Source organism: Marinobacter orientalis (assembly GCF_004792665.1).
Classification (GTDB): Bacteria; Pseudomonadota; Gammaproteobacteria; order Pseudomonadales; family Oleiphilaceae; genus Marinobacter; species Marinobacter orientalis.
The window spans coordinates 1-57,671 of sequence record NZ_SRZX01000011.1; the positions used below are offsets into that span (position 1 = coordinate 1).

The window sequence follows — 57,671 nt, forward strand, 5'->3', positions numbered from 1 at the left end:
CGTACCAGGCCAGTTCCTCTTCCAGCTTCATGAAATGCTGGTACTGGCGGCTCAGCAATTGTCGAGCCCGCTCGGTCAATGCATTGTCGGCGTCCGCCAGGGCCAGCGGCAGCTCCCGGCGCAAGGCTGCGATTCCCTTGGGGATGATCACGCCATACTCGGCCAACAGGCCCCGCAACTGGTTGCTTATCCGGGTTCGGTCTTTGCTCACTCCCTGGCGCAGCTTGTGCAGCATCTGCTCATCCTGCTGCTCCGCACTCTTGATGGGCACCGGGCGGATCCGTCCATGCTCGCAGGCCTCAGCAATGGCCTGGGCGTCGTTGTAGTCGTTCTTCTGACCTCGCAGATACCCCTTGACGTGTTGTGGCGGCAAAAGCTCAACCTCATGCCCCAATGCCTGTATCTGGCGGGCCCAGTAGTGGGAGCTGCCACATGCCTCCAGGGCGACCGTGCAGGGCTCCTGCCGCACCAATTGCTCAAGCAATTGACTGCGGCGCACTTTGCGCTTCCAGCCGCACTGGCCTTTCGGCCCCAGCCCGTAAAGGACAAAGGTGTTCTTTGCGAGATCAATGCCAATCGTTGTAAGCTTAGTCATGGTCTCCTCCCACTCATGTCTGATAGGAAATCTCCTTCCCTATCCTGGCGCATTGCGACGCCGATTAGGAGGGGAGGAGACCATCTCATCGACCTACTTGTATTTGTACAAGCGGGCCTGCAAATAAAGAAAGTAGGTTGGATTAAGCAAAGCGCAATCCAACAATGGCCGCGGGCTGCGAATGGCCCGATATCTGTCGGATTACGACTTCGTCTAATCCGACCTACTTATATTTGTAAAATCCGGCCAGCGCCCACTCGTACCAATCATGAAATGCATACTCCCCATGGGGAGAGCCAAACCAGAACCCGGAGAACGTTTGAAAACCAACGACTCAAGACAATTCGACCTGCATCCGGTAGACCAGCACCGGCTGACGACGCTGTGCGGCCAGTTCGATGAGCACCTGAAACACATCGAACGGCGCATGAACGTCAGGATTGGCCGCCGCGGCCATCATTTCCGGGTGGAGGGCGAAACCGAGCATGTGGCTGCGGCCACCGAGGTTATCCGTCATCTGTACCGGGAAACCGAGGCCAATGACGACATTTCGCCGGACATGGTTCACCTGTTCATCCGCGAGACCGGCTTCGAGCGGCTGCCGGATGAAGTGCCTTACAGCGGCGAAGTCACGGTTATCAAAACTCCCAAACTGCAGGCCAGGCCCCGGGGGGAGAACCAGCAGAAGTACGTGCACAACATCCGCACCCACGATGTGAATTTTGGTATCGGTCCGGCCGGCACCGGCAAGACCTGGCTGGCGGTGGCCTGCGCGGTTGAGGCACTGAAGGACGAACAGGTGAAGCGCATCCTGCTGGTCCGGCCCGCGGTGGAAGCCGGCGAAAAGCTCGGCTTTCTGCCTGGCGATCTGGCCCAGAAGGTGGATCCCTACCTTCGCCCCCTTTATGACGCGCTCTACGAAATGCTGGGCTTTGAGCATGTCACCAGGCTGATCGAAAAGAGCGTGATCGAGATTGCGCCACTGGCGTTCATGCGCGGCCGCACGCTCAACAATTCGTTTATCATTCTGGATGAAAGCCAGAACACCACCCGTGAACAGATGAAAATGTTCCTGACGCGGATCGGCTTTGGGTCCACGGCGGTGATTACCGGTGATACCACACAGGTAGATCTGCCACGTGGCCAGAACTCCGGCCTGATTCACGCTGCCGGAATTTTGAGCAAGGTATCCGGTATCGGTTTCACACGATTCGAGTCACGGGACGTGGTACGTCATCCGCTGGTTCAGCGCATTGTAGAGGCCTACGATTCCCTGGATGACGGGAGTGCCACAGGCACATGAGTGAACTGACAGTGGATTTGCAGCGAGCCTTTGACCTGCCGGGCGTGCCGGAAGATGCCGATTTTGAGCACTGGGCCCAGGCAGCGTGGCTGGGCGAGGATCCGTCAGAGGTAACGATCCGTATTGTTGCCAGCGACGAAAGTGCGGAACTGAATAGCCAGTATCGCGGGAAATCGGGACCAACCAATGTGCTGTCCTTCCCATTTGAGGCGCCAGCCGGTATAACGGTTCCATTGGCCGGTGATCTGGTTATCTGCGCCCCCGTTGTCGAGAAAGAGGCAGCGGAGCAGCAGAAAACACTGACGGAACACTGGGCCCATATGGTGGTGCACGGTATGTTGCACCTTCAGGGCTACGATCATATTGACGATGGCGATGCCGAGGTCATGGAAGCCCTCGAGATACGGTTGCTCGGGCAACTCGGGTTCAACAATCCTTACGAGACAGAGGAAACGGAAAAAGACTCATGAACGACGATCAGTCGAGTCGCAGTCAGGGCAGCAGCAAGTCCTGGCTGGAGCGTATATCACAGGCCTTCTCCAGCGGGCCTGAGTCCGTAGAGGACGTGCTGGAAATCCTGCGGGACGCCGAGTCCCAGGACATCATCGATACCGATGCCATGAGCATCATCGAAGGTGCCATGCAGGTGATCGATATGCGGGTGGATGAAATCATGATCCCCCGTTCCCAGATGGTCACCGTCAAGGCATCTCAGGAACCGAAAGAGTTCCTGGGCGAAATCATTTCATCCGCCCACAGCCGCTTTCCTGTCATTGGCGACAGCCAGGACGACGTGATCGGCGTACTGCTTGCCAAGGACCTGCTCCCGCTGGCCCTGAATAACGACCTCAACTGGAACCGCATTCGCGAAATCCTGCGCCCACCGACCTTCGTGCCGGAAAGCAAGCGTCTGAACCAGTTGCTGAAGGAATTCAAGGAAACCCGCAATCACATGGCCATAGTGGTCGATGAGTACGGCGGCACCGCCGGTCTGATCACCATCGAAGATGTGCTGGAACAGATTGTCGGGGAGATTGAAGACGAACACGACTTCGACGAAGAAACCCACATCAAGGCCCGTGGAGACGGCACATATGCCGTCAAGGCGGTCACGCCGGTGGAGGACTTCAACGAATGCTTCAAGACCGAGCTGGACGAGGAAGAGTTCGATACCATCGGTGGCGTTGTATTGAAGGAATTCGGTCACCTGCCCAGACGGGGCGAGTCGGTTGAGTTTGGCGGGCTGCAGTTCACCATTGCCAATGCCGATAACCGTGTCATCCGTCTGCTCCAGGTAAAGCGTGTTGATGACCAGTAGCGCAACGCCTCAAACCACCATGCTGACATCGCCCCTCTCTGAACACTCCTGGCTTCGAGCCGTCGCTCTGCTGATCGCCGGAGCCATGCAGACCCTGACATTTTCGCCGTTTAACTGGTGGTGGCTGGGGCCGGTATCGGTTGCGCTGATACTGCTCTGCTGTTTGCCACTGGCCCCGAAAAAACTGTTTCGGGCCGGCTGGCTCGTGGGCCTGGGATTGTTCGGTACCGGTGCGAGCTGGGTTTACGTCAGCATCAGTGAGCATGGCAACACATCGGTGCCACTGGCCATTATTCTCACGTCCGTTTTTGTGGCGGGACTCGCGCTTGTTCATGGCCTGGCGTTCTGGGCGTGGGGCAAGCTGGCCAAAGACAGCACCGTCAGACGGCTGATCCTGTTTCCGGCGGTGTGGATCCTCGCGGACTGGATCCGGGGCTGGCTGCTGACCGGCTTTCCCTGGCTCTATCTGGGCACTGCACACGTTGACGGCCCCCTGGGCGGGTTTGCGCCACTGGTCGGCGTTCACGGCGTCACCTTCTGGATCACGGTGTCCGGCGCAGCAATAATCGCCTTTTGGTGGCTGGCCAGATGCACCCGCTACGCCAGCGCCGCCGTCGTGGCCGTTGTGGCACTGCTTCCCTGGGTCACCGGACCGGCCGTCTCGAACACGGAGTGGACCGTGCTCGACGAAGAGCCAACCACCTTTGCATCGATGCAGGGCAATATCCCCCAACAGATCAAATGGGACCCCGATTTTCTTCGGGACCAGATCGTGGCCTACCTGGAGCTGACGGAAGATCACTGGAACACCGACCTGATCCTGTGGCCGGAAACCGCCATTCCCATTCCCCAGGATCAGGCCGGAAAAATCATCGACCACATCGCTGAGGAGCTGGGGCAAAACAGTACTCTGATTACCGGCATCCCCTGGTATGGCTTCAGCGAGCGTATAGAGGATTTCACCTTCCACAACAGCATCATGGCCATCGGCAATGGCAGTGGTATCTACCACAAACAGAAGCTGGTGCCTTTCGGTGAATACGTGCCCCTGCAGCAGTGGCTCCGCGGTCTGATCGGCTTTTTCGACCTGCCCATGTCCAGCTTCAGCCAGGGCCCGCCCGACCAGTCGCCACTCGATGCCAATGGCACCAATATCATGCCCTTCATCTGCTACGAAGTGGCCTACCCTGACTTTGTTGCCCGCAATGCCCGCAACAGCGGCCTGCTACTGACTATCAGTAACGATGGCTGGTTCGGCGACTCCATCGGACCGTTGCAGCACCTGCAGATTGCCCGCATGCGGGCCCTGGAAACCGGGCGTTACATGCTGCGCGGCACCAACAATGGCGTCACCGCCATCATCGACCACAAGGGCCAGATCACCGAAACCATCCCCCAGTTCGAACGTGCGGTGCTTACCGGCGAAGCCTATGCCGCCGAAGGCGACACCCCCTACATGCAGTCCGGCTCCTGGCCGGTGCTGACGCTCGCTGCGATTCTTATTGTGTTTGTACGGGTGCGGGTGATTCCCAAGAACTGATTCCGGTTGTCGTCGGGGGTAGCCTGCATGGTGAGTGCCCGGCCACGGGAGCAGGTAGGTCGGATTAGCCAAAGGCGTAATCCGACACCGGATCTGATATTGACACCATTTGTCGGATTACGCTTCGCTAATCCGACCTGCGCCTACGCCGACTTACGGGGCCAGCGGCTGGTTACGCGCTCGTAGTAGTGGGAGCCGCAGGCTTCGCAGGGTTCCAGGTGGCTGGTTGCCGTCAGGCAGCGCATGTGGCCGCAGTTGAGGCATTTGAACATGCCGGCCGTTGCCACTTCGCCGCTGATGTACTGACTGGGTGCGTGCTTCTCGAGTTTCTGGTTCAGTTCAAGTGTGTCTACTTTGGTCTTGTCCGCTACCGAAAACAGCATATCTGCCAACTGGTGCTCCAGCAGCGAGATATCCAGTTGCAACCATTCCTTCAGACCTTCGCCGGTTTCCTCCACGAAATGCAGCAGGTGTTCCAGATCCCGTTTCAGGTACGCACCCAGCAGGTCTGCCTCTTCACGGGTCATCTCTTTCAGTTCGTACTCATATTCCACCGCCCGTTCGATTTCCTCTTCCAGGGTATCGCGGGTGGTTTCCTCCATCTCACTGAGCCGGGACTGGACCCGTTCCAGCATGCGGTCGTAGGCCTCAAGGGCCTTGCCTGAGAGATGATTGCGTTCTGGTTCGGTCATGACAGCTCCTTTTACCGAGTTAAAGGTGCAGCGCCGGGGTGTGCGTGGCGTTTGCAGGACACGCTGTGAATACGTCCCTGTAAGCTTGACTGCAGCATCCCTGCTGCAGACAGTCCCACAAACGCCACCCACACCCCGGCACCAAACATTGGCAGTGGCCCTGAAAATCTGACTCCCAAGGGCCGGGGGCAGAGCGGGTATGGCTGCCCAGGGATGTCAAAAACATGGATGTTTTTGTCAAGCGTACAGGGACGTATTTACAGCGTGCCCTGGGCAGCCATACCCGCTTTGCCCTTCACCATAACAACAAGCATGGCACAGTATCAGAAAATTGGCAGACTACCTGTTAAGCCTTGTGTGCGTTAGAATGTCCGGCCGCTTCGCACATCTTTTTTGATACAGGGTAACTTTGGTAATGGCAGGAATGGACCAGCAATACAATCCCCGCGATGTTGAACAGCAAGCCCGCACCTACTGGGAAGAAAATAACACCTTCACGGTGAAGGAAGAACCGGGCAAGCCCAAATATTATTGCCTGTCCATGTTCCCCTACCCCAGCGGCAAACTGCACATGGGGCACGTACGCAACTACACCATCGGCGACGTGATTTCCCGCTACCAGCGCATGCAGGGTAAAAACGTCATGCAGCCCATGGGCTGGGACGCTTTCGGCCTGCCTGCCGAGAACGCCGCCATTGCCAACAAGACCGCGCCGGCAAAGTGGACGCACGCCAATATTGCCTACATGAAAAACCAGCTCAAACAACTGGGCTTCGGTTACGACTGGAACCGCGAGCTGGCCACCTGCAAGCCGGACTACTATCGCTGGGAGCAGTGGTTCTTTGCCCGCCTGTACGAGAAAGGCCTGGTGTACAAAAAAATGTCCACCGTTAACTGGGACCCCATCGATCAGACCGTGCTGGCCAACGAACAGGTGGTTGACGGTCGCGGCTGGCGCTCGGGCGCCCTGGTCGAGCAGAAGAAAATCCCCCAGTGGTTTATCCGTATCACCGACTACGCAGAAGAACTGCTGAACGATCTGGACGAGCTGGAAGACTGGCCCGAACAGGTCAAGACCATGCAGCGCAACTGGATCGGCAAATCCATCGGTACCGAGCTGTATTTCCCGCTCAAGGGCCGTGACGATGCGCTGGACGTCTATACCACCCGTCCGGACACCTTGATGGGGGTGACCTATATGGCGGTAGCGGCAGAACACCCCATTGCCAAAACCGCGTCCGAGCGTTACCGGGAAGTCGCAGAATTTGTCGAGCAGTGCCGCAACAGCAAGGTTGCCGAAGCCGATATGGCGACAATGGAAAAAAAGGGCATCGATACCGGCTACAAGGCCATCCATCCGCTGACCCTGGAAGAGATTCCGGTTTACGTCGCCAATTTCGTGCTGATGGAATACGGCACCGGCGCACTTATGGCAGTGCCTGCTCATGATGATCGGGACCACGAATTCGCCATCAAATACCGGCTGCCGATCAAACAGGTTATCGCGCCCGCTGATAATCGCGAGATCGATACCCAGGAAGAAGCTTTCACCGAGAAGGGCATCCTGGTGTCGTCCGGCAAATACAGCGGCCTGACCAGCGCGGAAGCCTTTGACGCCATCGCCGACTATCTGGAAGAGAACGGCATCGGCACGCGCACGGTCAACTATCGTCTCCGCGACTGGGGCGTATCGCGCCAGCGCTACTGGGGCGCACCGATTCCGATGATGACCCTGGAAGACGGCAGCGAACGCCCCGTCCCCGACGACCAGCTGCCGGTCATCCTGCCTGAGGACGTGACCATGGACGGCGTTCAGTCACCCCTCAAGGCAGATCCGGAGTGGGCAAAAACCAGCTATGAAGGCCAGCCTGCCACACTCGAAACCGATACTTTCGATACCTTCATGGAGTCGTCCTGGTATTACGCGCGCTTCTGCAGCCCCAATTACGACAAGGGCATGCTGGACCCGGCTGCCGCCAACTACTGGCTGCCGGTCGACCAGTATATTGGTGGTATCGAACATGCCATTCTGCACCTGCTGTACGCGCGTTTCTTCCACAAACTGCTGCGGGACGTGGGCCTGGTAAACAGCTCCGAGCCTTTTAACCGTCTGCTGTGCCAGGGCATGGTACTGGCGGAGACCTATTACCGTGAAGACGGCAACGGCGGCAAGGTATGGATATCCCCTGCGGATGTGATCACCGAAAAGGACGACAAAGGCCAGATTATTGGTGCCGTTCATAAGGACGACGGACAGCCGGTGGTGTCCGGTGGTGTGACCAAGATGTCCAAGTCCAAGAATAACGGTATTGACCCGCAGGCCATCATTGACGAGCACGGTGCCGACACTGTTCGCCTGTTCATGATGTTCGCCGCGCCTCCGGAGCAGTCACTGGAATGGTCCGACAGCGGCGTTGAGGGTGCCCACCGTTTCCTCAAGCGCCTGTGGCGTATGGTCAGCGAGCACACCGCGAACGGCACGACTCCGACCCTGGACAGCGCCAACCTTGACGAGGGCCAGCGCAACCTTCGCCGTAAAACCCACGAAACCATCGCCAAGGTCAGTGACGACATCAGCCGCCGGCTGACGTTCAACACCTCCATTGCCGCGGTCATGGAGCTGTTGAACGAAGCTGGCAAACTGGGCGACGACGAGCCGCAAAGCCGTGCCGTGCGACAGGAAGCCCTGGATACCGCCGTGCTCATGCTATCGCCCATTGTTCCGCATATCTGCCACCAGCTATGGCAGGCATTGGGGCACGAAGAGCCAATTGTGGACGCCTCCTGGCCCACCGCCGACAAGGACGCCATGATTCGCAGCGAAATCCAGATTGTGCTTCAGGTAAACGGCAAGGTGCGGGCCAAGGCGGACGTTCCGGCGGACATTGAAAAAGACGCCCTGGAAGACCTCGCCCTGAAAAACGAAAATGTCATTCGCTTTACCGAAGGCAAGACCGTTCGCAAGGTTATCGTTGTGCCGGGCAAACTGGTCAACGTGGTGGCCAACTGATATGCAACCGGCGGCCGGTTCACTGATGCGTCCTGTGGCGGTAACACTCCTGGCCCTGCTGGTTGCAGGGTGCGGATTCCAGCTACGGGGCGCACCACCGGTGTCATCAGCTTTACAGCCATTGGCCGTGAATTGCGCGGCTAATGTGCCGGAACAACTTTGCAACGGGGTTCAGGAGCAATTGGAGCTCGGCCGGATTGAGCTGAAAGCGGCTGCCGAGGCGGATTTTGTGCTCAAAATCCGTAACTTCAGCCAGGATCGGAGAGCCAGTGCCATCACCGTCCGTGCAGCTGCCGACGAGATTACCCTGCGACATGCCGTTGACATCGAAGTAATCACCGCAGACAACATCCCGCTGATTGAGCCGGCCAGACTTACAAGCAGTGAAACGTTTCGCTACGACGAATCCAACGTGCTGGCCAAACAACGGGAAGAGGACGATTTGCAGCAAAAGCTCTACGATCGCCTGGCACAACAGATCATCTTTCGCCTGGCCCCGATCGACGAAGAACGCATTGAACGCATGCGGCGGGAAGCGGAAGAGGCCCGCAGCGAAGACCCTGAGCCCTCGTCATGAAGACGCAGGCGCACCAGTTGCCCCAGCTACTGCAGAAAGGCCTGTCCCCGGTCTATCTGATATCGGGGGATGAGCCATTGCTGGTTCAGGAATGCTGCGACCAGGTCCGCAAGGCTGCCCGTGAGGCCGGCTTTGAAGACCGGGTTACCTTCCACGCGGACCAGCAACTGGACTGGAACAGGGTCGGCGAGGAACTCGGCGCGCTCTCACTGTTCGCCGAAAAGCGCCGCATTGAAATACACCTTCCCACAGGCAAGCTCGGGGATGGCCGCGCGGTTATGGAGAGCACGCTGCAGAATCCATCGGATGACATCATCCTGCTGTTGATCAGTGCCCGCCTCGATGCGGCTGAAACCCGCCGCAAATGGTACAAGGAACTCCAGAACCAGGGCGTGCATGTGCCGGTGTGGCCCATTGATGCGGACAGGTTTTCGGGATGGCTGCAACAACGGGCCCGCAATCATGGCCTCAGCCTGACCCGTGGTGCCCTGGCGATGCTTGCGGAACGCCTGGAGGGCAACCTGCTGGCTGCAAGCCAGGAACTGGACCGCCTGGCGCTGCTGGGCTCCGGTACTACCATTGACGAAGAAATGGTGGAGCAGGCTGTTCAGGACAGCTCCCGCTTTAACGGGTTCGAGCTGGTAACGGAACTGCTTGCTGGCAGAGCCACCCATGCCCGGAAAATCATCGGTGTACTGCAGCAGGAAGGTGAAAACCCGCTGGGTCTTTTGACTGTGCTCTCCCGGGATCTGAACCTGACCATGGAACTGAACATTGCTACAGCCAAACGCGAGAACACTGCCGGTTTCCTGAAAAAGCGGGGGGTGTTCCAGCCGCAGCGCGCGAAAGCCGTAGAGCAGGCGGCCAGGCGCCTGAACCGCCGCCAGCTTATGACAGCGCTGGAGCTTTGCAGTGCCACTGATCGTGCCGCCAAGGGCTTTGACAGCCTGTCTCCCTGGCATCACCTGCAGGACATGATCACCCTGCTGGCCAGGCCCGCCTGATCCATATCAAAACCATCGCGATCCGCGCCAGTCCCGCTTGACAGTTTTTCACGTTCGGTAGCATGGTATAGTCTTCAAGCCATCAAAGGAGGTGTGTGATATGAGTTTCCAGGATGATCTGAAGCAGCTGTCGGAAAAGATAAAACAGTATCGTGACGAAGCCCGGGTACAGATGCATCTGGCCAGGGAAGACGTGAGAGACGAATGGGATGACCTGGAAAAGGACTGGGAGCGTTTTCGCGGCAAGCTCGACAGCGTTCTGCATGACGCTGATGATGCGTCAAAAGAGGCGCGCCAGACTGCCCACAAGCTTGGCGAAGACCTCAAGTCCGGCTACCAGAGTATCCGTAGCCGGCTCAAGTAAAGTGTAAACCGGTTAACAGATTGCTACAAATACCCACCAGCAGGCTCTTTTCAAAAAGGGCCTCTGTGCCATACTTCTCATTGGAAGTGAATGAAGCGTCATTTTCCTGCCTGACCCGGCCATCGAGCACCCATTCATGGCCCATCAGCAAAGCCACTTCTGAACACCGGGAGGTACAAATGGCCTATGAAAACTCTGACCGTCTTCCTGTTAACCCTCTCCGTATTGCTCGCTTCCTCGCTGGTCAGTAGCCAGAACACCCGCTTCAGCGACCCGGAAACGGTGGTCCAGAACGAATTCTGGGGGAAGCTCCACGCCCGGGGCGGAACCTCCTTCTTTTGTGAAACCCCCTTCACCAGCAAGGGTTTCTTGCTGACGGAGGGTTACATCTACCCGCTGGCTCAGGTCCGCAGCGCCCTTGATTGTGGCACGACGAGCCAGTGTGCCAACCACGACCGATACCGGCAAATTGCTTCTGACCTTCACAACATGGTGCCGGTTCGCAATCGTATCGAAATGAGGCGGCGCAATGCCCGTTACGAGGAACTGGGCTCGACCGGCAAGCCGGATGAATGTGACATTCGTGAAAGCGCCCAGTTCTTTGAGCCTCCGCACCGTGTAAAAGGCGACGTCGCCAGAACCGTCGCCTACATGGTTGATACCTATGACCTGCCCTGGGCGGGAGCTAGCGGGGTATTCAAAAGCTGGAACCGGATGGATCCTCCGGATGACCGGGAACTGACCCGTCATCGCCAGGTCGCCGAGATCCAGGGCAACGAAAACTCCTTCGTACTGGAACCCGGCAGACTGGAAAATCTCTGACGCAATATCCTCGCCCATGAAAAAGGCAGGCCCCGGTTACTTTATGGAGCCTGCCTTTTCAACTCACCATTTTGTCCCGGAAGGATCAGAATTCCTCGGCCGTCAGCGCCATCATGGAGCCGCTACCACTGCGGATGCCCTCGGCGAGCGCAACTGTCTTCGGTAACAGGCGATCGAAGTAGAAACGCGCAGTCTTCATCTTGCCGGTGTAGAAGCCGGAGGTATCACCTTCCGCTTTCGGAGCCGCTGCCTTTACCATTTTTGCCCACATATAACCCAGGGCGGTCAGGCCGAACAGGTCCAGGTAATCAACCGAAGCCGCACCGACCGCATCGGGATTGTCGCCAGCCTGACTGATCACATGCTCGGTCACATCAGACAGACGCTCGAAGGCGGCTGCCAGCGGCTCAAGGAAGGGACGCAGGGTTTCGTCGCCGCTGTTCTCTTCGATGAATGTGGCGACATCCTCGGCAAACAGTTCATACAGTCTGCCCTGGGTGCCGACGACCTTCCGGCCCATCAGGTCCAGCGCCTGGATGCCGTTGGTGCCTTCGTAGATCTGGGTGATACGGCAGTCGCGAACCAGCTGCTCCTGGCCCCACTCGCGGATAAAGCCGTGGCCGCCGAAAACCTGCTGGCCCATGATACAGGCATCCAGGCCACGATCGGTGAGGAAGGCTTTTGCCACCGGAGTCAGCAGTGCCACCATGCCTTCGGCATGTTTTCGTCGCTGCTGGTCTTCCGAATACTTGGAGATATCCAGCCACTTGGCCACGTAGGTAGAGAAAGCGCGACCGCCTTCCACATAACCTTTCATGGTCAGCAGCATGCGGCGCACGTCGGGGTGAACCAGAATCGGGTCAGCGGCTTTTTCAGGCTGTTGGGCACCGCTAGGAGCACGGCTCTGGATACGTTCCAGGGCATATTCGCGGGCACTCTGCAGGGAGGCTTCGGCAGCGCCAATGCCCTGGACGCCGACACCCAGGCGTTCATAGTTCATCATGGTGAACATGGCGGCCAGGCCTTTGTTCTCCTCGCCAACCAGCCAGCCCCTGGCACCATCGAAGTTCATCACACAGGTGGCGGAGCCCTTGATGCCCATCTTTTTCTCGAGGGAGCCGCAGCTCAGGCTGTTGCGCTCACCGAGTGAACCATCCTCATTTACTTCAAACTTGGGCACCAGGAACATCGAGATACCCTTGGGTCCCCTGGGCGCGTCGGGCAGCTTGGCCAGCACAAGATGGATAATGTTCTCCGCCATGTCGTGCTCGCCCCAGGTGATAAAAATCTTGGTACCAGTCACCCTGAAGGAGCCATCGTCGTTAGGCTGGGCTTTGGTGCGGATGATACCCAGGTCAGTACCTGCATGGGGCTCGGTCAGATCCATGGCCCCTGACCAGACTCCGGAGTACATGTTAGGCAGGTACTTTTCCTTGAGCTCCTGACTGCCATGAGCGTCCAGGGCCAGGCAGGCACCTGCGGTCAGCATGGGGGCAAGGCCAAAGGCCATATTGGCCGCCTGCATCATTTCCTCGAACTGGGCCACCAGTGTTTTCGGCATGCCCATGCCACCGAATTCCGGGTTGCCACCCAAACCGACCCAGCCACCCTCAACGATGGTCTGGTAAGCCTCACGGAAACCTTCCGGTGTGGACACTTCGCCATCATTCCACTTGCAACCCTGTTCGTCACCCTCGCGATTCAGGGGAGCCAGCACACCACTGGTAATTTTCCCCGCCTCTTCCAGGATGGCGTCGGCGGTGTCCGGATCAACGTTCTCCGCCACTTTCGGCAGCGACGCCCACAGGGCCGGTGCGTCGAAAACTTCGTTCAGGACAAAGCGCATGTCACGTAAAGGTGCCTGATAATCAGCCATCTAAAACTCTCCACAATTCAGTCAGTCTGCGAAGTGAACAAACGCGGGCCTGTGGCCCTGCTCACTTCCTCGGCTATGTGTCCGCTCGGTTATTTTTTATGGTGGTTTATTCTACCCTAATGACGCCCCCAACTCATGAGGTACCGGCGGCCAATCCATGAAAAAAGCCCGCCTCCTGGGAGAGCGGGCTTTCTCGGTTCCCGGAAACCCGCCTTACAGGGCGAAGGCTTCTTCCGGCATGTCCATCAGGCTGTCGGCACCGGCCAGCATGCTCTCAGCATGTCCCCTGGTGCGCGGCAGCATACGCTTGAAGTAGAAGCGAGCTGTCTGGATCTTGGCGTTGTAGAACATTTCTTCAGTGGTTCCTTCCTCCATCCTGTCCTGCGCCACCTTGGCCATACGCGCCCACAGGTAGGCAAACACGGCGTAGCCGGAGTACATCAGGTAATCCACCGAGGCGGCACCCACTTCCTCACGGTTCTTCATGGCGGTCATACCGATCTTCATGGTCAGATCGCCCCATTCCTTGTTGAGGGCTGTCAGCGGCTCGATGAATTCCCTGAGCTGCTCGTTGTCGGCGTTTTCCTTGCAGAACACGTGAACCTGTCTGGTAAAGCCCTTCAGAGACTCACCCTGGGTCATCAGAACCTTTCGACCGAGAAGATCCAGCGCCTGGATACCGGTGGTACCCTCGTAGATCATACCGATGCGGGCGTCACGGACGTTCTGCTCCATGCCCCACTCTGAGATGAAACCGTGACCACCATACACCTGCATGCCCAGGTTGGCCGCTTCATAGCCAATCTCGGTCAGGAAGGCCTTGGCAATGGGTGTCAGGAAGCCCAGGGCTTCGTCTGCGGCCTTGCGTTCTTCCCCGGTCTTGCCTCTCTGGACAATATCAGCCTGCTGCGCTGTCAGGTAAATCAGGGCGCGAGCACCTTCGGCCACGGCTTTCTGGGTCAGCAGCATGCGACGCACATCAGGATGAACGATGATCGGGTCCGCTATGCCTTCGGGATTCTTGGGCCCGCTCAGCGAGCGCATGGCCAGACGGTCCTTGGCATAGGTCACGGAGCCCTGTAAGCCCAGTTCGGCCGCGCCCAGGCCCTGGATAGCAGTACCGATACGGGCAACGTTCATGAATGTGAACATACAGTTCAGGCCCCTGTTTTCCGGCCCGATCAGCCAGCCCCTGGCACCGTCAAAGTTCATCACGCAGGTGGCGTTGCCATGGATGCCCATCTTGTGTTCGATGGAACCACAGGAAACCGCATTGCGCTCACCGGCAGAGCCGTCTTCATTCGGCAGCAGCTTGGGTACGATAAACAGGGAAATACCCTTGGTACCTTCCGGAGCACCGGGCAGACGTGCCAGTACGATATGGACAATGTTCCCGGCCATGTCGTGCTCACCGGCAGAAATGAAGATTTTGGTTCCGGTAATGGCATAGGTGCCGTCGGCGTTGGGCTCGGCCTTGGTCCGCAGGGTGCCCAGGTCAGAGCCGCAGTGGGGCTCGGTCAGACACATGGTGCCTGTCCACTCGCCGCTGATCAGCCTGGTGAGGTAGGTCTGCTTCTGCTCTTCGGTACCATGCTCTTCGATGGTATTGGTCGCACCGTGGCTCAGGCCCGGATACATGCCAAATGACCAGTTGGCGGTACCCACCATTTCGCTCATCACCAGACCGAGAGAGCTGGGCAGGCCCTGGCCCCCGTAGTTGGGATCAGCCGTCATCGAAGGCCAGCCGCCCTCTACGTACTGCTGGTAGGCTTCCTTGAAGCCGGTCGGTGTTTTCACCCCGTCTTCGCTCCAGGTGCAGCCCTCCTTGTCGCCGACGCGGTTCAGTGGAGACAGTACCTGTTCACAGAATTTGGCACCTTCCCCGATAATGGCATCGACCATATCCGGAGTCGCATCTTCAGCGCCTTCCAGATTGGCGTAGTGCTGCTCGCTGTCGAGCAGCTCGGTCATTACGAATTTGATATCACGCAGGGGCGCTTTGTAGTCAGGCATGGAATCCACCTCAGGTTTTCGGTCAAAGCTGCGAAATGGTCACAGCACTCTGCCTCGGGTTTTGCTCATACGGCGCAGCATTTATTGCCGCACTGCGAATTAAACACTTGTTTGAAACATACGTTTAGAGGCACAGAATTGTCAATAGCCGTGCCCGAAATTTCTGTTGTATTTTGTGGTGATGCTTTACGGCAACGAAGGGAGGCAACGGGACAATAAGATGTTAAACAACGCGCTGGCAGGCGGCTGCCATGAACCGGGAGGTGGTTTTCCGGGTGGCAGCGACAGATTCACCGGCGTCCAGGAAGGAGGGACACCGAAATCATCATGTCAGGGAATCAGGTAGCCCTGATTAGCGACCGGGCGGTCGCGACCCAAGCGGGTTCAGGCCTTTATATCCAGAAGGGTGCCGAGAGTCTCATCGGCGGTCTTCACCACCTGTGCCGAGGCTTCAACACTGCGCTCATAAAGTTTGAGGTCAATGACCGGCTCAAGCAGCCCGCCGGCACCCTCCGCGGTACCTCGAGGACCATCAGCGCCACCCCGGGCAATCTGGCGGGCGGCGTTTTCCATTCCCTGGATGCCGTTCTGTATGCCCTGGATACCCAATCCTAATGTATTGTTGATCATAACTGCGTTGTCCAATGACCATTAATTGACTCAAGTAGGCCACATTTCCGGTCAATTTTCAAACAGACAATCCACATTCAGGCCAGTTGACAGGGTTCTGGGGTCTGCATCCTCCTGCCATGGCAGAACACCCAGGCAAGGGGCCGCCAGATGATTAAGCAGATATTCCAGGGTTTCCTGCTCACAGCCCATGATCTCTGCAACCGGCCGGTTTGCAACCCAACCGGCAATGGCCAGCCCGTCACGGCGGATGGCTTCGGCGGTCAGCAGGGCGTGGTTGATGCAACCAAGCCTGAGGGCCACCACCAGGATTACCGGCATTTTCAGCGCCCCGGGCATAGCGGCATAGGTTTCGCGGTCATTGAGCGGCACCCGCCAGCCACCGGCGCCCTCGACCAGCAGCAGATCCGCCGGGCGCATCTGCAGGCCGCGGCACAATCCCACCAGGCGTTCAGCCATTATAGTACGGCCGGCTTGAGCTGCCGCCACGTGGGGCGCAATGGCCGGCTTCAGTGCTACCGGATTGACCTGGTCGTAGGCCAGGGACTCCGACATGGCCTCCATCAGTATCAGCGCATCTTCATTGCGCAGCCCTTCAGGCGTTTCCTCACAGCCGGAGGCCACCGGTTTCATCGCCAGCGTACGTTTTCCAAGTGACGCTGCTGCCTCCAGAATGGCCGCTGAAACCATGGTCTTGCCAACGCCGGTGTCAGTACCTGTCACAAAATAACTCTTTCTGGCCATGGCCAATAGAACTCCTATATCAGTGTGGCAGGCGGCAGGTCAGCGGGCTGGGTCATACGGCTTCTGTGTCCGGCCCGGCCACGAGGGTGCGGCATTCCGCAAGCGCGGCCAGAAGCTTTTCCAGATCCGCTGTCGAATGGCCGGCACTGAAGGTCACCCGCAAGCGGGCCTCGCCATCGGGAACGGAAGGCGGCCTGATGGCTGTCACCAACAGTCCTTGCTGTTCCAGGGCCTGGCTCAGGGCAAGCGCAGACCAGTTATCGCCAACCATGATCGGCTGAATCGGGGTGCGCGACGGCATCAGTTCATAGCCCAGCGCAGAGGCTCCCCGGCGGAAATCACGGACCAGCGACTGCAAGTGGCTGCGACGACTGTCTTCACGCTCAATCAGGTCGAGGCTGGCGCAGGTGGCAAGGGCGATGGCAGGAGGCATGGCGGTGGTGTAGATGTAGGTACGGGCCTTCTGAACCAGGTAATCCGTCAATAGTTTCGGGCCGGCCACAAAGGCGCCACTGGTGCCAATGGCCTTGCCGAGCGTGCCGATCAGAACCGGTACATCCTCTTCCGATAACCCCAGCTCGGCCACGCTGCCGCGTCCATGGGGCCCGACAACGCCCACGCCATGGGCATCATCCACCACCAGCAGGGCGTCGTGTTCCCGGCACAGAACTGCAAGCTCCTTCAGCGGCGCGATGTCCCCGTCCATGCTGAACACACCATCCGTCACAACGAGTTTGTGACCACCGGTGCTGGCAAGCATACCGGCCAGCGCGCTCATGTCGGCGTGGGGATAGCGCCGCACCGTTGCGCGGCTCAGAATACAGCCATCAATAATGGAAGCATGATTCAGTCGATCCGAGAAGATAGTATCACCACGGCCCGCCAGTGCGGATATGACCCCCATATTGGCCATATAACCGGTGGAGAAGAACAGCGCCGAACTGCGCCCGGTAAATGCTGCCAGCCTGGCTTCCAGCTGGTGGTGGGCATCATGATGGCCGCAGATCAGATGGGATGATGCGCCACCCAGACCTGTGCCGGGCATGGCATCGGTAGCGGCGCGGATAATATCCGGGTGGCTCGCCAGGCCAAGGTAGTCGTTACTGCAGAAAGACAACAGCGGCACACCGTCGGAAACCAGTTCCGGTTGCTGGGGCCCGCTGATCAGCCGGCGGGTACGATAAAGCCCCGCCTGCTTACGGTTTTCAAGTTCGGCTGCAAAGTCACGCATGATCAGCTCTCACCGGCAACGACCCGCTCAAGCGGATTCGCGGGTGGCATCGTAGAACATGTGGCGGGTCTGCTCATATTCCACGGCCTCGGTAATCGCCTCTTCCGCTGCCTGCTCAGAACAGGCCTGCTGCCGCAGTTCGGGGCGGATACCGAGGCGGTCAAACAGCTCACGGTCGGCATCGGCTTCCGGGTTGGCGGTAGTCAGCAGTTTTTCGCCGTAGAAAATCGAGTTGGCTCCGGCCAGGAAGCACAGCGACTGCATCTGCTCGTTCATGTTCTCCCGGCCCGCAGACAGGCGCACGTGGGAAGCGGGCATCATAATGCGGGCAACCGCGATGGTACGGATAAAATCGAACGGGTCCAGATCTTCCACCTTCTCCATTGGCGTGCCCGGCACCTTCACCAGCATATTCACCGGGACACTCTCGGGGTGATGGGGCAGGTTCGCCAGTTGCACCAGCAGGCCAACCCGGTCGTCCGGGTCTTCACCCATGCCTACAATTCCGCCGCAGCAGACTTTCATGCCCGCGTTGCGGACATTCTCCAGAGTGTCCAGCCGGTCCTGGTAAGTGCGGGTGGTGATGATGTGGCTGTAGTACTTCTCGGACGTATCGAGGTTGTGGTTGTAGTAATCCAGCCCCGCTTCCGCCAGCTCATCGGCCTGCTCCTGCTGCAGCATGCCGAGGGTCATACAGGTTTCCAGTCCCAGGGATTTTACCTGCCGCACCATGTCCACCACGTAGCCCATATCTTTTTTCGAAGGGCTGCGCCAGGCCGCGCCCATACAGAATCGGGACGCGCCTTTTGATCTGGCTGCTTTCGCCTCGGCGACCACTTTTTCAATTTCCAGCAGCTTTTCCTTTTCCAGGCCGGTGTTGTAGTGACCGCTCTGGGGGCAGTATTTGCAGTCCTCCGGGCAGGCACCGGTCTTGATGGACAGCAGTGTGCTGATCTGAACCTCGTTGGGATCGAAATGTTCACGATGGACACCCTGGGCGCGGAATATCAGATCGTTGAATGGCAGCTCGAACAGTGCACGGGCTTCCTGCATGGTCCAGTCGTGACGGGGTACGCTGGAAAGCGCAGCGGAGAGCGGGGTGGCAGTCATGATTCAGTCCTGTTAACTTTACCGGGATTCTGGTTTACGGATGAAACAGATGATAAAGGGACTGAGATCGCTGTCAACCTTGTTAACACCAAAGGTTAACAGCGGAGAATGGATTCGCGAATCCATACAAGGTATCCGGGGCCTTCTGCCTGCCGCTGGCGGCCAGTGCATTGCCTGCCTCGAGCCTGATGCCCACTTCGGGCTCTGCGCACCCTGTCGGGAGGATTTGCCTGTCAACCACTGGCACTGCCGTTGCTGCGCCCTGCCCCTGGCGTTCGCCGGCGACGAGACTCTCTGCGGCCAGTGCCTGCAGGCCCCCCCGCCGTTCAGCCGGGTGATTGCGCCCTGGCGTTACCGCTTCCCGGTCGACGGCATGATCCAGCGCTATAAATACAACGGCCAGCGAGCGTTTGCCCGGCCGCTTATCAACGATTTTGCAGATCATCTGATAGCAGTTCTGGAAGCCGACCCGGAACTACGGCCGGATCTGCTGGTAGCCAGCCCCATGCATCCGGCTCGCCGTCGCAGACGGGGATTCAATCAGGCCGCGGATATTGCCGAGCAGATCAGCAAACGTTCCGCTATACCCTGGACCACGGATCTGGTGACAAGAAGCCGGCAAACCCGCCCTCAGCGTGGCCTGAACCGGGAACAACGACTGGCCAACCTGCGGGGCATTTATCAGGTTACTGCCATACCGCCTGCAAGGGTGGCCATTGTCGATGATGTAGTGACCACCGGCGCCACCGCACGTCGCCTGGCCGAAGTGCTGCAGATCGCTGGTGCGACGGATGTTCAGGTCTGGGCATTGGCAAGAACTCCGGGCTGACCGGCAGAAACTCAGTCACCCAGCTTTTCAGCGACTTCGTCGGCAATCGCCAGGCAAGCTGTCAGACCGGGGGACTCGATGCCGAACAGATGGACCAGCCCCGGAATGCCATGATCCTGCTCGCCATCAATGCGGAAATCCGCAAACCCGCCATCCGGCCCCGCCAGTTTCGGACGAATGCCGGCGTAGGCTGGCTGCAGGCGACTTTCATCCAGATCGGGCCACCATTGGCGGATACCCTCGGCAAACACCCGTGCCCGCCCCGGGTCCACCGAGAAATCCACCGACTCTATCCATTCAACGTCCGGCCCGAACCGGGCCTGGCCGGCCAGATCCAGAGTCAGATGTACGCCAAGGCCACCTGGCTCCGGGACCGGATAGATGAGCGAAGTGAACGGATGGTGGCCGGAATAGCTGAAATAGACCCCGCGGGCCAGCCATTGCTGCGGCACAACCACGCCGGCAGCACCGTGCCAGTGGGTCGCCAGCGGGACCGCCTCCAGGCCGGCTGCGTTCACCACACGCCGGGCCACCAGCTCACACGGCGCCTGTCCGCCGACCCACAAGCGATGCTGGCGGCCATCGCTGACCGCGTGCTCTACCGGTGCGTGACAGACAAGCTGGCCACCATGATCCTCAAGCTCGCCCAGCAGCGACACCATGACCCCGTGACTATCCACAATACCGGTTTGCGGAGAATACAGCGCCTCTTCCGCGGCGACCCCCGGCAACGCTTCCTTCAGCCTCTTTCGGGTCACCCTCTGCAGTTCAACGCCGTTGCGCCCGGCCTGCCGGCCTATGTTGGCAAGCGTATCCTGTTGCGCCTGGCCACGGGCGACAATCCATTTGCCGGTTTTACGGTGGCCGATATGGCGCTGGCGGCAGAAGTCATAGAGTAGATGCCGGCCGCGAACACACAGTCTCGCCTTGACGGAGTTATCCGGATAGTAGATGCCGGCATGGATAACCTCGCTGTTACGGGATGACAGCCCCTCTCCGAAGTGCCCACTGGCTTCCAGCACCAGCACCTCGCCGCCCTGCATGGCCAGCTTTCTGGCCACCGCGAGGCCGACAATACCGGCGCCGATCACTACTGTGTCTGTCTGCAGTATTTCCCTGTCCGTCATCGGAATTCCAGTTACCTGAGTTGTCTGGGGGAGTTTGCCCGAATCGCGTTACGGTAGCGGCCCCAAAAACGTTATACTTGCTCCAGGAAACACGTGCACGGAGCAGTAAACGATGTCTGACAGGAAGCAGTTTATAATTGTAATGGTGGTGGCCGCCATATTTGTCGGCTGGCTTGGCTGGCGTGGCTTTGAGGTGATCAGCCTCAACCAGCAGCTGAAGGCTGACGACATGGTGGCCGAGTATCCCTATCAGCACAGAGTGTTGAGAGTGGAGGGAAGCACCGCCATTATGAGCTCCCTGCGATCACACCGGACATCCACCCATGATGCGCTGAGCACTATTTTTCCCAGCATGCGCAACCTGAGCGATAACCACCGGGACTGGCAAAGGGCGGAACGTGAACTGGCCCAGGTCCAGGCCAGAGCCGGGGATATCGTCCTCAGCGCTGCCGGCGTGGACCGGGTTCGCTGGGAGCTGGACGAAAACTGGTACCACCTTGCAAAAATGCAGGCCCAACAAAGTTCGAGGCGCTAGACCTTACTTATGACCGAGATTTCAAGCCATCCATACGATGCCCTCAAACCCGATAAAATCCTCGATGCCATGGAGGGCGCGGGATTCACGGTTAACGGTCGGCTGTTCGCCCTCAACAGTTATGAAAACCGTGTTTACCAGATCGGCATTGAAGACAGGCCACCGGTCATTACCAAGTTTTACCGCCCGGGGCGCTGGAGCGAAGCACAGATTCGTGAAGAGCACGAATTTACCGCGCAACTGCTGGCGGCAGACATTCCGGTGGTGGCCCCCATGGTAATGCCCTCCGGCGACACCCTGGGCCGCTGCGACGAATTCCTGTTTGCTGTGTTCCCCCAGCGGGGCGGACAGGCCCCCGATACCAGCGTAACCGACACTCTTTACCGCCTTGGCCAGTGGCTGGGCCAGCTTCACAATATTGGTGACACCGCCAGTTTCAGCCATCGTCCGGTTATGGACGTACTCTCCGGCATCGAGGACAACCATCGTTTTCTGATCGAGAACCATTGGGTCCCCGATGATCTCCGCCCGGCGTGGGACTCGCTGATCCCTGACCTGGTGGACCATTGCGCCCGCCGGATCGATGAAGCCGGCGAGGTCCACTCTCTGAGACTGCACGGCGACTGCCATGGTGGCAACATCCTCTGTCGCGAGGAGCAGATGCTGTTTGTCGATCTGGACGATTGTCGCACCGGGCCTGCCATCCAGGACCTCTGGCTGCTGCTGAATGGCGATGACATTGAGCGCGGCCAGCAGTTCGGCGAATTGCTGGAAGGCTATGAGATGTTCCGCGACTTCAATCGCCGCGAGCGACACCTGATCGAACCTCTGCGCTGTTACCGGCAGATCTCTCACTGCACCTGGCTCGCCAAACGCTGGGATGATCCCGCATTTCCCCGCTTCTTCCCCTGGTTTGCCCAGCCCCGTTTCTGGTCCGACCAGATCCTGTCGCTACGGGAACAGCTCGCAGCGTTACAGGCCCCTTCCATTAACGTTCCCGGCCAGTATTAAGGCCGGCAAAACCGACAGAGCGGAGACCCGTTGATGAGCCAGAGTGAGGCCAGATTCACGATACGCAGCCTGATCGCAACAGCCATTGGCACCATTATCGTGACCGTTATCGTGCTGGAGGCCAGCGGCAGAATTGATCATTCCGACAACAAGGACCATGTGCCAGTCGGTGAGTTCGAGGCAGTTCACATCAAGCCGGGAGAGGAATTCCGCATGTCGCCCAAATCATCAGAGCTTCATGCCGTCTGTGAACAGGGTTATCTGGCCATTGCGGCCGATGTGGATCCGGACTTCCGCGGCATTCTTGTCGATTATAAAAACCGGGGCGTGCGCTGCAGCCGTGGTCCGCGACCGGTCAGCAACAGTCCGGCGCCGGCAAACGACAGCCCTGCGGATGAGAGCCAGGAGCCGGCGGACAATGGGTGACAGGAACACAAAGCCGGGACAGGCGCTGGACCGGCTGTTTGCCAGTGAACGGGAAACCGGCGAGTTTCGTTTCGACGCCTCCGTAGCCCGGGTATTCCCGGACATGATCCGGCGTTCGGTTCCCGGTTACACCACCATTGTTCCGATGATTGAGGTGATTACCGAACAGTACGCGCGCCCCGGCAGTCACTGTTACGACCTCGGTTGTTCCCTGGGCGCTTCGACACTGGCGATGCGCCATGGCATCGGTGACCGCGACTGCATCCTCACCGGTGTCGACAACTCGGCCGCAATGATCGAACGCTGCGAGCATTACATTGCCCTGGACGACCACCCGCTACCGGTTTCCCTGCGATGTGAAGATATTCTCGATACCGAACTCGACAACGCCTCGGTCACCACCCTCAATTTCACCCTGCAGTTCGTGGAACCAGAAAGGCGGGCGGAACTGATGAGGCGCATCGCCGACGCCACCCTGCCTGGCGGTGTGCTGATCCTTTCCGAAAAGATCCGCTTTGAATCAGCGGAGGAGCAGGCCATACAGACGCAGCTTCATCATGAATTCAAGCGAGCCAACGGCTACTCCGATCTGGAAATCAGCCAGAAGCGATCCGCTCTGGAGCAGGTGCTGATCCCGGAAACTCTGGCGGCACACAGGCAGCGTCTGGAGAGTGCCGGGTTCAGCCAGGTTCTGGTGTGGTATCAGTGCTTCAATTTTGTATCCATGCTCGCCATAAAATCGCCCTGACCGGAGCCTTCATGACGACTTTCGACTGGCAGCGCTGCTTCGCCCCCTTGCTCGACGAGCTGGACAGCCGTGGTCTGGAGCACTGGCGATCCCTGCTACAGCAACAGCTTCACAAGCGTTTCGAAGAAAATCCCCACGGCGACATCGCCCGCTGGATGCGGGCCCTGAATACCCTGCCTGCCATCAGCGAGGTGAACGCCGACCTGAACCGTTCGGCGATTACCCTGAGCACCCGGCAGCCGCTGACAACAGACGACGCTGCACGGCTCGAGCAGGGCCTTCGCGGCCTGATGCCATGGCGCAAGGGTCCGTTCGATTTCTTTGGCACCTATATTGATACCGAGTGGCGTTCCGACTGGAAATGGGACCGGGTGTCGCCCTACCTGTCAGATCTGGCAGGCCGGCAGATACTGGATGTGGGTTGCGGTTCCGGCTATCACTGCTGGCGCATGCTGGGGGAAGGTGCCGGGCGGATCATTGGCATCGATCCGGGGCTGTTGTTCCTGTTCCAGTTCCTGAGCGTCAAACGCTACGCGGGCCCGGAGCAGCGCATTGACCTGCTGCCCGTGCGCGTGGAGGATCTGCCCGCGAAACTGGAGGCGTTCGACACCACTTTCTCAATGGGCGTGCTGTACCACCGCCGCTCGCCACTGGACCACCTGCTCGAGCTCAAGGATACACTCCGCCCGGGCGGTGAACTGGTACTGGAAACGCTGATTGCGGATGGGCCGGAAGGCTACAGCCTGATGCCGGAGGATCGTTACGGCCAGATGCGGAATGTATGGTTCCTGCCCAGCTGCGACACCCTGCTACGCTGGCTCGATCGCACCGGTTTCCGCAATGCCCGGGTGGTTGACGTAACCGAAACCACAACCGAAGAACAGCGACGCACGGACTGGATGCGGTTCCAGTCGCTAGAGGACTTTCTGGATCAGAACGACCCAACCAGAACCGTCGAAGGCTATCCGGGCCCGAAGAGGGCGACCGTTATCGCCGACAAGCCCTGAGGCCTGCCGCGACAGAATCAACCAGCTATTCGCCGAAAGGGTGGCGCAGGACAACAGTTTCCACCCGGTCCGGGCCGGTGGAAATGATGTCGATAGGCGCTTCGATCTGCTCTTCCAGGAAGCGGATATAGGCCTTGGCATTCTCCGGCAACTGATCCAGACCGGTCAGCCCGACGGTGCTGTCCTGCCAACCCGGCAATTCCGCATAAACCGGCTCGATATCCTTGTAGGTATCACAGCCAATGGGGGGGCGGGTGATTTCACCACGGGGAGTTTTATACCCGATGCATACCTTCACTGTGTCCATGCCGTCCAGCACATCCAGCTTGGTCAGACAGATGCCGGAGACGCTGTTGATCTGGATGGCATGGCGCAGTGCGACGGCATCAAACCAGCCACAGCGGCGGGAACGCCCGGTTGTGGTGCCAATCTCGTTGCCCTTCACTGCCAGGTGCTGGCCCATGTCATCAAACAGCTCGGTCGGGAACGGGCCGGAGCCAACGCGGGTGGTATAGGCTTTGGTGATACCCAGCACGTAGTCCAGGAACAGTGGGCCGAAGCCGGAACCGGTGGCGGTGCCACCTGCCGTCGTGTTGGATGAGGTAACGTAGGGATAGGTACCGAGGTCAATATCCAGCAGCGATCCCTGAGCGCCCTCGAACAGGATGTGCTCGCCACGCTTGCGCAGGTCATGGAGGATATCCGTGACATCAGCCGACATCGGCAGAATTTCTTCGCCCATGGTCATCAGTTCAGCAAACGCCTGGTCTATATCTTCAGGCTCTTCGCGGAAATACTCGGTCAGGACGAAATTATGGTACGACATGATTTCCCGGAGCTTTTCCTTAAAGCTCTCCGGATCGCACAGATCGCCCACGCGCACCCCGCGGCGGGAAACCTTGTCTTCGTAGGCCGGGCCGATACCGCGGCCGGTGGTGCCAATCTTGTCAACACCCTTGGCGCGCTCCCGGGCCTGGTCGATGCGCACATGGGTCTTGAGAATGATAGGACATGCCAGGCTCACTTTGAGCCGGTCGCGCACGGCAACACCATTGGCTTCCAGCTCGCGGACTTCCTTCAGCAGGGCTTCCGGGGACAGCACCACACCGTTGCCTATCAGGCACAGGACATCCTTGCGCAGAATGCCAGAGGGAATCAGGTGAAGGGCGGTTTTCTTGCCTTCAATAACCAGGGTATGCCCGGCATTATGACCACCCTGGAAACGTACTACCGCAGACACCTTGTCGGTCAGCAGATCAACAATCTTGCCTTTTCCTTCGTCACCCCACTGGGTGCCCAGCACTACAACGTTTTTACCCATATCTCTCTCTCAATGCGGCTTCGCCAGTCGACGGAATCCGCGCAGATTTACCTGTAAATGAGTGGCCCGGTCCCGGGGGGTTGTCAGCCCAGTTGCTCCACGGCCCACTGGCCGTCACGCAGTACCAGAACCCGGTCGCAATTGCGTGACCGCGGATCAACGCCTTCGTCTTCCGGCAGGGCCCGAACAACGGTTTCAGTCATTCGCAAGCCCGAAATAACACTCTCCAGCGCGGGGTCTTTGGCCCCGGGCGCCCAGATTGACTTCCCTGCCCGGCCGGGACGCCGACCAAGGGAAACCAGTGAGCGGATATCCAGACTGAATCCTGTCGCGGGTCGTGCACGGCCAAAATCACTACCGATGGCGTCATACCGGCCACCCTTGGCAACCGCGTCGCCGTGTCCCGGCACATAGGCCGCGAACACCAGCCCGGTGTGGTAGTTGTAGCCGCGAAGCTCGCAAAAGTCGAAACCGAAACTGACTTCCGGGTAGCTGGCAGACAGCATCTCTGCAACCCGTTCCAGCTGGTCCAGCGCCTGGCGAAGCGGTTCCGGTGCGCCTTCAAGAATCCGTTTCGCCTGCATCAGGGCCGCCTTTCCGCCACTGACCCTGGCCAGCTCCCTGAGCATGCCTCCGGCAGACCCCGGCGGGCAATCAGCTAACAACTGATCCAGCTCCGGCACCGATTTGCGGCCCATGGCATCGAAAATGGCCGCCCCGGTATCCCGGTCAAAGCCGGCTTCGCCCACCAGGCTCTCATAAATAGCCACATGGGCGAGATCCAGGTGGATCTTCGGCAGACCGGACACCCTCAGAGTTTCCAGCATCAGGCTGATCACTTCCATATCAGCCGACTCGGACGCACTGCCAAACAACTCGCAACCGGCCTGGATAGGCGTGCGCCCTGTCAGCATATGCCGCGGCCGCGTATGCAGGACGTGGCCGGCATAACACAGCCGGGTGATACCCTCCTGGCGGAGGGTATGGGCGTCAATGCGTGCGGCCTGGGGCGTCATGTCTGCCCGCAGCCCCATCATCCGGCCAGTCAGCTGGTCGGTCAGTTTGAAGGTCTGGAGTTCCAGATCATGCCCGGTGCCGGTAAACAGCGACTCCAGGTATTCAATCAACGGCGGGATAACCAGCTGGTAACCCCAGTGCTGGCAGGTATCCATTACATCCCGGCGCAGGGATTCAATCTGTCCAGCCAGTGGTGGGAGGATATCTTCCACGCCATCCGGCAGAAGCCAGCGATCAGATACTGTCATGAGATTCGGTTGTCCGTTCTGCCCCGGGATAAAGACTGAGGCCCCGGGAGTGCACAGGATTTAGGGCGATGTCCGGAAAAAGATATAAACCCGGACCAAAACCGGCAGAATTTTACACTGTTGGCAGACACAAAAAAACCGGAATACCTCGGTATTCCGGTTTTGCAGGTCTGGCGACGATAATTAGCGAGCGCCCTGAGGGTCCTTGAGGAACCTGAGGAAGTCACTGTCGGTATCGATCACCATGATATCGTCTTCGTTTGCGAACGTCTTCTCGTAGGCTTCGAGACTGCGATAGAAGCTGTAGAACTCGCTGTTCGAGCCGTAGGCATCAGCGTAGATCTCTGCTGCTTCGGCATCCCCCTCACCACGCATCTCTTCGGCACTGGCGAAAGCTTCCGACAGGATGACAGTGCGCTGGCGATCCGCATCGGCGCGGATCCCCTCAGCGAGCTCCTGACCTCGGGAGCGGAACTCCTGTGCCAGCTTTTCACGCTCAGTGGCCATGCGACGGTAGACGTTCTGGCTCACCTGCCCCGGAAACTCAATGGCCTTGACGCGGATATCCACCACACTGATGCCGAACTCCTTCTGCGCCGTTTCGTTCACCCGCTCCGTCAGCGTGGTCATCAACTGGTCACGCTGACCGGAAACCACCTCAACCATGGTGCGCACACCGAACTCATCACGGAGGCCATTGTCCACCCGGGACAGCAGTAGCTCGGACGCACGGAATTCGTCGCCACCGGTGGCACGATAGAACTGATCCACATCCTGGATTTTCCAGGCGATGTACGAGTCCACGTCCAGTGGCTTCTTCTCAATGGTCAGGTACTGACGCGACGGTAAGTCAGTCGTCAGCAATCGAACATCGAATTCCCGCACCTGGTCAATCACCGGCACCTTGAAGTGGAGGCCCGCCTCAATGTCCGTCTGGATCAGTTCCCCGAACCGAAGCAAGACGCCCCGGTGGGTTTCCGGAATGATGTATACGCTTGAGAGCGCAACCAGCACGACAATCAGGGCGCCTGCAAGGCCCGCAATGCTTTTGGTTCCCATAATTATCTACTCCTCCGAACGCCACTGTCCTGCCTGCCACGCAGCTCCTGCGCAACCTGGTCCGACAGGGTCTGGATATCGACATTGCTGCTGCCGGAGCCGGAGTTGTTCTGGCTATCAGACGTTGTGCCCGCTCGGTTGGTCAGCCTGTCCAGGGGCAGAAACATCATGTTGTCGCTGCTTTCCGTATCCACCAGCACCTTGCTGGTTCTCGAAAACACACCCTCAAGTGCCTGAATGTACATGCGCTCACGGGTCACTTCAGGCGCTGTCTCGTAAACACCCAGTACCGCGAGGAAGCGCGAGGTTTGACCGCGGGCGCGATCAATCACTTGCTGCTTGTACGCTGAAGCCTCCTCGGTCAGGCGCTGGGCGCGGCCACGGGCCTCAGGAACCACTTTATTGCGGTAGGTCTCTGCTTCTTCCTTGAGCTGCTGCTCGTCTTCACGGGCACGCTGAACTTCGCGGAACGCATCCTGCACCGCGTCAGGCGGCTGGGTGCTCTCGACGTTTACCCGAACGATCGACAACCCGGTACCATATTCCTCAAGGAAGGTCTGAAGGCGCTGCTCGACGCGAACGGCCAGCTCGGCACGCCCTTCAGTCAGAACATCGTCCAGAGTCGAACTGCCAACTTCGTGGCGCAGTGCACTGTCAGTGGCGAACGCCAGTGCCTGGTTCGAGTCGCGGACATTCAGTACGTAGGCCCTGGCATCACCAACGCGATACTGAACCTGCAGGTCCACCGACACCAGATTCTCATCCTGTGTCAGCATCTGCCCGGTGGATTCCGTATTCCGCACACTGGTCACCCGTACCAGATTCACACTATCGATCAACGGAACCTTGAAACGCAGACCGGGGGGCTCGGTACGACTGTACTCACCAAAGCGAAGAACCACCGCCCGCTCCTGTTCGTTCACCGTATAGAACGATTGAAAAATAACGTATCCGGCGAAAATGATCCCTGCCAGAGCAAGAATCGCTCCAATATTACCGGCACTGGGTCCTCCACCCGAGGAAGATCCACCATCACCACCAGACTTTTTGCCCTTGCCTCCAAGCAGCTTGTTAAGCTTGTCGAGGCCCTTTTTCAGTGCCTCGTCCAGATCTGGTGGGCCCTGATCCTTGCCGCCACGACCGCCGCCGGTTCCCCAGGGGTCATTGTCGTTTCGGTTTCCACCCGGTTCATTCCAGGCCATAATTTTCTCCGTTCCAAACGAGTCGAATGGCTGCAAATACTAGGGATTTATAAGCGCCCCGGCAATAGCACAGCCTGTCTATATACGTTGATCGTCGAGTCTTACGTCTCTTTCCTGCACACCAGCACGACTCAGAAGCTGTAACCAGTCCCGATGCTGCAGGCGAACCTCCAGCACCGAATCGCCACTGTCGCGGTGGTTTTCGGACACCACGGCTCCGGTTTCATGCAGAAGCGCCCGCAATTTTCCATCTGCCGGTCCCAACAGTACGAACTGATGGATAACATCTTCCGCCAACCGTTCGACAATGGCGTCAAACAGGCCCTGGAGGCCTTCACCGGTGACTGCGGAGAGCCACACCCGGACCGGCACGCCATCTTCGTTGCGCTCGATCCGCGGCTCGAAATTATCCAGCAGATCAATCTTGTTGAAAACCTGCAATACGGGAATCTCGTCTGCCCCGATCTCCGCCAGTACTTCTTCCACCTGCTCCATGTTCTCTTCCCGCCGACTGTCATGACAATCGATGATGTGAAGGAGAAGGGAGGCTTCCGTGGTTTCTTCCAGCGTGGCCCGGAATGCTTCAACCAGCTTATGGGGAAGGTGACGGATAAATCCGACAGTATCGGCCATTACGACCGGACCGATATCCGGAAGTTCCAGCCTTCTCAGCGTTGGATCCAGCGTTGCGAACAATTGATCCGCTGCGTAAACGGTGGAGGCCGTAATTCGATTGAACAGCGTGGACTTGCCCGCGTTGGTGTAGCCCACCAGTGAGACCGTTGGAATATCCGCCCGCATACGGGCCCGGCGCCCCTGGTTACGCTGTTTGCGAACCTTGTCAAGCCGACGGTGGATGGACTTGATTCGCTCCCTGAGCAACCGGCGGTCGGTTTCCAGCTGGGTTTCACCCGGGCCGCGCAGTCCGATACCACCCTTTTGACGCTCGAGGTGCGTCCAGCCACGAACAAGGCGGGTCGACATATGCTCGAGCTGGGCCAGCTCTACCTGAAGCTTGCCCTCGTGAGTACGGGCCCGCTGGGCAAAAATATCGAGGATAACGCCGGTGCGATCAAGCACCCGGCAACTGAGCTCACGCTCGATATTGCGCTCCTGACTCGGACTGAGCGCGTGGTTGAAAAGCACCACATCGGCTTCGTTGGCGGTCACGGCATCACGGATTTCTTCCAGCTTTCCCTCGCCGACAAACAGTCTCGGGCTGGGTTGCTTGCGGGAACCGGCAATCACACCGACCGGCTCGACACCGGCAGACCAGACGAGTTCACGGAACTCATCCAGATCTTCGGATTCTTCTTGCGAGGAAAACTCGATATGAACGAGAATTGCCCGTTCACCAACGTCGGGACGCTCAAACAAGTAGTAATAGCTCCAAATCAGTCAGGTCGTACCTGTCATCAAAACAGATACCCGCGGCCCTGGGAACCCTGACGGGTTCTTCGGGAGCGCGGGTAAAAACGCCGGCAGTACCGGATAAATCAGTCTTCAGACTCTTCTCCGCCGGGCGCCTGTGGCGGGATGCGAACATTCCTCGCAGGCACCACAGTGGAAATGGCGTGCTTGTAGACCATCTGGCTGACAGTGTTTTTCAGCAAAATCACGAACTGGTCGAAAGACTCAATCTGGCCCTGAAGCTTGATACCATTGACCAGAAAGATGGAAACCGGAATGCGTTCCTTGCGTAAAGCATTGAGGTAAGGGTCTTGTAGGGAGTGCCCTTTTGACATGTGTATTCTCCTGTTTATAAGTAAAGGCAGATCGTCATTTTCAAGATTTAAATGTGGTGCGACATTCAATAATTTTCAAGGCGGTGTCGGACATAAGTTTGTCTTCACTGTCCAGCCAATGCAGGCCGGACCATTTCCGCAACCAGGTGAGCTGTCGCTTGGCAAGCTGCCGGGTAGCCGCGGTCCCCTTATCCACCATGGTGTTGTAATCATACTCACCTGCCAGATGGGCCCAGACCTGTCGATACCCGACACAACGCATGGAGGGTAGCCCGGGATGCAGATCGCCTCTGGCCATCAGCGCCCTGACCTCATCGAGAAAACCGGCAGCCAGCATTGCCCGGAATCGCCGGTTGATTCTTTCATGGAGCACCTGCCTGTCGGCGGGCGCCATTGCAAGCTGCACTACAGTATACGGAAGAGACGGCGTTTCGTCTGCCTGCCATTGTGTCAAATAGGTGTAATCCTCAATGCCTGCCCTGAGCCTGTCGCCGCCAGCGTTCTCGCTCTGCGGATTACCCTCCCAGATCGACGAAATCGGGCGCCCGGTCAGGCGAATTACCTCAAGCGCCCGGACCAGTCGCTGCCGGTTGTTGCGGTGAATCAGCTGCGCCGCCACCGGGTCCTGCCGTTCCAGCTCACGATGAAGGGCGCCCCACCCGTGCTCTTCGGCCTGCTGTTCCAGGGCCTGCCGAATGACAGGGTCAGCCGGAGGCAGATCCGACATCCCCTGGAGCAGGGCCTTGAAGTACATCATGGTGCCACCCACCAGCAACGGAATCCGCCCGGCCGCGGTAATCTCGGCCATGTGATGCCGGGCATCCCGGCGAAAGTCTGCGGCCGAGTAGGTTTCTGCGGGATCACAGATATCAATTAACCGGTGGGGGGCCTGGGCAAGCTCTGCGGGTGAGGGTTTCGCGGTGCCAATATCCATACCCCGGTAGATCATCGCCGAATCAACACTGATGATCTCGCAGGGCAGCCTGCGACAGAGCTCAATGGCCAGATCGGTCTTGCCGGAGGCAGTGGGCCCCATCAGACATATGGCAGGAGGCCGGGCGCCATCAACGGAGGTTGTCGACATATCGGCGTCAACGCCCCCGCAGGAACAATTTATCAAGTTCCGATAAAGTGACCACGGTCCAGGTCGGACGGCCGTGGTTGCATTGGCCGCTTCGCTCTGTCGCTTCCATGTCACGCAACAGGGTGTTCATCTCGGGAATGGTCAACTGCCGGTTTGCACGGACAGAGCCATGGCAGGCCATGGTGCCGAGCAGTTCATGGGTTACCGCCTCTAAACGGTCGCTTTCACCATTTTCAATAAGGTCTGACAGCACATCCCTTACCAGTTGCTCAGTATCCGCTCCCCGCAGCAGGGCGGGCATCTGTCTGACCGCCAGGGTTTCGGGACCTATGCGGTCGACCCTCAATCCCAGCTGCAGAAGCTCCTCTCCATGGGTTTCCGCCAACGCCGCCTCTTTCTGGCTGACCGCGAGGGATACCGGCACCAGAAGCGGCTGGCTCTTGAGATCCTGCGCTTCCAGCGCCCGCTTCATACGCTCATAGGTTATGCGTTCGTGCGCCGCGTGCATATCAACCACAATCATGCCCTGGCGGCCCTGGGCAAGGATATAGATCCCGTGTAGCTGTGCAATGGCATATCCCAGGGGCGGCTCGTCGCCGCTGCCCTGTGGCGGCGTGGGAGATGCCACTGCCATCTCACCGGCTTCGGCCACAGCTGACTGGCCATCGACGCCACCACCCTGGCTCAGGGACTGGTAGAACGCCATCTGGTCACGAGCCTGCCATTCATGCTGCGGCGGCCGCTGACTGCCGGAAAACCCGGCGGGCTGCTGGCCGGGTGACGCGGTAAATGGCTCAGGAGACGGCTGACGGTTTACGTCGGACAGGGCAACCTGGGCGCCATAGCCGTCAGACATCCCGGTGGTTTCGCGACCCTGGGACTGTGCCACCGCACCCCGCAAATGATCCTCGGGGCGCACATCTGCCAGCGCCTTGTGCAGGGTGCGAAAAATGAAGTCGTGCACGAGGCGACCGTCGCGGAAGCGCACTTCGTGTTTGGTGGGGTGAACGTTCACATCCACATTGGCGGGATCCACCTCCAGATAGAGGACGAAGGCAGGATGACGGTTGTTATAGAGCACATCACGGTATGCCTGGCGCACCGCATGGGCCACCAGTCGATCGCGGATAACCCTTCCGTTAACGAAAAAATACTGCAGGTCTGCCTGACTGCGGGAGAAGGTTGGCAGCGCCACCCAGCCCCAGAGCTTCAGCCCCGTTGCCTCGGCATCGATCACCACCGCATTGTCGATGAACTGCTGGCCACACAGGGAGCCAACCCGACGCTCACGGTCCAGGGGGTTTTCCGCCGGCCGCAGGCTCTGAACCACCCGCTGGTTGTGACGGAGCGTGAAGCCGGTGTCAAAACGGCTCAGCGCCTGACGCCGGACGCATTCGTCCACGTGATTGAATTCTGTTTTCTCGGTGCGGAGAAACTTCCGCCGGGCCGGCGTATTAAAAAACAGGTCCCGTACTTCCACGGTCGTTCCTACAGGGTGGGCAGCCGGCGAGATGCTGGCATCCATGTCACGGCCTTCCACCTCTACCCGGGAGGCGGCTTCCTGGCTCTCCGTGCGCGAGGTCAGCGCCAGCCGGGAGACGGAGCTGATACTGGCCAGGGCCTCGCCGCGAAAACCGAGTGACGCGACCGCTTCCAGATCATCCAGGTTCTCGATTTTACTGGTCGCGTGCCGGCTGAGAGCCAGCGGGAGATCTGCCTCGTCGATACCACTGCCGTCATCCCGAATCCGGATGAGTTTGACGCCGCCCTGTTCGATCTCGATGTCAATCCGGCCGGCGCCGGCGTCGAGTGCGTTTTCTACCAGTTCCTTGACGACCGAAGCCGGACGCTCAACAACCTCGCCGGCAGCAATCTGGTTTGCCAGGCGAGGAGTCAGTAATCGGATGGAGGGCATGCTACCGGAATACCTCGTTTCAGGATGCGGGAATACGAATGGTTTGCCCTACCATAACACGGTCATCATTGAGGTCGTTATACTGCATCAGTTCACTGACGCTGATCTGATTCTCCTTCGCAAGGCCCGAGAGGGTATCGCCCCTGCGAATGCGATACTGGCTGACACTGCCGTCACCCCGCCTGTTCTGTTTCTGCCACGCCAGCAAGGTGCCCGGCGGCGGCGCTTTCTGGAAATAGTCGTCAATACCTTCAAACACCGCCCTTGAGAGCTTCTCCCGGTACCAGGAACTGGACAGGTTCTGCTCTTCCCTGGGGTTCGAAATGAATCCGGCCTCAACAAGGATGGACGGGATATCCGGCGATTTCAGCACGGCAAAGGCAGCTTGTTCAACGCCCTTCTTATGTAGCTTGGCAACACTGCCAAGCCTGCCGAGGATGGAACTGCCGACACCAAGACTGGAATTGATACTGGCCGTCATGGACAGATCCAGGAGAACGCCCGCCAGCATCTCGTTACGACCATCCAGCGAAACACCACCGGCGCCACCAATCAGGTCGGACCGGTTTTCGCTTTTCGCGAGCCAGCGGGCTGTTTCACTGGTGGCTCCCCGTTGCGACAGCGCAAACACCGATGCCCCACTGGGCTGGGGCGTACGGAACGCATCCGCATGGACAGAGACAAACAGGTCAGCGTTGTGCTTGCGGGCAAGCAGCGTGCGACTGCGCAAGTCGATGTAATAGTCACCGTTGCGGGTGAGCTTTGCGGTATATCCCGGCCTGGCCTCTATCAGGTTGGCCAGGGTTTTGGCCATGTTCAGCACCACGTCTTTCTCGCGAGTGCCACGTGGGCCGATGGCACCGGGATCTTCACCGCCGTGGCCGGCGTCGACGACCACGATAATATCGCGCTTGCCGTTGCTGTTCTGGGAAACAGTCGGCTCGGATGGCTTCCGGGCTTTCAGGCCGCCCTCGTCGATCAGGTCTACAACCAGCCTGTGACCGTACTTCTGGTTGGGCTCCAACTGAAAACTTCGGGGCTTGATATCCGTCTTGAGATCCAGAACCACCCGCAGGTCATTGCCGTTGCGGGGAGCACTGCGAATCCGGCGAACCGGACTGCCTGACAGGTCGAGCTTTTCAAGGTCAGCTTTGAGACTGGCATTTTCCAGGTCAATCACCAGTCGCGACGGACCCGAGAGCGCAAATACCTTGTGGTCAATCTTGCCACCAATATCCAGCACCAGGCGGGTATGGTCCGGCGCCGGCCAGATCCGGGCACTGTCTATCGTGACGCCCGCCATTGCGGCCAGCGGAACCATCAGCAACATCAGGCCCGTGGCAATAAACCATCTGGAGAACGTTTTTATAATCATCATCCTGTACACCTGCACTGATCACACACGATTGATATCCCTGCCCGTGGGCCACTGCATGGCAATCCGGGCCAGCAAACTGCAGCCACGGCTGGTTGGCGCTGATACTCTGGCGCTGCGTCCGTCTCCGCTTTTTTCCAGACGAACCAGCAGATCCGGCTCGGGAAGAATACCCAGGCCCCGGCCGGGCCACTCTACAACGCACAGGTTCTGGCCCTGGAAATAATCCCGGATGCCCATGTATTCCAGCTCCTCCGGGTCACCAAGCCGATAGAGATCAAAGTGATAGGCCGGCGGATTCAGATGCTCATAGGGCTCAACGATGGTATACGTCGGGCTTTTGACTGCGCCCTGGTGACCAAGGCCATGCATGACGCCCCGACTCAGGGTCGTCTTTCCCATACCGAGCTCACCTTCCAGGAACACAACGAGACCCTGACCACTCTCGCTGACAACTCCCGCCAGGATCTGACCCAGTTTTTCCGTATCCTGCTCGTCCTTCAGGTAAAGCCCGAGATCGTCTGCTGTCACAACCATTAGTCTTCAACCGCCCCTTTTCCGCCTTTCCCGGCCATGGATCCCCGTTCCGACTCCACCAACACCCGTGGCAGGGCATCAATGACGTCTATTGGCAGCAGGCCCATATAACCCAGGGTCTCTGATGCCCGGTTTGCCGCTGCCAGGTGAAGGGCTGCGGCTGCCGAGGCTGACAGATGCGCCTCTCCCAGTTGGGCATACAGGCTACCGAGTATTCCCGACAACACATCCCCCATACCGCCGGTCGCCATGCCGGGGTTACTTCCGTTGATAATGTCCGGCACTGCAGCTCCGGAGACTACGACCGTGCCTGCTCCCTTGAGCAGGATCACACCGCCGAACAGCCTGCGAATTTCCTCGGCCGCCTGAATCCGGTCGTTCTCGATATCTTCTACCCCGCACTCCAGCAGCCGCGCCGCTTCTCCCGGGTGCGGAGTCAGGATCTGGTTCTCTGCCGGCTGTGCGACACGCGATGCCATCAGGTTCAGGGCATCCGCATCGAGTACCCTTGGCTTGCCGCTGGCCACCACCTGCTGCAGCATCTGCTGCCCCCAGGCGCCCTGTCCAATGCCGGGGCCACAGACAATAACGTCAGCGGCACTGATCAGTGGTGGCAATTCCGAACCGTGAATCAGCCCCTGAACGATTACCGATGGGCAACGGGCAAGTGCAGGCGCAACGTATTCCGGCCGTGTTGCCAGGGTGACCATGCCGGCGCCGGCTCTGGACGCAGCCTCCGCTGTCATCAGCCCGGCACCGCCATAGCCACGATCACCAGCAACAATCAATACATGCCCGAAACGACCCTTGTGGGCAGCTCTCGGGCGCCGGGGTATCGCCTTATGGATGCCGGCCCAGTCCACCCGCCGGGCCAGCGGTCGCTGACCGCTTTCGCGAGCCCAGTCATCGGTATCCAGAGACTCAAACGCAACCTCCCCGGCGCATTCCGGGCCCTGACCGGTAAACAGGCCGGCCTTGAGGCCGATGAAGGTCACCGTTGCCGCCGCCCTGACCGTTTCCCCGGCGACGGTCCCAGTGGTGGCATTCAGCCCCGAGGGCAGGTCGATTGCCAGTACCGGCGCGTCCGCTTCGTTGCAGCCGTGGATCATGGTGGCAAAGGGCTCACGTGGCGCACCGGTCACGCCGGTTCCGAGCATGGCGTCAACAATCAGTCCGGCACTGGTAAAATGCTCGCTGACTTCGCTTTCATCGACGTCCGCCAATTCTCTCACGCGGACCCCGTCCTCGACTGCTTTTTCCCATGCCTTGCGGGCGTCGCCGGACAGTTTTTCAGTGGGCGCTACGGCAAGGCAGTCTACGTCCAGGCCATGACGGACAGCGTTGGCAGCGACCAGGTAGCCGTCGCCGCCATTATTGCCGGCACCGCACAAAACCAGAATCCGGCCCGCCTCGGGCCAGTATCGCACCAGCCGCCGGAAGGCACTGGCGGCAGCAGCCTGCATCAGCTCGAACCCGTCAACACCTTGCTGATCAATCACATAGTGATCAATCTCTCGCACCGCATCGGCGGAGTAGAGGTCTTCTGGTAAACTGTGATCTCCAGACAGGGGCATAAAACACCGCTCCCGTTACAGAATTCGGATTAAGAAAAAGGGCCAGATACCTGTAAAGAGTAGCAAAACACTGCAAAAGGTCATAACTTAATCAAATTAAACTTCGTTACTGGCATTCAATGACAGATCCAACTGATCAAAAACTGAACGATCTGCCGCAACAGATACGCACCTGGGCACGTGATCTGGGCTTTAACGATGCCGGGATCACCCTCCCCGACACCGGCATTCATGGGGAGCGACTGAAAAACTGGCTGCGCGAAGGGCTACACGGCGAAATGTCCTACATGGCAGACCATGGCGACAAACGCTACACCCCCACCTCGCTGGTAGCAGGTACCCGGCGGGTCATTTCCGTACGGCTGGACTACCTGCCGGCACCCGACAATCCGGGGCAGGTACTCACTAACCGGGAGAAGGCCTACATTACCCGCTATGCCACCGGACGTGATTACCACAAGCTGATGCGCAAGCGCCTGGCAACCCTGGCGAAATGGATAGACGAAGCCGTGTCCGGATACGATTACCGGGCATTCGTGGACAGCGCTCCCGTCCTTGAGCGCGCCCTGGCCCAGCGCGCGGGCCTGGGGTGGATTGGCAAGAACAACATGCTGATTCATCCCAAAGCCGGCTCTTTTTTCTTCCTCGGAGAGATCTTCACCAGCGCTCCGTTAGCGCTCGATCAGCCCTTCGAAAAAGAACATTGCGGCACCTGCGCCGCCTGCCTGGAGATCTGCCCCACAGACGCCTTCGAAGGGCCCCATAAGCTGGATGCGCGCAAATGCATCAGCTATCTCACCATCGAGCTGAAAGGCAGTATCCCGGAGGAGCTGCGCTCGAGGATGGGCAACCGGGTCTTCGGTTGCGACGACTGCCAGTTGGTCTGCCCCTGGAACAAGTTCAGCAAACCCTCAGCCGAGAAAGACTTCCAGCCCCGCCACGGCCTCGACAACAGCGAGTTGGCCACCCTGTTCCTGTGGACGGAAGAAGAATTCCTCAAACGAACCGAAGGCTCCGCCATCCGCCGTACCGGGTATGAAGGCTGGCTGCGCAACCTGGCCGTGGGGCTGGGTAATGCTCCTTCAACCATTCCGGTGATCGAGGCCCTCAGAAAACGCGCCGACCACCCATCGGATCTGGTTCGGGAGCACGTTCACTGGGCCCTCGGTCGACACGGTCTATAACTTGAAGAAGTGTTCGCGGTAATGGCGCAGCTCGTCGATGGAGTCGCGAATATCGTCCAGAGCCAGGTGACTGCCTTTTTTCTTTACCCCCTCCAGCACATCAGGCCGCCAACGACGGGCCAGCTCCTTGATGGTGCTCACATCCAGATTACGGTAATGAAAGAAGGCCTCCAGTTCGGGCATGTACTTCACCAGGAAACGCCGGTCCTGGCCGATGCTGTTGCCACACAGCGGTGACTGGCCGGGTTCGAGATAACGCTGCAGGAATTCCAGGGTTTTCTGCTCAGCATCAATCTCACTGAGTTTGCTGTCCTGCACCCGCCTGGTGAGTCCACTCTCGCCATGGGTGCGGGTGCACCACTCGTCCATCTCGCTGAGCAATTTGTCTGATTGGTGTACAGCGATAACCGGACCCTCTTCGATCGTATTCAGATCCGAGTCGGTAACAATTGTCGCTATCTCAATGATCCGTTCTTTTTCCGGATCCAAACCGGTCATTTCCAGATCGATCCAGACAAGATAGTTGGCTTCTGGCATTCAGTGTTCTCCAGCGGTTAACTCATGATTCGGGCAACGGCCGGGCAGGGCTTCCCGGGAGTGTCTGAAGCCATGGATGGCTTCAGTCAAGTGCACAGGGATGTGCTCGTAGCGTCTCCCGGGAAGCCCTGCCCGGCCGTTGCTGCACATAGTCTGCCTATTGTGGATGAATCACGTATGATGTTACAGCAATCACCATTCTCCATCAGGAAATAACCGACCCAAGATATGGCTAAACGTCGACTCAACAAGCAGCAGCAATGGCGCATCAGGAAAGTCCAGCAGGAACGGGCTGCCCGGGCGGCAAAGAAAGAAGAATCCATTGGTGAGAAGCTGGATGCCGGCGACCTGGGGCCGGAACAGCAGGGCCTGGTTATTGCCCACTACGGGCAGCAGCTGGACGTGGAAGTCCTGGAGGGGGAAGACACCGACAGGGTGTTGCGCTGTTTTGTCAGGGCCAATATCGACAGCCTCGTTACCGGCGACAAGGTGATCTGGCGGCCGGGGAGCGACGGCACCGGGGTGATCGTGGCCCGCTGCGACCGCAACACCCTGCTGCAGCGGCCCGACAACTTCGGCGCGCTCAAACCGGTTGCCGCCAACATCGACCATATCATTCTGGTGATTGCCCCGGAACCGGAGCCCCACGACAACCTGATTGATCGTTACCTGGTGGCGGCAGAAAGCACGGATATTCCGGTAATTATCCTGCTTAACAAGATCGATCTGATCACTGACCAGAACCGGGAAGCCATCGACAGTCTGCTGGCACGATACGAAAAACTGGGTTATCGGACAGAGCGCACGTCAGCGAAGACACTGGCAGGCGAGCAGGCGGTTCGGGTGGAAGATCTGGTGAAAGACCAGACCAGCGTGTTTGTGGGCCAGTCCGGGGTTGGCAAGTCGTCCATTATCCAGACCCTGCTTCCTGACGAGTCGATCCGCGTGGGTGCACTTTCGGAAAGCACCGGCAAGGGCATTCACACCACCACCACGGCAAGGCTCTTTCACCTCGACTGCGGCGGCGATCTGATCGACTCCCCCGGCATCCGGGAATTCGGCCTGTGGCACATGACACCGCAGGAGATCGAGTATGGCTTCCGGGAAATCCGCGACCTGATCGGTCATTGCCGGTTTCGCAACTGCAGCCATATGGGCGACCCCGGCTGCGCTATTGCACAGGCTGCCGAGGACGGGCGGATCAGCGTGGAGCGTATGAAAAGTTTCAAGCGGATTCTGCAGGACATGGCGGAGCAGCAGTCCCGGGGGCTGAAGGCTGATTAACCAGCCTACCAGTTCAGCTCACCGGGCTGCGGCTCCTCCTTCTCTTCCGACCAGTTACCTTGCTCCAGCCGATCCATCGCCTCCTGTTGCTGCTCCTCGGAGGGCGCGGTGAGGTCGATCAGGGGTTCATTCGATCTGCCGGCGTTGCTCTGGATACCTTGCGCCGTTTTCTTGTTCATCACGATGATGGAAATGCGTCGGTTGACCGGAGCCTGAGGGTCGTCCTGATCAAACAGCACGGAATCGCTCAGGCCCACAACCCGTCCAATCTGCTGTTGCGGAACGCCGCCGGCCACCAGCGCTCTGCGGGCAGTATTGGCGCGATCGGCCGACAGCTCCCAGTTGGTATAGCCGGGCCGACCGCTAAAGGGGGTGGAATCGGTGTGGCCGGTAATGCTCAGCTTGTTGTTGACGGTACTCAGGGTTTTGGCCAGCTCGAACAGGATGTCCTGGGAATAGTACTTGAGCTCGGCACGGCCGCTGTCAAACATCGGGCGCTGTGAGCGGTCGACAATCTGGATGCGCAGGCCCTCACTGGTAATATCGATCAGCAGCTGGTCCTTGAACTCCTGCAGGGTTTCATTCTGCTCGATGCGATCTTTCAGATCCTGAAACAGCTCTTCCATCTGTTGCTGCTCCAGAGTCTGGGCCATTTCCTCAACTATCTGGTCCTCAATCTGGATGTCGCTACGCTCGATATCCTCGCTGCTCTCGTTGATGACCGACGCACTGCCCTCGAGATCCACCGGGTTCGGGGAACCGCCCTCGGTAAACCCGACCGGGTCCTTGAAATAACCTTCAACTGCACGCTTCTGCTCGGGGGATGCCGTGGCCGTCAGCCAGAGCACGAGGAAAAAAGCCATCATGGCAGTGGCAAAATCGGCAAAAGCTACCTTCCAGGACCCCCCGTGGTGTCCTGCAACGACTTTCTTTTTGCGCTTTATGATGATTGGCTGTTCTTCCAAGAAGCTGCTCCAGACGGCACTTGTTCAGATTATTTTGAACGCACGTGGTCGTTCAGTTCCTGGAATGCCGGCCGCTTGTCTGACGGCAACGCCTTGCGGCCGAACTCGATCGCCATTTGCGGAGCCTGGCCGGAGACGGTCGCAACAATCGCGGATTTCACACATTCATAGGCCTTGAGTTCGTACCGGGCCGAGTGCTCCATGGCAATCGATGTGGGGCCGACAAAGCCGTAACCCATCCAGATACCCAGGAAAGTACCCACCAGTGCAGCCGCCACGCTGAGGCCGATTTTTTCGGGCCCCTCGCTGAGGAAGTTCATGGTGATAACGATACCGAGTACGGCCGCAACAATACCCAGGCCCGGTAGCGCATCCGCTATCTTGTTGACCGCGTGGGCAGGTTCTTCAAGTTCATGCTGGCGGCTTTCGATTTCATTTTCCATCATGCCTTCCAGCTCATGGGTGGCCATGTTGCCGGAACTGATGATCCGCAGGTAATCGGTAATAAACGCCAGCAGATACCTGGACTTCATGATCGCCGGATAGCGGGTGAAAATCGGGCTTTCCTGCGGATTGTCGATGTCTTCCTCGATCGCCATGACACCCTGCTTGCGGGATTTATCGAAAACCTCATACATCAGGCTGAGCAGATCCATGTAGAAAGATTTGTTATAGGGCGACCCGGTCAACTGGTTGAGAATGCCTCTGCCGACTTCCTTCACCGTGTGCAGGGGATTGGCAATGATGAAAGATCCGACTGCCGCACCGCCAATAATCAGGATTTCAGTAGGCTGCCACAACACCATGAGATTACCGCCATGAAGGACGTAGCCCCCCAGGACGCTTGCAACTACAATAACTGCGCCAATTATAAGTAGCATGGAAAGAAAACTTACCTTCTATGGTTGGTGTCGGAAAACCACGACTGGAGCCGGGAGGCTATTCCACCGATCGCAGATAATAGCAAGCACCGGACGTAACCGCGAAGGTGTGAAACAATTTCTATACACACCGCGCGGTTTGGTAAACTTTTGCTTTTGAGCGCCAAGGATCCACTGATGTACGACAAGTTATTTGTAACAAGCCAGTTCCTGCTACCACAGCTGGCGATTTCCCGCCTGGCTGGCCGCCTGGCCGATAACGAAAGCGTTCCGGCGCTCAAAAACCGTGTTGTTAACTGGTTTATCGGCCGCTACGGCGTAGACATGAGCGAGGCGCTTGAATCAGATCCTGCCGCCTACCCCAGTTTCAATGCCTTCTTCACCAGAGCCCTGAAGCCGGGCCTGCGACCGGTGGACACCGGTGAGTCGTCGATGGTCAGCCCGGTGGATGGCGTCATCAGCCAGCTGGGCAGCATAAGTGACGACCGGGTGTTTCAGGCCAAGGGCCGGTCTTTCAGCCTTAATGCACTGCTTGGTGGTGACCAGGAGCGGGTCAGACCCTTCGCAGGTGGCGAGTTTGCCACCGTCTACCTGGCGCCCCGGGATTACCATCGCATTCATATGCCTCTGGCGGGCACACTGCGAGAGATGGTCTACATCCCCGGCAAGCTGTTTTCCGTCAACCCGACAACCGCGGCAAATGTGGATGAGCTGTTTGCACGAAACGAGCGGGTAGTCTGTATTTTTGACACTGAGGCAGGCCCGATGGCCTTCGTGCTTGTGGGCGCCATGATCGTCGGCAGCGTGGAAACCATCTGGGCCGGTGTTGTGGCACCAGGCGACAAACGCCAGGTAGATGTGACGCACTACGACAGCCTCAAAACACCGATACACTTTGACAAGGGCGAGGAAATGGGACGATTCCGCCTGGGGTCAACGGTTATCATGATCATGCCAAAAGGCACGGTTACCTGGAACAGTGACCAGACCGCTGGCGGAAGGGTGCGCATGGGGAAAGTATTCGGAGAAATCACGCCCGGTCAGCAGGAAACGCAATAACTCCGGCAAGATCGTCCAGCCCCAGCTTCAGCATCAGCAAACGGTCAAGGCCCAGAGCCACCCCGGCACAATCCGGAACTCCTGCCTGCAGTGCCGCCAGAAATGCCTTATCAACGGGCATTTCCGGCTTGCCGGCAGAGGCACGTGCCTGGTTGTCTGCCGCAAACCGTTGCTGCTGCTCTTCCCAGTCGGTGAGCTCCCAGTAGCCATTACACAGCTCCACCCCCTGCACATAGAGTTCGAAACGGTGGGCCTGACGCAATCCATCCTGCTCAGAAACACGCGCCAGTGCCGCCTGGGACTCCGGGTAACCGGTGACGAACACCGGGCCGGCCGAAGCCAGTGCCGGCTCTACCTGGCAACCCATCAACAGATCCAGACAATCGTCGCGGCTGAATGCCTGCACCTGGCCCGGCGCCAGCCACTGTTCACAACGGGCCGCCAGTTCGCTGTCAGTGGCCAGGAACGGATCAACGCCCGCAAACCGGAGAAAGACATCGCGATAGCGCATCATGCGTGGCGCTTCGCAGCCCAGCCAGCCGCACACCAGCTCGGACACTTCCGCCATCAGGTCGGTGTCAGTAAACCCGGGGCGATACCATTCGAGCAGGGAAAACTCGGGGTTGTGCCGCCGGCCCGACTCACCATCCCGAAACACCCGCGCTACCTGATAGATGGGCCCGGCGCCGGCCGCCAGCAGACGCTTCATGTGGTACTCGGGGGAGGTCTGGAGCCAGGCTTCTGCGAAGCCGGCTGCCACGGGGGCAGGACTGGCCGGTATACTGTCGATGTTGCTATCGGTGACACCGTACCGGCCCAGTACCGGCGTCTCGACCTCCATCACGCCGCGCCGTGCAAAAAAGCCACGCACCCAGGCCAACTGGCGCGCACGGCCCTCAAGCGCAGCGAGGGTTGCAGACGGCTGCCAGCAAGGTATTGCAGTCACCCGGGAAACCGATCAGCTGCTTTTGACACGGCTGACGTATTCGCCGGAGCGGGTATCTACCTTGAGGACCTCACCAATGGTGATGAACAGTGGTACGTTGACAACAGCGCCGGTTGAAAGCGTTGCCGGCTTGGTGCCGCCCTGGGCAGTATCGCCTTTCATGCCAGGGTCGGTATCCACCACTTCCAGCTCAACGAAATTCGGCGGCGTTACCGTCAGCGGCGCACCGTTGTACAATGTAACAGTGTAGACGTCCTGCTCCTTCAACCACTTGAGAGCATCACTGACAGCCTTTGCATCCGCCGGGTACTGCTCGAATGAGCCGTCTGTTTTCATGAAGTGCCAGAACTCGCCATCGGTATAGAGATATTCCATCTCCAGATCAACGACGTCGGCGGCTTCCAGGCTTTCACCGGACTTGAAGGTGCGCTCCCACTGGCGATTGGTCATCAGGTTGCGCAGCTTGACCCGGTTGAAGGCCTGGCCTTTGCCGGGCTTTACGAATTCGTTCTCGAGAATGATACAGGGATCGCCGTCCAGCAAAACCTTAAGACCGCCGCGGAATTCATTGGTAGAATATGAAGCCATGAAATTATCACCTGACAAGATGCGTATAAAAATTCGAAGGTCGCTATGATACAGCGAACCGCCACCCGTATAGAAGCCCGCCCAATCGATGATGACGCGCGCAGCTGGCAACAGCTGCTCTCAGCCTCTGTTACCAGCCCCGAGGATCTGCTCAAACGGCTGAAGCTCGACCCCGCGACCTGGCTTTCCGGTGCCCGTGAAGGTCACCGGCTGTTCCCGATACGGGTACCGGAGCCCTATTTGCAACGCATGGTTCCCGGTGATGCGGCAGATCCGCTATTAAGGCAGGTTTTGCCGCTTACTGCAGAGACAGCAACGCAACCGGGATTTGTTCGTGATCCATTGCAGGAGAGCGACTCGATACAGACAACAGGACTTATCCGCAAATACCGCAGCCGGGCCCTGCTGATGGTCACCGGGCATTGCGCCATTAATTGCCGTTACTGTTTCCGCCGCCACTTCCCTTATGATGAAAACCGGCTTTCACCCCGGGACCGGGCGGAAGTACAGGCCACCCTGGCCAACGATACGCGCATCAACGAGGTCATTTTCAGCGGGGGCGACCCGCTTGTAGCCAGTGACCGGCTACTTTCATCCTGGGCCGGAACACTGGCGGACATTCCCCATATCGGCCGCCTGAGGATCCACACGCGCCTGCCGGTGGTGATCCCCCAGCGTGTATGCGACTCGCTGCTGGCATGGATCTCGGGGAGCCGGCTACAGATGGTGATGGTCATCCACTGCAACCATCCGGCGGAACTCGACTCCGACACCCGTCATGCCCTTGAGCGCCTGAAGGCTGCCGGCGTTACCCTGCTGAACCAGAGTGTCATCCTCGAAGGGGTTAATGATACGGCAGATGTATTGGCTGACCTGAGCGAACGGCTGTTCGAGTGTGGTGTCCTGCCCTACTATCTCCACGCATTCGACCCGGTGGAAGGCGCCCACCATTTCAATGTCACCGACGACAGGGCCAGGGAGCTGGTTCGGCAACTGATCGGCAAACTTCCGGGATTCCTGGTACCCAGGCTCGTCCGGGAAGTGCCTGACCGGCCGGGAAAGACGCCTCTGGACCTGTTTGCGTGATGCATTTGGCAGAAGCGGGCCATAACCACTTGTCAAACATTGTCAACTCGTGCTTTTCTCGCTTTCTGTTGTGTGTTTGCTATTTTAGAGTACCAACCGTGGCCCATCCAATTGGCGTGAACTCATGGAAGGCATGATTCTGAAACCTGATCTCCGCGTTCCTGAACAGAAGACGGCAACTCTCTCATTCTGCCAGACTTCACCAAAAGCCTTCAGGGACTGGATCAGGCAACTGCCCATGGCGAATATTGGCGAGGCTTCAAGGCAGCTCTATCATGCCATTATTGAACTGAACCACCTGTTTATTGCCCCGCAGCAACGCCTGCAGCTACTGGAACTGATTCGTCCGAAAATACACTTTGTCTGCACCGAGCTGTCCAGGCACTATCTGGGCATGGCCGTTGCACTGCCGGAAAAAAAACGCAAAATTGCAAATCTGTCCCAGGCTCTGCAGCTTCATGCGGCCAGTGGCTACAAACTCTGCGTGCTGGAATTTCTGGATAATGGCGGGCTGGACAGGCACCGGAAAGCGGTGGCCACGGCAATTCACCGCGCCATCTCGGAGTTGGCAGCCACCATCGTGCGGTCCCACCAGTTGTATTGCCCCAGCCCTGCACAGTGCTGGCTGGAGTGTCATCGCCTGTTCCGGTTTGCCCATCGCAACAGGCTCAGCGGGATCTCCGTCGACGATAAGACACTGAGCCATCGTCGTGCCAGCACGATAGAGGACAGCTACAAGCGGATTCTGCTGCTGGGCTGTGCCCGACCTAACCAGTTGCGGCAGTCCGAACTGGCACTGGTTTACGACCTGTTCGAAAACTGGACCCATCTTGCTTCCTGCGGCCCCGACACCGACAACGACAGCCTGTTTGTGGTGAATATGGAACAGGACACTGCGCCCCATTACCGCAGCCTGCTTGAACAGAAGCCGGGCAATGACAGTTACAACTTCGATACCCGCAGGCTGGCAGAGCAGATTACCGACTCACTGCATGCCCGCCACCGGAACAATGGCCAAAGTGCAGCCAGCCTGGAGCTTCCCGCACGAATCAGCGACGACCTGCTGACCCACCTCAGCCAGGCGCTGGGAATTCTGGCGAAGCGCAATTTCAACCGCATCGCCAGCCAGGGAACTCTCGAGGTATGCGTGGGGCTGACCGCTACCCACTTTTTTGTTGCCGGAGCCCGGACATTCAACGAGTTCATCACTGGCAATGACAGTGGCAAACAGGATCAGCAGGCCCTGTTCCCGAACCCGTCACGGCGCAGGGAGGATGTATGGGCCGAAGCCTATGATACCGGCCAGGACGACAGTCCGCCGTCGTCGGCGGACATCCCCATCGACTTTCGCAACAGTACAGGTGCCGCACCCGACGGTGAACGTGACCGCAGGCGTCCCCAGTCCCATCAGGCCCTGCTGATCAACACCAGTCCCGGCGGTTACTGTGTCGCCTGGGAAGCCGGCGTACCAGCCTCGCTCCAGGCGGGGGAAATACTCGGAGTTCGTGAGCAGTCCAGACACCCCTGGAGCATTGCCGTGGTTCGCTGGATCCGCCAGGTCCGCAACCAGGGCACCCAGGCCGGTATCGAATTGCTCGCTCCCAGTGCGGCACCCTGCGGCGTCCGGCTGATCCAGAAAGTGGGCAATAGCAGCGAGTACCTGCGGGGCCTGTTATTGCCAGAGATCAGCGTGGTTAACCAGGCGGCAACCCTTATTACGCCACGGCTGCCGTTTCAGTCCGGAAGCCGGATATCGCTGCTCCACGATGGCCGCGAGGATCAGGGCACACTGTCCCGCAAGATCTCCGCAACCGGAAGCATTAGCCAGTTTGAACTCAAGCTCCAGGGTAGTGGCACGACCAAACTGAACAGGCCGGCGCCTGCAGCAGCGACCAGCGAGGATGAATTTGATTCGCTTTGGCCATCCCTCTAGAAAATGATTTCAGACAACCACAAACACCAGGGGCGGGCGCCAAGGGTTGTTATTAAATGGTAACCCCTGCATCATTCAGCGTTAGTGAAAAACCGGTTCTTTACGTGCAAAAGAACTGGCACAGCCAACGCGTATCACGAGACATCTGAAGAATGCAGAAAAAGAACGCAACCGTACACCTGCTGATCCTCGATCCTTCACAAAACGACGCCGAAACCTTCGTCAGCCTGCTCCGGAACTCGGGCAAGGCTACACGCGCACATCGCATCACGTCTGAGGAAGATCTCGAGGAAACCCTGAAAACAGGCAACTGGGACCTGTTACTGGCTCGGGACGACGTGGATCAGGAATTTGGTCCTGATGGCGCCCTGGCGATGATTCGGCGCATGGACAAGGATATTCCGTCGATACTGCTGACCAACGAATTCAGCCGTGAACGCACCGTCGCAGTCATGAAGGCCGGCGCCCACGATGCGGTGCCCTTTGAGAATACTGATCAGCTGGTACTGGTGGTTAACCGGGAACTGGGTGCACTTGACGATCGTCGGCGACGCAGAACCCTCGAATCGCATCTGCGTGAAGCTGAACAGCGCTGCCAGTTATTGCTGGAGAGCTCCAAGGACGCCATTGCCTACATCAATGATGGCATGCACATTTATGCCAACCAGTCCTACATGGACTTCCTCGGCTACGACGATATCGACGACCTGATCTGCATACCGGTGCTCGACACACTGACTCCGGAGAGCCAGGAAAAGTACAAGGAGTTCATGAAGTCCTTTGCCGAGAGTGGCGAAGACGGAATGGCCATGAATTGCGTAGCCCGCCGCAGTGACGACCAGGAACTCAACGTGACCATGTCGGTGTCAGCAGCCACCTACGACGGTGAGGTCTGCACCCAGATTGTCATTCAGCCCGAACACAGCGACGCCGAGCTGGAGGAGAAGATTCGCCAGATCAGCAGCCAGGATCTGCTGACCGGCCTGTTCAACCGCCAATACCTGATGGATGCGCTTGGCCAGGCCATAGCAACAGCCGGCAAGGACAACCAGGCCGGTGCCCTGGCCTACATCGCGCTTGATAACTTTATGAGCCTGAAAAGCCAGGTTGGCATTGCAGGATCGGATCTGATGCTGGGAGACCTGGCGACCCTGCTCAAGGAGCAGACACCGGAAAACATGATTCTTGCGCGCCTGAGCGACGATGCGTTCTGCCTGCTTTGTCAGCCCTGCGAAGAGAAAACCATGGCCGAGCTTTGCGAAACCATCTGCAGGAAGGTGGAAGACCATCTGTTCGACATCAACGGTCGTACGGTCCAGCTGACCCTGAGCATCGGGGTCGCAGCCATTACCGAAAATGCGCCCAAGGCGCCCGACCTCATGGGGCGTGCTCATACCGCGTCCTCCGAGCTCAAGAAAAAAGCGGGTCATGAGCGGGGTAATGGTGTGCTGGTCTATAACCCTGCGGACTATGAATCACTGGATGAAAGCAATTCCATCGATGCCATACAGAAAGCGCTGGACGACAACCGGTTCCGGCTTCTGTTCCAGCCCATTATCAACCTCAGAGGCGAAGGCGAAGAACACTACGAAGCCTTTGTCAGAATGTTGAACAGGGACGACGAGGAGGTATCTCCCTACGACTTCCTGCCGCCGATCGGTCCCTCGGAAATGGCCATCAAGATTGACCGCTGGGTGATCCTGCAGACGATAAAACAGTTGTCCAGCCACCGCTCACGGGGGCATGACACCCGTCTGTTCCTGAACATAACGGCGGAAACTCTCGAAGACAAGACCTTTACTCCCTGGTTGAGCGTAGCGCTGAAAGCAGCTCGCCTGCCGGGAGACTCACTGATTTTCCAGATTCGCGAAGGGGACGCCAACAATTACATGAAACAGGCCAAGGACTTTGCCAGGACTGTTCGTGAATTGCACTGCAAGGTTTCCATCTCCCAGTTTGGTTGCGCGCTGAACCCGTTCAACACCCTGAAGCATATCGACGTGGATTACGTGAAGATCGACGGTTCGTTTACCGAAGAACTTCAGAAAAAAGATGAAGCCAAGGAAGAGATCAAGGAAATGATCAAGAGCCTGCAAAGTGCCGGCAAGCTGACTATCGTACCGCTGGTGGAAAACGCAGGCGTGCTGGCAACCCTGTGGCAGGCAGGGGTGAATTATATCCAGGGCTATTACCTGCAGGCGCCGGTTCCGGAAATGAACTACGACTTCGGTGACCACTAGTGTCCCGCCCCGGTGATTACTTCCCTATCTGAAGACTGTCGCTCTCGCGGAACCCGATCAGATAGAGAATGGCGTCCAGCCCCAGGGTCGAGATCGAATGCCGGGCGGACTCCTTGACCAGGGGTTTTGCCCGGAAGGCAACACCCAGCCCGGCCTGGCTGAGCATGGGCAGGTCGTTGGCCCCGTCGCCCACCGCAATCACCTGCTCCCGCGAGATATGCTCGCGTTCGGCTATTTCCTGAAGCAGTTCGGCCTTGCGCTTGCCATCGACAATCTGTCCCGCTACCCGGCCGGTCACCTTGCCGTTCTTGATCTCCAGCTCATTGGCATAAACGTAATCAATCCCCAGCTTCTGCTGGAGGTGACGGGCGAAGTAGGTAAAGCCCCCGGAGAGAATCGCCGTCCGGTACCCGAGAGACTTCAGGCTGAAAATCAGGTGCTCGGCGCCCTCGGTCAGTCGCAGCCTGGCGGCAATACCTTCGAGCACTGACTCGTCCAGACCCTTGAGCAGTCCCAGGCGCTCCTCAAAGCTCTGGCTGAAATCCAGCTCCCCCAGCATGGCGCGCTCGGTAATCTCTGCCACCCGCCCGCCTACGCCGGCTTCCAGCGCCAACTCGTCGATTACTTCAGCGTCGATCAGCGTGGAGTCCATGTCAAACACCACCAGCCGGCGATTACGGCGAAAGATGGAATCTTCCTGGAAGGCGATGTCCACATTCATTTCGCCTGCAATGTGCAGAAAATCGGCGCGCAGCTGGTCCAGGTCCGAGGGTGTACCGCGAACCGAGAACTCGACACAGGCGATGCGGTTCTCTGAGGGGTTCAGTGACGGACGGGCCGACAACCGGCTGATGTTGTCGATATTCAATCCGTGGCGGGCGGTAATGGCCGACACTCGCGCGATCTGCTCGGCTTTTATATCCCGCGACAGCAAGGTGACGATGTAACAGGCACGGTTACGACCCTCGGCCCACCGCTGGTACTCCTCGATGGTAATAGGTGCGAAGCGCACCTGCAGATCCAGGGCATGCAGCCGGAACAGCAGGTCACGGATAACCGGAGAGGATTTGGATTCGTCCGGAATCTCGATCAGGATTCCCCAGGTCAGATGGTCATGAATCACCGCCTGGCCGATGTCCAGAATCCGCACATCGTACTGTCCCATGATGCCGGTAATCTCCGACGTCAGGCCGGGCTTGTCGCGCCCGGATACGTTAATCAGAACCAGCTCACTCACTGTCAGGCTGCTCCTCTGTATTGGCGGCTTCGGCGGCATTGCTGGGTGACTGGATCACATCAATCGTGTCCACCCGCTGGAGGCCGCGGGGCAGCTTGTGTCCACGGCGGCCGCGCTCGCCCAGATAATGTTCCAGATCACCGAACTGCAACCCCATCTTGCGCTTTCCGGCGCGGATTTCCAGTTGGTCATCCTCGGCAAACACCGCAACGGCAACCACGTACTCTTCCCGGTTCTGAACCCTTGCAGAGGGAATACTGATGATCTTGTTACCCTTGCCCTTGGCCAGCTCCGGCAATTCGCTCAGCGGGAATACCAGCATCCGGCCCTCATTGGAAACAGCGCCCAGATACAGCGGTTTTTCGGAATCGGGCACCAGCACCGGCGGCATGATCCTGGCCCCCTTCGGAACCGAAACCACGGCCTTGCCGTTGCGGTTCTTGCTGATCATCTCGTTCAGGGAAGTAACAAAGCCGTAGCCGCCGTCAGTTACCAGCAACACCTTGCGGGCCGGATCATCCATCAACAGACCACAGAAGGTCGCGCCGGGAGGTGGATTGATACGGCCACTGAGCGGTTCGCCCTGCCCCCTGGCAGAGGGGAATGAGTGAGCAACCAGGGAATAGGCTCGTCCGGTGGAATCCAGGAACACCGCCTGCTGGTTGTTGCGCCCCTTCGCCGCCATGGCAAACCTGTCGCCTGCCTTATAGCTAAGCCCTTCCGGCTCAATATCGTGGCCCTTGGCCGCCCTGACCCATCCCTTCTCGGACAGCACGACCGTCACCGGGTCATTGGATACCAGCTCGGTTTCGCTGAAGGCCCTCGCTTCGCGGCGCTCAACAATCGGCGAGCGACGATCATCACCATAGGTTTCCGCGTCCGCCAGCAGCTCATCCTTGATCAGCTCCCGCAGACGGTCTTCCGATCCGAGAATCGCCTGGAGCTCGTCGCGCTCGGCGGCCAGCTCGTCCTGTTCGCCACGGATTTTCATTTCCTCGAGCTTGGCCAGGTGGCGCAATTTCAGCTCGAGAATGGCTTCGGCCTGCTCCTCCGACAGCCCGAAGCGGGAAATCAACTCGGCCTTGGGCTTGTCCTCGTAGCGAATGATGGCAATGACTTCGTCGATGTTCAGGTAGGCAACCAGCAGGCCTTCGAGAATGTGCAGGCGTGCCAGCACCTTGTCCAGACGATGCTGGAGGCGCCGTGTGACCGTGGTACGGCGGAAGCTGAGCCATTCCGTCAGCATTACCCGCAGACCCTTGACGCCGGGACGACCGTCGTTGCCGATGACGTTAATATTGACCCGGTAGGTTTTCTCCAGATCGGTGCTGGCAAAGAGGTGGGCCATCAGTCCGTCCAGATCCACCCGATTGGAACGGGGAACAATGACCAGCCGGGTCGGGTTCTCATGATCCGATTCGTCGCGCAGGTCCGCCACCATGGGCAGCTTTTTGGTCTGCATCTGCTGGGCAATCTGCTCCAGTACCCGGTTGCCGGAGACCTGGTGCGGCAAATCGGTCACTACGATCTCCCCACCCTCATTGATCCAGCGGGCACGCATCCGCAAGGAGCCCTTGCCGGTTTCGTACATCTGCCGGATATCCTTGCGGGGTGTAATGATCTCCGCATAAGTGGGGAAATCCGGGCCCTTGACGTGTTCGCACAGGTCATCGGTGGTTGCGTCCGGCTGCTCAAGCAGGCGCACGCAGGCCGCGGTGATTTCCCGGACGTTGTGGGGTGGTATGTCCGTCGCCATACCCACCGCAATACCGGTCGTGCCATTGAGCAGAACATGAGGCAACCTGGCGGGCAATACCGACGGTTCATCCATGGTGCCGTCAAAGTTGGGCACCCAGTCCACCGTACCCTGCCCCAATTCGCTGAGCAGGACATCAGCAAATTTGGCAAGGCGGGATTCGGTGTAACGCATGGCGGCAAATGACTTGGGATCATCAGGCGCACCCCAGTTGCCCTGGCCGTCAACCAGCGGATAACGGTAAGAGAAAGGCTGGGCCATCAGTACCATGGCCTCGTAACAGGCGCTGTCACCGTGGGGGTGGAACTTGCCCAGAACATCACCCACCGTACGGGCGGACTTTTTGTACTTTGAAGTAGACTTCAGGCCGAGCTCGGACATGGCGTAGATGATCCGGCGCTGAACCGGTTTCAGGCCGTCACCCACGTTGGGCAATGCCCTGTCGAGAATGACGTACATGGAATAATCGAGGTAGGCCTTCTCGGTGTAGTCCCTCAATGAAACCCGCTCAAAGCCTTCATCCGTGGTCTGAAACTCTGGCATGGATGCCCCTTTGCTGTGAGTTGCGTAACATGAATTGCGCTGGTTATCCGGCCAGCCGCCGGAGGGCACATTATATGGAGGCGGGGACAGATACACCAACACCGTGTCGGATTTCCAATAGCGGAATTCCCGCATGGAGAGAATTCGACCCTCGCCGTATGCTCACAAACGGTAAAACAAAGATACGTTTCATGACATCCAAGAGTGGAGAACTATGAGACCCAACCTGAAAGCCTGCGGGCAGGCCATGATGACGGCCGTGGTGAATGCTGTTCTTGCTCTGGCACTGATGCTGTTGGTGGAGTTCGCCATTACCGGCAACTTCCAGCTCGCAGAGCCCTATCTGTGGGCGGGACTACTGATCGGACTGGTCATTTTTTTCGGCCAGTTCTGGCGCCAGCGCCACCTTTGCCGCAACCATAATAACCTTGGGCAATCCACGGATACACTGTGATGCAAGGCTTGGGCAGAACAGGGTGATGACTGCCGAGGGCAGCATGGCCTCCCGGCAAAGCGGGGGCCATGGAAATACCGATTTTACTGGCGAATCCCTTCTACAGAGATAATCAACTCAACGGCCTCAGAGGCTTTGCCCAGATCCATCGGAATTCCGAAGTCGGACAATTTGAATTCGGTTCCCGCTTCAAAACCCATACGGTAGCCGCCCCAGGGGTCATCACCATGGCCCAGCATTTCCACATCCAGGGTTACTTCTCTGGTTACCCCGCGCAGGGTCAGGTCACCGATGATGTCGGCCTCGCCCTCGTCGTCTACCTCCACCCGCGTGGTCCTGAACGTCGCTTCCGGGTACTCGCTGACATACAGGAAGTCTTCCTCACGCAGGTGCTTGTCCCGCTCGGCGTGATTTGAGTCGACGCTGGAGGTGTCCACGGTGACTTCCACAGAACTGTTTTCCGGGTTTTCCGCGTCGTAAACAAACTGCCCGTCAAATTCATTGAAGCGGCCGTAAAGCCAGCTGTAACCCAGGTGTGAAATCTTGAAGTTGATAAACTGGTGGTCACCTTCGGTATCAAAGGCGTAGGTTCCGCTATGCTCGGATGCCTGGACGCCCCCGGCCATCGTGAGGGTCACTGCAGATGCAAGCAGCAGTTTTTTCATGTTCATCTCCTTGTTGAAAAGGCCCGCAGGCACAGTTTTAGCTATTATCCAGATCAGCGTCGGCGACGATCGGTACCCAACATACGCCGCAAAGTGTCGTCGTGGTCAATGAAATGATGTTTTATGGCGGCCAGTCCATGCACGCCGGCAAGTACCACCAGTGCCCAGGTTGACCAGTAGTGAACAAGACCGGCGGTATCCTCCATTCTCTTGATCTGGCCGGTCACCGAGGGCACCTCGAACCAGTCGAACACCTTGATGGAAGACCCGTCGGCAGTGGAGATCAGATAGCCACTGACCATCGCCACGAAAGCCAGTAGGTACAACGTCAGGTGGGCACCGCGGGACGCCAGCACTTCGAAGCGGCTGTGGTCCGGCAGCGGCCGGGGAACAGGGTTAACGAAGCGCCAGACCAGTCGCAGCAGCATCACCATCAACAGCAGAATTCCGATGCTGCGGTGGATATCCGGGCCCCTCCGATACCAGTCATCATAATAGGAAAGGTCCACCATCCAGTATCCCAACCCGAACAGACCGAATACCGCCACCGTAACCAGCCAGTGAATGCCTATTGTTACGACTCCGAACCTGTCCGGTGTATTGCGTACCTGCATCAATATCTCCCTGTTCGACACTCCGGGGCTAGTCCTCACTGAAAACAGTGTAGGAACAGGGGTCGCTAAAACCAATCAAAATGTTTTGCACGCATAGATCAGAAATTCTGACCAAGGCAGTTATCGGGCAAACCACGTACTTTCCCTTATACCTTTGGTCTGATACGGATTCTACGGATTGTAGAAAACTATGTGCAGAATAAACTTATTGCATAAATTGGTTGCCCGTCAGGGTTACACATCAAACAAGAGGAAAAAACATGGAAATTGAATTTGACGAGTCAGTTGCGGTTCCCAGTAACAACTGATTTCATGAATCTCCCGCCAGGGTCTTCGACATTTTCAGGCACTTCCGGGTGCCTGGCGCCTGCATCTGAGTTTCGCTGGCTGTTGGTTGAGATCACTGCAGAGCAGTGAGAGCAGTGAGAGCAGTGAGAGCAGTGAGAGCAGTGAGAGTGCTCTGCGGTGATATTCTGGTCAACCTGACTACAACGACCGTCAGGAAAGCTTGATTCCGTAAACCAGTGAAATCATCCCGACAGTAACCAGCCCGATAAACAGATTCATCGGCAGGCCTACCTTCACGAAATCCATGAACCGATAGCCACCCGGACCGAACACCATCATATTGGTCTGGTAGCCTAGCGGGGTAGCAAAGCTGGCGGAGGCCGCCATCATCACAGCAATCACGTAGGGCTCCGCGGCAATGCCCAGGGATGCCGTCATGGACAGCACAATGGGCAATACCAGCACCGCAGCGGCGTTGTTGGTGATCACTTCGGTAAGAACCGATACGGAGAAATACACCAGCAGCACCGTCAGCAACGGGTGACCACTGCTGACATCCAGTATGCCCTCGGCGACGAAGGCCGCCGCTCCGGTTTCCTGCAGGGCCGCACCCAACGCAAACGAGGCGGCGATGGTAAGTATGACAGGCACATCCACAGCTTTCTGTGCCTGGCCAACGGAACAGCAGCCACTGAGAATCATCAGCGCTGCCCCGATCAGTGCGGCATTAAGCATACTCAAGACACCAAGGGCTGCCGCCGAGACCAACACCAGCAGTATGCCCCAGGACAGGTAGGCCCGGTCGTGACGGGGCGTTTCAGTCTCCAGGTCGTTGATCAGCAGGAAGTCCTTGGCATAGCGCTGCCGGCTGACAAACGCCGGACGGGCTTCCAGCAGCAATACGTCCCCGGTCCTGAGCCGGATATTGCCAAGGTTACCGGATACCCGTTCACCACCCCGCGCAACTGCCAGCACCACGGCACCATAACGGTCCCGGAAGCGGGCATCGCGAATCGTCAGACCAAGCACTTCCGATTGCGGAGACAGTGCGGCCTCCACCAGCCGGCGCTCTGCGCGATCTTTACTCAGACTGGGCTCGTCATCGTGAACGGATGGCACAATGCCGTTGATCCGCAGCACATCGGAAATGGCCTGGGTATCGCCAGCGAACACCAGCCGGTCACCGCCCCGCAGGCGCTCTTCCGAGGGCACTGCGGTTACCACGCTGCCATCCCGTTCAATCTCTACCAGATACAGCCGTTCCAGCTCACGCAGGCCGGCCTCGCCAACGCTCTTTCCTACCAGAGGGCCGTCAAACGCGACCGCCACCTCGAGGGTAAATTCCCGCATGGAGCCGAACTTCTGCTGATCCTTGCGGTCAGGCAGCGCTCTTGGCAGCACCAGCAGCATGACCGCCAGACCAATCACTGCAACCGGTAATCCGACAGCCGTAATGGAGAATATCGAAAAACCGTCTTCCCCGGTCAGCTGCCGGTATTGCCCGTTGACCACCAGGTTGGTACTGGTGCCGATCAGCGTCAGCGTGCCGCCCAGGATGGCGGAATAACTCAAGGGTATCATCAGCTTCGAGGGTGAGATGCCGATTTTTCGCGACCAGGCGTGAACAGCCGGGATCATGGTGGCAACCACAGGGGTGTTGTTGAGAAAGCCGCTCAGCAAAGCAACCGGAAAGGCAATGCGGGCCTGGGCCGAACGTACGGTGCGGGGAGAACGCAGCAAGTGGTGGACCACCAGATCCACACCGCCGGAGTGGTGAATCCCCGAAGCCACCACAAACATGGCAACCACAGTGATCAGGCCG

53 protein-coding genes (1 of these 53 running past the window's edge) are annotated in these 57,671 nt (G+C 58.5%); 22 read left to right on the forward strand and 31 right to left on the reverse strand.

The window, feature by feature from the left end; genetic code table 11:
- On the reverse strand, positions 1-595 hold a 595-nt coding region (locus tag DIT72_RS17710; RefSeq protein ID WP_135956568.1), incomplete at its 3' end, for an IS110 family RNA-guided transposase.
- 319 nt (positions 596-914) lie between these two features.
- Between DIT72_RS17710 and DIT72_RS17715 the strand changes: the two genes are divergently transcribed.
- From DIT72_RS17715 to lnt, 4 genes are read left to right on the forward strand one after another with little or no spacing between them, the layout of a single operon-like run.
- Positions 915-1,898 (forward strand): PhoH family protein, encoded by a 984-nt coding sequence (locus DIT72_RS17715; protein WP_135956569.1) that lies wholly within the window; start codon positions 915-917, stop codon positions 1,896-1,898.
- Complete coding sequence (gene ybeY, locus DIT72_RS17720; protein ID WP_135956570.1) at positions 1,895-2,368, forward strand: rRNA maturation RNase YbeY; 474 nt, start codon at positions 1,895-1,897, stop codon at positions 2,366-2,368. Before DIT72_RS17715 ends, ybeY begins: the two co-directional genes overlap by 4 nt.
- Entirely contained in the window at positions 2,365-3,216 is an 852-nt protein-coding gene (locus tag DIT72_RS17725; protein ID WP_135956571.1) for an HlyC/CorC family transporter, read from the forward strand. Before ybeY ends, DIT72_RS17725 begins: the two co-directional genes overlap by 4 nt.
- Positions 3,206-4,756 carry an apolipoprotein N-acyltransferase gene (gene lnt, locus DIT72_RS17730; RefSeq protein ID WP_135956572.1) on the forward strand — a complete coding sequence of 517 codons (1,551 nt, stop codon included), beginning with the start codon at positions 3,206-3,208 and terminating at the stop codon, positions 4,754-4,756. Before DIT72_RS17725 ends, lnt begins: the two co-directional genes overlap by 11 nt.
- A 143-nt stretch (positions 4,757-4,899) precedes the next feature.
- Here the strand turns inward: lnt and DIT72_RS17735 are convergent, their stop codons facing one another.
- Entirely contained in the window at positions 4,900-5,448 is a 549-nt protein-coding gene (locus tag DIT72_RS17735; protein WP_135956573.1) for a zinc ribbon-containing protein, read from the reverse strand.
- A gap of 424 nt (positions 5,449-5,872) precedes the next feature.
- Here DIT72_RS17735 and leuS point away from each other — a divergent pair, with 424 nt between their 5' ends.
- The 4 genes from leuS (at position 5,873) to DIT72_RS17755 (ending at position 10,403) form a co-directional block, all read left to right on the forward strand.
- Entirely contained in the window at positions 5,873-8,458 is a 2,586-nt protein-coding gene (gene leuS / locus DIT72_RS17740) for a leucine--tRNA ligase (protein ID WP_135956625.1), read from the forward strand.
- 1 nt (position 8,459) lies between these two features.
- Entirely contained in the window at positions 8,460-9,035 is a 576-nt protein-coding gene (locus DIT72_RS17745) for an LPS-assembly lipoprotein LptE (RefSeq protein WP_135956574.1), read from the forward strand.
- Positions 9,032-10,039, forward strand: coding sequence for a DNA polymerase III subunit delta (gene holA, locus DIT72_RS17750; protein WP_135956575.1), 1,008 nt, complete (start codon positions 9,032-9,034; stop codon positions 10,037-10,039). Before DIT72_RS17745 ends, holA begins: the two co-directional genes overlap by 4 nt.
- Before the next feature lie 100 nt (positions 10,040-10,139).
- Entirely contained in the window at positions 10,140-10,403 is a 264-nt protein-coding gene (locus DIT72_RS17755) for a hypothetical protein (protein WP_135956576.1), read from the forward strand.
- Here the strand turns inward: DIT72_RS17755 and DIT72_RS18310 are convergent.
- A complete protein-coding gene (locus tag DIT72_RS18310; protein ID WP_168355083.1) occupies positions 10,396-10,560 on the reverse strand; it encodes a hypothetical protein in 165 nt (54 codons plus the stop codon). The two genes, DIT72_RS17755 and DIT72_RS18310, sit on opposite strands and share 8 nt — an antisense overlap.
- A gap of 29 nt (positions 10,561-10,589) precedes the next feature.
- Between DIT72_RS18310 and DIT72_RS17760 the strand changes: the two genes are divergently transcribed.
- Positions 10,590-11,225 (forward strand): endonuclease, encoded by a 636-nt coding sequence (locus DIT72_RS17760; protein WP_135956577.1) that lies wholly within the window; start codon positions 10,590-10,592, stop codon positions 11,223-11,225.
- 85 nt (positions 11,226-11,310) lie between these two features.
- Here DIT72_RS17760 and DIT72_RS17765 read toward each other — a convergent pair whose 3' ends face one another.
- From DIT72_RS17765 to bioB, 6 genes are all read right to left on the reverse strand, one after another.
- Positions 11,311-13,101, reverse strand: coding sequence for an acyl-CoA dehydrogenase C-terminal domain-containing protein (locus tag DIT72_RS17765; RefSeq protein ID WP_135956578.1), 1,791 nt, complete (start codon positions 13,099-13,101; stop codon positions 11,311-11,313).
- 213 nt (positions 13,102-13,314) lie between these two features.
- Positions 13,315-15,114 (reverse strand): acyl-CoA dehydrogenase C-terminal domain-containing protein, encoded by a 1,800-nt coding sequence (locus tag DIT72_RS17770; RefSeq protein WP_135956579.1) that lies wholly within the window; start codon positions 15,112-15,114, stop codon positions 13,315-13,317.
- Positions 15,115-15,498: 384 nt separating this feature from the next.
- Positions 15,499-15,744 carry a flagellar biosynthesis protein FlgE gene (locus DIT72_RS17775; RefSeq protein WP_135956580.1) on the reverse strand — a complete coding sequence of 82 codons (246 nt, stop codon included), beginning with the start codon at positions 15,742-15,744 and terminating at the stop codon, positions 15,499-15,501.
- 51 nt (positions 15,745-15,795) lie between these two features.
- Entirely contained in the window at positions 15,796-16,488 is a 693-nt protein-coding gene (bioD, locus tag DIT72_RS17780; protein WP_135956581.1) for a dethiobiotin synthase, read from the reverse strand.
- Between the two features lie 52 nt (positions 16,489-16,540).
- On the reverse strand, positions 16,541-17,719 hold the full coding sequence (gene bioF / locus DIT72_RS17785) for an 8-amino-7-oxononanoate synthase (RefSeq protein WP_135956582.1): 1,179 nt from the start codon (positions 17,717-17,719) through the stop codon (positions 16,541-16,543).
- Between the two features lie 27 nt (positions 17,720-17,746).
- The gene (gene bioB / locus DIT72_RS17790; RefSeq protein WP_135956583.1) at positions 17,747-18,829 is read right to left on the reverse strand and encodes a biotin synthase BioB; all 1,083 of its coding nucleotides are present in this window, start codon (positions 18,827-18,829) and stop codon (positions 17,747-17,749) included.
- 40 nt (positions 18,830-18,869) lie between these two features.
- Here bioB and DIT72_RS17795 point away from each other — a divergent pair, with 40 nt between their 5' ends.
- On the forward strand, positions 18,870-19,658 hold the full coding sequence (locus tag DIT72_RS17795; RefSeq protein WP_228260861.1) for a ComF family protein: 789 nt from the start codon (positions 18,870-18,872) through the stop codon (positions 19,656-19,658).
- 11 nt (positions 19,659-19,669) lie between these two features.
- On the opposite strand, the gene DIT72_RS17800 is transcribed toward DIT72_RS17795, so the two are convergent.
- Positions 19,670-20,785 (reverse strand): NAD(P)/FAD-dependent oxidoreductase, encoded by a 1,116-nt coding sequence (locus DIT72_RS17800; protein ID WP_135956584.1) that lies wholly within the window; start codon positions 20,783-20,785, stop codon positions 19,670-19,672.
- Between the two features lie 112 nt (positions 20,786-20,897).
- On the opposite strand from DIT72_RS17800, the gene DIT72_RS17805 reads away from it, so the two are divergent.
- From DIT72_RS17805 to cmoB, 5 genes are read left to right on the forward strand one after another with little or no spacing between them, the layout of a single operon-like run.
- A complete protein-coding gene (locus DIT72_RS17805) occupies positions 20,898-21,320 on the forward strand; it encodes a hypothetical protein (protein WP_135956585.1) in 423 nt (140 codons plus the stop codon).
- Between the two features lie 9 nt (positions 21,321-21,329).
- Complete coding sequence (locus tag DIT72_RS17810) at positions 21,330-22,331, forward strand: serine/threonine protein kinase (RefSeq protein WP_135956586.1); 1,002 nt, start codon at positions 21,330-21,332, stop codon at positions 22,329-22,331.
- A 33-nt stretch (positions 22,332-22,364) separates the two neighbouring features.
- A complete protein-coding gene (locus DIT72_RS17815) occupies positions 22,365-22,757 on the forward strand; it encodes a kinase (protein WP_135956587.1) in 393 nt (130 codons plus the stop codon).
- Positions 22,750-23,505, forward strand: a complete 756-nt coding sequence (cmoA, locus tag DIT72_RS17820; protein ID WP_135956588.1) for a carboxy-S-adenosyl-L-methionine synthase CmoA — start codon at positions 22,750-22,752, stop codon at positions 23,503-23,505. The genes DIT72_RS17815 and cmoA overlap by 8 nt, the downstream gene beginning before the upstream one ends.
- 11 nt (positions 23,506-23,516) lie before the next feature.
- Complete coding sequence (gene cmoB / locus DIT72_RS17825; RefSeq protein ID WP_135956589.1) at positions 23,517-24,512, forward strand: tRNA 5-methoxyuridine(34)/uridine 5-oxyacetic acid(34) synthase CmoB; 996 nt, start codon at positions 23,517-23,519, stop codon at positions 24,510-24,512.
- A 25-nt stretch (positions 24,513-24,537) separates the two neighbouring features.
- On the opposite strand, the gene DIT72_RS17830 is transcribed toward cmoB, so the two are convergent.
- From DIT72_RS17830 to DIT72_RS17880, 11 genes are all read right to left on the reverse strand, one after another.
- Entirely contained in the window at positions 24,538-25,833 is a 1,296-nt protein-coding gene (locus DIT72_RS17830; protein ID WP_135956590.1) for an adenylosuccinate synthase, read from the reverse strand.
- Between the two features lie 83 nt (positions 25,834-25,916).
- Positions 25,917-27,098, reverse strand: coding sequence for an ATP phosphoribosyltransferase regulatory subunit (locus DIT72_RS17835; protein ID WP_135956591.1), 1,182 nt, complete (start codon positions 27,096-27,098; stop codon positions 25,917-25,919).
- A gap of 183 nt (positions 27,099-27,281) precedes the next feature.
- The gene (gene hflC / locus DIT72_RS17840) at positions 27,282-28,157 is read right to left on the reverse strand and encodes a protease modulator HflC (protein WP_135956592.1); all 876 of its coding nucleotides are present in this window, start codon (positions 28,155-28,157) and stop codon (positions 27,282-27,284) included.
- A 2-nt stretch (positions 28,158-28,159) separates the two neighbouring features.
- Positions 28,160-29,359, reverse strand: coding sequence for an FtsH protease activity modulator HflK (hflK, locus tag DIT72_RS17845; protein ID WP_135956593.1), 1,200 nt, complete (start codon positions 29,357-29,359; stop codon positions 28,160-28,162).
- Between the two features lie 78 nt (positions 29,360-29,437).
- On the reverse strand, positions 29,438-30,736 hold the full coding sequence (gene hflX, locus DIT72_RS17850) for a ribosome rescue GTPase HflX (RefSeq protein WP_135956594.1): 1,299 nt from the start codon (positions 30,734-30,736) through the stop codon (positions 29,438-29,440).
- Positions 30,737-30,855: 119 nt separating this feature from the next.
- Positions 30,856-31,104: an RNA chaperone Hfq gene (gene hfq / locus DIT72_RS17855; protein WP_007154829.1), complete on the reverse strand. Its 249-nt coding sequence runs from the start codon at positions 31,102-31,104 to the stop codon at positions 30,856-30,858.
- 40 nt (positions 31,105-31,144) lie between these two features.
- Complete coding sequence (gene miaA, locus DIT72_RS17860) at positions 31,145-32,188, reverse strand: tRNA (adenosine(37)-N6)-dimethylallyltransferase MiaA (protein ID WP_135956595.1); 1,044 nt, start codon at positions 32,186-32,188, stop codon at positions 31,145-31,147.
- A gap of 7 nt (positions 32,189-32,195) precedes the next feature.
- Positions 32,196-34,103, reverse strand: a complete 1,908-nt coding sequence (mutL, locus tag DIT72_RS17865; protein ID WP_135956596.1) for a DNA mismatch repair endonuclease MutL — start codon at positions 34,101-34,103, stop codon at positions 32,196-32,198.
- Positions 34,104-34,122: 19 nt separating this feature from the next.
- Positions 34,123-35,481, reverse strand: coding sequence for an N-acetylmuramoyl-L-alanine amidase (locus tag DIT72_RS17870; RefSeq protein ID WP_135956597.1), 1,359 nt, complete (start codon positions 35,479-35,481; stop codon positions 34,123-34,125).
- A gap of 18 nt (positions 35,482-35,499) precedes the next feature.
- Positions 35,500-36,015, reverse strand: a complete 516-nt coding sequence (gene tsaE / locus DIT72_RS17875) for a tRNA (adenosine(37)-N6)-threonylcarbamoyltransferase complex ATPase subunit type 1 TsaE (protein WP_135956598.1) — start codon at positions 36,013-36,015, stop codon at positions 35,500-35,502.
- On the reverse strand, positions 36,015-37,589 hold the full coding sequence (locus DIT72_RS17880) for an NAD(P)H-hydrate dehydratase (RefSeq protein ID WP_135956599.1): 1,575 nt from the start codon (positions 37,587-37,589) through the stop codon (positions 36,015-36,017). The genes tsaE and DIT72_RS17880 overlap by 1 nt, the downstream gene beginning before the upstream one ends.
- Before the next feature lie 119 nt (positions 37,590-37,708).
- On the opposite strand from DIT72_RS17880, the gene queG reads away from it, so the two are divergent.
- Positions 37,709-38,773: a tRNA epoxyqueuosine(34) reductase QueG gene (gene queG / locus DIT72_RS17885; protein WP_135956600.1), complete on the forward strand. Its 1,065-nt coding sequence runs from the start codon at positions 37,709-37,711 to the stop codon at positions 38,771-38,773.
- Here queG and orn read toward each other — a convergent pair.
- Positions 38,768-39,310 carry an oligoribonuclease gene (orn, locus tag DIT72_RS17890; protein ID WP_135956601.1) on the reverse strand — a complete coding sequence of 181 codons (543 nt, stop codon included), beginning with the start codon at positions 39,308-39,310 and terminating at the stop codon, positions 38,768-38,770. The two genes, queG and orn, sit on opposite strands and share 6 nt — an antisense overlap.
- Before the next feature lie 228 nt (positions 39,311-39,538).
- Between orn and rsgA the strand changes: the two genes are divergently transcribed.
- Entirely contained in the window at positions 39,539-40,594 is a 1,056-nt protein-coding gene (gene rsgA / locus DIT72_RS17895) for a small ribosomal subunit biogenesis GTPase RsgA (RefSeq protein ID WP_135956602.1), read from the forward strand.
- Between the two features lie 5 nt (positions 40,595-40,599).
- On the opposite strand, the gene motB is transcribed toward rsgA, so the two are convergent.
- Together motB and motA are read right to left on the reverse strand one after the other, a co-directional pair.
- Positions 40,600-41,559: a flagellar motor protein MotB gene (gene motB, locus DIT72_RS17900; RefSeq protein WP_135956603.1), complete on the reverse strand. Its 960-nt coding sequence runs from the start codon at positions 41,557-41,559 to the stop codon at positions 40,600-40,602.
- A gap of 29 nt (positions 41,560-41,588) precedes the next feature.
- A complete protein-coding gene (gene motA, locus DIT72_RS17905) occupies positions 41,589-42,440 on the reverse strand; it encodes a flagellar motor stator protein MotA (RefSeq protein ID WP_135956604.1) in 852 nt (283 codons plus the stop codon).
- Positions 42,441-42,617: 177 nt separating this feature from the next.
- Here motA and asd point away from each other — a divergent pair, with 177 nt between their 5' ends.
- On the forward strand, positions 42,618-43,499 hold the full coding sequence (asd, locus tag DIT72_RS17910) for an archaetidylserine decarboxylase (RefSeq protein WP_135956605.1): 882 nt from the start codon (positions 42,618-42,620) through the stop codon (positions 43,497-43,499).
- Here the strand turns inward: asd and epmA are convergent.
- Both epmA and efp read right to left on the reverse strand, forming a co-directional pair.
- Positions 43,471-44,445, reverse strand: a complete 975-nt coding sequence (gene epmA / locus DIT72_RS17915; RefSeq protein WP_135956606.1) for an EF-P lysine aminoacylase EpmA — start codon at positions 44,443-44,445, stop codon at positions 43,471-43,473. The genes asd and epmA overlap by 29 nt on opposite strands.
- Positions 44,446-44,457: 12 nt before the next feature.
- Positions 44,458-45,033 carry an elongation factor P gene (gene efp / locus DIT72_RS17920; RefSeq protein ID WP_135956607.1) on the reverse strand — a complete coding sequence of 192 codons (576 nt, stop codon included), beginning with the start codon at positions 45,031-45,033 and terminating at the stop codon, positions 44,458-44,460.
- Between the two features lie 45 nt (positions 45,034-45,078).
- On the opposite strand from efp, the gene epmB reads away from it, so the two are divergent.
- The 3 genes from epmB (at position 45,079) to DIT72_RS17935 (ending at position 50,292) form a co-directional block, all read left to right on the forward strand.
- Positions 45,079-46,119 (forward strand): EF-P beta-lysylation protein EpmB, encoded by a 1,041-nt coding sequence (gene epmB / locus DIT72_RS17925; RefSeq protein WP_135956608.1) that lies wholly within the window; start codon positions 45,079-45,081, stop codon positions 46,117-46,119.
- Between the two features lie 124 nt (positions 46,120-46,243).
- Positions 46,244-48,052 (forward strand): GTPase, encoded by a 1,809-nt coding sequence (locus DIT72_RS17930; protein ID WP_135956609.1) that lies wholly within the window; start codon positions 46,244-46,246, stop codon positions 48,050-48,052.
- Positions 48,053-48,204: 152 nt separating this feature from the next.
- Positions 48,205-50,292: an EAL domain-containing response regulator gene (locus DIT72_RS17935; protein WP_135956610.1), complete on the forward strand. Its 2,088-nt coding sequence runs from the start codon at positions 48,205-48,207 to the stop codon at positions 50,290-50,292.
- 16 nt (positions 50,293-50,308) lie between these two features.
- Here DIT72_RS17935 and serB read toward each other — a convergent pair whose 3' ends face one another.
- Together serB and parC are read right to left on the reverse strand one after the other, a co-directional pair.
- Complete coding sequence (serB, locus tag DIT72_RS17940; protein ID WP_135956611.1) at positions 50,309-51,529, reverse strand: phosphoserine phosphatase SerB; 1,221 nt, start codon at positions 51,527-51,529, stop codon at positions 50,309-50,311.
- The gene (gene parC, locus DIT72_RS17945) at positions 51,522-53,828 is read right to left on the reverse strand and encodes a DNA topoisomerase IV subunit A (RefSeq protein WP_135956612.1); all 2,307 of its coding nucleotides are present in this window, start codon (positions 53,826-53,828) and stop codon (positions 51,522-51,524) included. Before parC ends, serB begins: the two co-directional genes overlap by 8 nt.
- Positions 53,829-54,042: 214 nt before the next feature.
- Here parC and DIT72_RS17950 point away from each other — a divergent pair, with 214 nt between their 5' ends.
- A complete protein-coding gene (locus tag DIT72_RS17950) occupies positions 54,043-54,282 on the forward strand; it encodes a hypothetical protein (RefSeq protein ID WP_135956613.1) in 240 nt (79 codons plus the stop codon).
- Positions 54,283-54,365: 83 nt separating this feature from the next.
- On the opposite strand, the gene DIT72_RS17955 is transcribed toward DIT72_RS17950, so the two are convergent.
- The 3 genes from DIT72_RS17955 to DIT72_RS17965 form a co-directional block, all read right to left on the reverse strand.
- Positions 54,366-54,947, reverse strand: coding sequence for a YceI family protein (locus tag DIT72_RS17955; protein WP_135956614.1), 582 nt, complete (start codon positions 54,945-54,947; stop codon positions 54,366-54,368).
- A 53-nt stretch (positions 54,948-55,000) separates the two neighbouring features.
- On the reverse strand, positions 55,001-55,561 hold the full coding sequence (locus DIT72_RS17960) for a cytochrome b (RefSeq protein WP_135956615.1): 561 nt from the start codon (positions 55,559-55,561) through the stop codon (positions 55,001-55,003).
- A 498-nt stretch (positions 55,562-56,059) separates the two neighbouring features.
- Positions 56,060-57,671, reverse strand: partial view of an SLC13 family permease gene (locus DIT72_RS17965; RefSeq protein ID WP_135956616.1) — the 3' portion only. 164 nt of this gene lie beyond the right edge of the window; 1,612 of the gene's 1,776 nt are visible here — the last part of the coding sequence; its start codon lies beyond the right edge, outside the window — the gene reads right to left on this strand; its stop codon occupies positions 56,060-56,062.

What these genes read in the sequence shown, in the direction of transcription:
- DIT72_RS17795 (WP_228260861.1), top strand. Translation starts at nt 18,870, where the DNA reads ATGAAACAGATGATAAAGGGACTGAGATCGCTGTCAACCTTGTTAACA.
- DIT72_RS17950 (WP_135956613.1), top strand. Translation starts at nt 54,043, where the DNA reads ATGAGACCCAACCTGAAAGCCTGCGGGCAGGCCATGATGACGGCCGTG.
- DIT72_RS17755 (WP_135956576.1), top strand. Translation starts at nt 10,140, where the DNA reads ATGAGTTTCCAGGATGATCTGAAGCAGCTGTCGGAAAAGATAAAACAG.
- hflC (WP_135956592.1), bottom strand. Translation starts at nt 28,157, where the DNA reads ATGGGAACCAAAAGCATTGCGGGCCTTGCAGGCGCCCTGATTGTCGTG.
- parC (WP_135956612.1), bottom strand. Translation starts at nt 53,828, where the DNA reads ATGCCAGAGTTTCAGACCACGGATGAAGGCTTTGAGCGGGTTTCATTG.
- motA (WP_135956604.1), bottom strand. Translation starts at nt 42,440, where the DNA reads ATGCTACTTATAATTGGCGCAGTTATTGTAGTTGCAAGCGTCCTGGGG.
- DIT72_RS17880 (WP_135956599.1), bottom strand. Translation starts at nt 37,589, where the DNA reads ATGCCCCTGTCTGGAGATCACAGTTTACCAGAAGACCTCTACTCCGCC.
- cmoA (WP_135956588.1), top strand. Translation starts at nt 22,750, where the DNA reads ATGGGTGACAGGAACACAAAGCCGGGACAGGCGCTGGACCGGCTGTTT.
- DIT72_RS17830 (WP_135956590.1), bottom strand. Translation starts at nt 25,833, where the DNA reads ATGGGTAAAAACGTTGTAGTGCTGGGCACCCAGTGGGGTGACGAAGGA.
- mutL (WP_135956596.1), bottom strand. Translation starts at nt 34,103, where the DNA reads ATGCCCTCCATCCGATTACTGACTCCTCGCCTGGCAAACCAGATTGCT.
- hfq (WP_007154829.1), bottom strand. Translation starts at nt 31,104, where the DNA reads ATGTCAAAAGGGCACTCCCTACAAGACCCTTACCTCAATGCTTTACGC.
- DIT72_RS17955 (WP_135956614.1), bottom strand. Translation starts at nt 54,947, where the DNA reads ATGAAAAAACTGCTGCTTGCATCTGCAGTGACCCTCACGATGGCCGGG.
- bioF (WP_135956582.1), bottom strand. Translation starts at nt 17,719, where the DNA reads ATGCGTGACTTTGCAGCCGAACTTGAAAACCGTAAGCAGGCGGGGCTT.
- rsgA (WP_135956602.1), top strand. Translation starts at nt 39,539, where the DNA reads ATGGCTAAACGTCGACTCAACAAGCAGCAGCAATGGCGCATCAGGAAA.
- DIT72_RS17810 (WP_135956586.1), top strand. Translation starts at nt 21,330, where the DNA reads ATGACCGAGATTTCAAGCCATCCATACGATGCCCTCAAACCCGATAAA.
- orn (WP_135956601.1), bottom strand. Translation starts at nt 39,310, where the DNA reads ATGCCAGAAGCCAACTATCTTGTCTGGATCGATCTGGAAATGACCGGT.
- DIT72_RS17760 (WP_135956577.1), top strand. Translation starts at nt 10,590, where the DNA reads ATGAAAACTCTGACCGTCTTCCTGTTAACCCTCTCCGTATTGCTCGCT.
- tsaE (WP_135956598.1), bottom strand. Translation starts at nt 36,015, where the DNA reads ATGGTTGTGACAGCAGACGATCTCGGGCTTTACCTGAAGGACGAGCAG.
- DIT72_RS17815 (WP_135956587.1), top strand. Translation starts at nt 22,365, where the DNA reads ATGAGCCAGAGTGAGGCCAGATTCACGATACGCAGCCTGATCGCAACA.
- hflK (WP_135956593.1), bottom strand. Translation starts at nt 29,359, where the DNA reads ATGGCCTGGAATGAACCGGGTGGAAACCGAAACGACAATGACCCCTGG.
- queG (WP_135956600.1), top strand. Translation starts at nt 37,709, where the DNA reads ATGACAGATCCAACTGATCAAAAACTGAACGATCTGCCGCAACAGATA.
- bioD (WP_135956581.1), bottom strand. Translation starts at nt 16,488, where the DNA reads ATGGCCAGAAAGAGTTATTTTGTGACAGGTACTGACACCGGCGTTGGC.
- DIT72_RS17870 (WP_135956597.1), bottom strand. Translation starts at nt 35,481, where the DNA reads ATGATGATTATAAAAACGTTCTCCAGATGGTTTATTGCCACGGGCCTG.
- DIT72_RS17800 (WP_135956584.1), bottom strand. Translation starts at nt 20,785, where the DNA reads ATGACGGACAGGGAAATACTGCAGACAGACACAGTAGTGATCGGCGCC.
- DIT72_RS17745 (WP_135956574.1), top strand. Translation starts at nt 8,460, where the DNA reads ATGCAACCGGCGGCCGGTTCACTGATGCGTCCTGTGGCGGTAACACTC.
- epmB (WP_135956608.1), top strand. Translation starts at nt 45,079, where the DNA reads ATGATACAGCGAACCGCCACCCGTATAGAAGCCCGCCCAATCGATGAT.
- asd (WP_135956605.1), top strand. Translation starts at nt 42,618, where the DNA reads ATGTACGACAAGTTATTTGTAACAAGCCAGTTCCTGCTACCACAGCTG.
- DIT72_RS17930 (WP_135956609.1), top strand. Translation starts at nt 46,244, where the DNA reads ATGGAAGGCATGATTCTGAAACCTGATCTCCGCGTTCCTGAACAGAAG.
- lnt (WP_135956572.1), top strand. Translation starts at nt 3,206, where the DNA reads ATGACCAGTAGCGCAACGCCTCAAACCACCATGCTGACATCGCCCCTC.
- DIT72_RS17805 (WP_135956585.1), top strand. Translation starts at nt 20,898, where the DNA reads ATGTCTGACAGGAAGCAGTTTATAATTGTAATGGTGGTGGCCGCCATA.
- DIT72_RS17725 (WP_135956571.1), top strand. Translation starts at nt 2,365, where the DNA reads ATGAACGACGATCAGTCGAGTCGCAGTCAGGGCAGCAGCAAGTCCTGG.
- ybeY (WP_135956570.1), top strand. Translation starts at nt 1,895, where the DNA reads ATGAGTGAACTGACAGTGGATTTGCAGCGAGCCTTTGACCTGCCGGGC.
- leuS (WP_135956625.1), top strand. Translation starts at nt 5,873, where the DNA reads ATGGACCAGCAATACAATCCCCGCGATGTTGAACAGCAAGCCCGCACC.
- DIT72_RS17835 (WP_135956591.1), bottom strand. Translation starts at nt 27,098, where the DNA reads ATGACAGTATCTGATCGCTGGCTTCTGCCGGATGGCGTGGAAGATATC.
- efp (WP_135956607.1), bottom strand. Translation starts at nt 45,033, where the DNA reads ATGGCTTCATATTCTACCAATGAATTCCGCGGCGGTCTTAAGGTTTTG.
- DIT72_RS17935 (WP_135956610.1), top strand. Translation starts at nt 48,205, where the DNA reads ATGCAGAAAAAGAACGCAACCGTACACCTGCTGATCCTCGATCCTTCA.
- DIT72_RS17770 (WP_135956579.1), bottom strand. Translation starts at nt 15,114, where the DNA reads ATGCCTGACTACAAAGCGCCCCTGCGTGATATCAAATTCGTAATGACC.
- holA (WP_135956575.1), top strand. Translation starts at nt 9,032, where the DNA reads ATGAAGACGCAGGCGCACCAGTTGCCCCAGCTACTGCAGAAAGGCCTG.
- DIT72_RS17765 (WP_135956578.1), bottom strand. Translation starts at nt 13,101, where the DNA reads ATGGCTGATTATCAGGCACCTTTACGTGACATGCGCTTTGTCCTGAAC.
- miaA (WP_135956595.1), bottom strand. Translation starts at nt 32,188, where the DNA reads ATGTCGACAACCTCCGTTGATGGCGCCCGGCCTCCTGCCATATGTCTG.
- DIT72_RS17960 (WP_135956615.1), bottom strand. Translation starts at nt 55,561, where the DNA reads ATGCAGGTACGCAATACACCGGACAGGTTCGGAGTCGTAACAATAGGC.
- DIT72_RS17775 (WP_135956580.1), bottom strand. Translation starts at nt 15,744, where the DNA reads ATGATCAACAATACATTAGGATTGGGTATCCAGGGCATACAGAACGGC.
- cmoB (WP_135956589.1), top strand. Translation starts at nt 23,517, where the DNA reads ATGACGACTTTCGACTGGCAGCGCTGCTTCGCCCCCTTGCTCGACGAG.
- DIT72_RS17735 (WP_135956573.1), bottom strand. Translation starts at nt 5,448, where the DNA reads ATGACCGAACCAGAACGCAATCATCTCTCAGGCAAGGCCCTTGAGGCC.
- bioB (WP_135956583.1), bottom strand. Translation starts at nt 18,829, where the DNA reads ATGACTGCCACCCCGCTCTCCGCTGCGCTTTCCAGCGTACCCCGTCAC.